Origin of the sequence: Rhizobium sp. RM (genome assembly GCF_013390595.1) — a bacterium.
Classification (GTDB): Bacteria; Pseudomonadota; Alphaproteobacteria; order Rhizobiales; family Rhizobiaceae; genus Agrobacterium.
Genome location: NZ_JACAWV010000020.1, coordinates 1 through 57671 on the forward strand (window position 1 = coordinate 1; position 57671 = coordinate 57671).

General features: G+C 56.5%; 46 protein-coding genes and 1 tRNA gene (1 of these 47 running past the window's edge). 28 read left to right on the plus strand and 19 right to left on the minus strand.

Annotated features, from left to right (window positions below; all coding sequences use genetic code 11):
• Positions 1–132 precede the first annotated feature (132 nt).
• Positions 133–209: transfer RNA gene (locus HWX89_RS15435), tRNA-Met, on the plus strand.
• A gap of 104 nt (positions 210–313) precedes the next feature.
• Here HWX89_RS15435 and HWX89_RS15440 read toward each other — a convergent pair.
• Both HWX89_RS15440 and HWX89_RS15445 read right to left on the minus strand, forming a co-directional pair.
• A complete protein-coding gene (locus HWX89_RS15440; RefSeq protein WP_138791849.1) occupies positions 314–1198 on the minus strand; it encodes a DUF2971 domain-containing protein in 885 nt (294 codons plus the stop codon).
• Positions 1199–1246: 48 nt separating this feature from the next.
• Positions 1247–1948 (minus strand): MgtC/SapB family protein, encoded by a 702-nt coding sequence (locus tag HWX89_RS15445; protein ID WP_246705186.1) that lies wholly within the window; start codon positions 1946–1948, stop codon positions 1247–1249.
• Between the two features lie 247 nt (positions 1949–2195).
• Between HWX89_RS15445 and HWX89_RS15450 the strand changes: the two genes are divergently transcribed.
• The 11 genes from HWX89_RS15450 (at position 2196) to HWX89_RS15500 (ending at position 15632) form a co-directional block, all read left to right on the plus strand.
• Positions 2196–2711: a YqhA family protein gene (locus HWX89_RS15450; RefSeq protein WP_138791848.1), complete on the plus strand. Its 516-nt coding sequence runs from the start codon at positions 2196–2198 to the stop codon at positions 2709–2711.
• 225 nt (positions 2712–2936) lie between these two features.
• Positions 2937–4082 carry an efflux RND transporter periplasmic adaptor subunit gene (locus HWX89_RS15455; RefSeq protein WP_138791847.1) on the plus strand — a complete coding sequence of 382 codons (1146 nt, stop codon included), beginning with the start codon at positions 2937–2939 and terminating at the stop codon, positions 4080–4082.
• Positions 4079–7231 (plus strand): efflux RND transporter permease subunit, encoded by a 3153-nt coding sequence (locus tag HWX89_RS15460; RefSeq protein WP_138791846.1) that lies wholly within the window; start codon positions 4079–4081, stop codon positions 7229–7231. The genes HWX89_RS15455 and HWX89_RS15460 overlap by 4 nt, the downstream gene beginning before the upstream one ends.
• Before the next feature lie 3 nt (positions 7232–7234).
• A complete protein-coding gene (locus HWX89_RS15465; protein WP_138791845.1) occupies positions 7235–8665 on the plus strand; it encodes a basic amino acid/polyamine antiporter in 1431 nt (476 codons plus the stop codon).
• 86 nt (positions 8666–8751) lie between these two features.
• Complete coding sequence (locus HWX89_RS15470) at positions 8752–10182, plus strand: basic amino acid/polyamine antiporter (protein ID WP_138791844.1); 1431 nt, start codon at positions 8752–8754, stop codon at positions 10180–10182.
• Positions 10183–10199: 17 nt separating this feature from the next.
• Positions 10200–11444, plus strand: a complete 1245-nt coding sequence (locus HWX89_RS15475) for an arginine deiminase (RefSeq protein ID WP_138791843.1) — start codon at positions 10200–10202, stop codon at positions 11442–11444.
• A gap of 113 nt (positions 11445–11557) precedes the next feature.
• Entirely contained in the window at positions 11558–12994 is a 1437-nt protein-coding gene (locus HWX89_RS15480) for a metal-dependent hydrolase family protein (RefSeq protein WP_138791842.1), read from the plus strand.
• A gap of 35 nt (positions 12995–13029) precedes the next feature.
• Complete coding sequence (locus HWX89_RS15485; protein WP_138791862.1) at positions 13030–14040, plus strand: AI-2E family transporter; 1011 nt, start codon at positions 13030–13032, stop codon at positions 14038–14040.
• Positions 14041–14050: 10 nt separating this feature from the next.
• The gene (locus HWX89_RS15490; protein WP_246705187.1) at positions 14051–14854 is read left to right on the plus strand and encodes an alpha/beta fold hydrolase; all 804 of its coding nucleotides are present in this window, start codon (positions 14051–14053) and stop codon (positions 14852–14854) included.
• A 143-nt stretch (positions 14855–14997) separates the two neighbouring features.
• Positions 14998–15297 carry an SH3 domain-containing protein gene (locus HWX89_RS26545; protein ID WP_353505695.1) on the plus strand — a complete coding sequence of 100 codons (300 nt, stop codon included), beginning with the start codon at positions 14998–15000 and terminating at the stop codon, positions 15295–15297.
• An 89-nt stretch (positions 15298–15386) separates the two neighbouring features.
• Positions 15387–15632, plus strand: coding sequence for a DUF378 domain-containing protein (locus HWX89_RS15500; RefSeq protein WP_138791840.1), 246 nt, complete (start codon positions 15387–15389; stop codon positions 15630–15632).
• A 69-nt stretch (positions 15633–15701) separates the two neighbouring features.
• Here HWX89_RS15500 and HWX89_RS26550 read toward each other — a convergent pair whose 3' ends face one another.
• Positions 15702–15950, minus strand: coding sequence for a YXWGXW repeat-containing protein (locus HWX89_RS26550; protein ID WP_138791839.1), 249 nt, complete (start codon positions 15948–15950; stop codon positions 15702–15704).
• A 17-nt stretch (positions 15951–15967) separates the two neighbouring features.
• A complete protein-coding gene (locus tag HWX89_RS15510; RefSeq protein ID WP_178340787.1) occupies positions 15968–16765 on the minus strand; it encodes an alpha/beta hydrolase in 798 nt (265 codons plus the stop codon).
• 494 nt (positions 16766–17259) lie between these two features.
• Between HWX89_RS15510 and imm45 the strand changes: the two genes are divergently transcribed.
• On the plus strand, positions 17260–17721 hold the full coding sequence (imm45, locus tag HWX89_RS15515) for an Imm45 family immunity protein (RefSeq protein WP_210271423.1): 462 nt from the start codon (positions 17260–17262) through the stop codon (positions 17719–17721).
• 136 nt (positions 17722–17857) lie between these two features.
• Entirely contained in the window at positions 17858–19378 is a 1521-nt protein-coding gene (gene proP, locus HWX89_RS15520; RefSeq protein ID WP_178340788.1) for a glycine betaine/L-proline transporter ProP, read from the plus strand.
• A gap of 48 nt (positions 19379–19426) precedes the next feature.
• On the opposite strand, the gene HWX89_RS15525 is transcribed toward proP, so the two are convergent.
• The 3 genes from HWX89_RS15525 to HWX89_RS15535 form a co-directional block, all read right to left on the minus strand.
• Entirely contained in the window at positions 19427–20104 is a 678-nt protein-coding gene (locus tag HWX89_RS15525; protein WP_138791837.1) for a DUF1028 domain-containing protein, read from the minus strand.
• Between the two features lie 101 nt (positions 20105–20205).
• Positions 20206–20619 (minus strand): RidA family protein, encoded by a 414-nt coding sequence (locus tag HWX89_RS15530; protein ID WP_138791836.1) that lies wholly within the window; start codon positions 20617–20619, stop codon positions 20206–20208.
• Positions 20620–20669: 50 nt separating this feature from the next.
• Positions 20670–21920 (minus strand): flavin-containing monooxygenase, encoded by a 1251-nt coding sequence (locus HWX89_RS15535; protein WP_138791835.1) that lies wholly within the window; start codon positions 21918–21920, stop codon positions 20670–20672.
• A 281-nt stretch (positions 21921–22201) separates the two neighbouring features.
• Here HWX89_RS15535 and HWX89_RS15540 point away from each other — a divergent pair, with 281 nt between their 5' ends.
• From HWX89_RS15540 to HWX89_RS15570, 7 genes are all read left to right on the plus strand, one after another.
• A complete protein-coding gene (locus tag HWX89_RS15540; protein ID WP_138791834.1) occupies positions 22202–23149 on the plus strand; it encodes a LysR family transcriptional regulator in 948 nt (315 codons plus the stop codon).
• Positions 23150–23275: 126 nt separating this feature from the next.
• A complete protein-coding gene (locus HWX89_RS15545) occupies positions 23276–25618 on the plus strand; it encodes a glycoside hydrolase family 3 C-terminal domain-containing protein (RefSeq protein ID WP_138791833.1) in 2343 nt (780 codons plus the stop codon).
• Entirely contained in the window at positions 25615–26820 is a 1206-nt protein-coding gene (gene argE / locus HWX89_RS15550) for an acetylornithine deacetylase (protein ID WP_138791832.1), read from the plus strand. Before HWX89_RS15545 ends, argE begins: the two co-directional genes overlap by 4 nt.
• A gap of 63 nt (positions 26821–26883) precedes the next feature.
• Positions 26884–27954 carry a polyamine ABC transporter substrate-binding protein gene (locus tag HWX89_RS15555; RefSeq protein WP_138791831.1) on the plus strand — a complete coding sequence of 357 codons (1071 nt, stop codon included), beginning with the start codon at positions 26884–26886 and terminating at the stop codon, positions 27952–27954.
• A gap of 111 nt (positions 27955–28065) precedes the next feature.
• A complete protein-coding gene (locus tag HWX89_RS15560) occupies positions 28066–29802 on the plus strand; it encodes an ABC transporter permease subunit (protein WP_138791830.1) in 1737 nt (578 codons plus the stop codon).
• 49 nt (positions 29803–29851) lie between these two features.
• Complete coding sequence (locus HWX89_RS15565) at positions 29852–30910, plus strand: ABC transporter ATP-binding protein (RefSeq protein WP_246705188.1); 1059 nt, start codon at positions 29852–29854, stop codon at positions 30908–30910.
• A gap of 8 nt (positions 30911–30918) precedes the next feature.
• A complete protein-coding gene (locus HWX89_RS15570) occupies positions 30919–31833 on the plus strand; it encodes a nucleoside hydrolase (protein ID WP_138791828.1) in 915 nt (304 codons plus the stop codon).
• Between the two features lie 39 nt (positions 31834–31872).
• Here HWX89_RS15570 and HWX89_RS15575 read toward each other — a convergent pair whose 3' ends face one another.
• The 7 genes from HWX89_RS15575 to HWX89_RS15605 form a co-directional block, all read right to left on the minus strand.
• Positions 31873–32901 carry a LacI family DNA-binding transcriptional regulator gene (locus HWX89_RS15575; RefSeq protein WP_138791827.1) on the minus strand — a complete coding sequence of 343 codons (1029 nt, stop codon included), beginning with the start codon at positions 32899–32901 and terminating at the stop codon, positions 31873–31875.
• A gap of 43 nt (positions 32902–32944) precedes the next feature.
• The gene (locus HWX89_RS15580) at positions 32945–33775 is read right to left on the minus strand and encodes a DeoR/GlpR family DNA-binding transcription regulator (RefSeq protein WP_138791826.1); all 831 of its coding nucleotides are present in this window, start codon (positions 33773–33775) and stop codon (positions 32945–32947) included.
• A 128-nt stretch (positions 33776–33903) separates the two neighbouring features.
• A complete protein-coding gene (locus HWX89_RS15585; RefSeq protein WP_138791825.1) occupies positions 33904–34326 on the minus strand; it encodes a RidA family protein in 423 nt (140 codons plus the stop codon).
• A gap of 38 nt (positions 34327–34364) precedes the next feature.
• Entirely contained in the window at positions 34365–36017 is a 1653-nt protein-coding gene (locus tag HWX89_RS15590) for a hydantoinase B/oxoprolinase family protein (protein ID WP_138791824.1), read from the minus strand.
• Positions 36014–38068, minus strand: coding sequence for a hydantoinase/oxoprolinase family protein (locus tag HWX89_RS15595; protein WP_138791823.1), 2055 nt, complete (start codon positions 38066–38068; stop codon positions 36014–36016). The genes HWX89_RS15590 and HWX89_RS15595 overlap by 4 nt, the downstream gene beginning before the upstream one ends.
• A gap of 38 nt (positions 38069–38106) precedes the next feature.
• Entirely contained in the window at positions 38107–39420 is a 1314-nt protein-coding gene (locus HWX89_RS15600; protein ID WP_138791822.1) for an NAD(P)/FAD-dependent oxidoreductase, read from the minus strand.
• A 22-nt stretch (positions 39421–39442) separates the two neighbouring features.
• Positions 39443–40156 (minus strand): SDR family NAD(P)-dependent oxidoreductase, encoded by a 714-nt coding sequence (locus HWX89_RS15605; protein WP_138791821.1) that lies wholly within the window; start codon positions 40154–40156, stop codon positions 39443–39445.
• A gap of 268 nt (positions 40157–40424) precedes the next feature.
• On the opposite strand from HWX89_RS15605, the gene HWX89_RS15610 reads away from it, so the two are divergent.
• The 5 genes from HWX89_RS15610 (at position 40425) to HWX89_RS15630 (ending at position 47747) form a co-directional block, all read left to right on the plus strand.
• Positions 40425–42128: an ABC transporter ATP-binding protein gene (locus HWX89_RS15610; RefSeq protein ID WP_178340789.1), complete on the plus strand. Its 1704-nt coding sequence runs from the start codon at positions 40425–40427 to the stop codon at positions 42126–42128.
• Positions 42129–42130: 2 nt separating this feature from the next.
• A complete protein-coding gene (locus HWX89_RS15615) occupies positions 42131–43102 on the plus strand; it encodes an ABC transporter permease (protein WP_138791819.1) in 972 nt (323 codons plus the stop codon).
• A complete protein-coding gene (locus HWX89_RS15620; RefSeq protein ID WP_138791818.1) occupies positions 43099–43926 on the plus strand; it encodes an ABC transporter permease in 828 nt (275 codons plus the stop codon). The genes HWX89_RS15615 and HWX89_RS15620 overlap by 4 nt, the downstream gene beginning before the upstream one ends.
• Positions 43927–43951: 25 nt before the next feature.
• Positions 43952–45481: an ABC transporter substrate-binding protein gene (locus HWX89_RS15625; protein ID WP_138791817.1), complete on the plus strand. Its 1530-nt coding sequence runs from the start codon at positions 43952–43954 to the stop codon at positions 45479–45481.
• Between the two features lie 295 nt (positions 45482–45776).
• Positions 45777–47747 carry a methyl-accepting chemotaxis protein gene (locus tag HWX89_RS15630; RefSeq protein WP_138791816.1) on the plus strand — a complete coding sequence of 657 codons (1971 nt, stop codon included), beginning with the start codon at positions 45777–45779 and terminating at the stop codon, positions 47745–47747.
• Between the two features lie 57 nt (positions 47748–47804).
• Here the strand turns inward: HWX89_RS15630 and fhuB are convergent, their stop codons facing one another.
• The 5 genes from fhuB to HWX89_RS15655 all read right to left on the minus strand — a co-directional run bounded on the left by fhuB (position 47805) and on the right by HWX89_RS15655 (position 54863).
• The gene (fhuB, locus tag HWX89_RS15635; RefSeq protein ID WP_138791815.1) at positions 47805–49757 is read right to left on the minus strand and encodes a Fe(3+)-hydroxamate ABC transporter permease FhuB; all 1953 of its coding nucleotides are present in this window, start codon (positions 49755–49757) and stop codon (positions 47805–47807) included.
• Positions 49754–50635, minus strand: a complete 882-nt coding sequence (locus HWX89_RS15640) for an ABC transporter substrate-binding protein (RefSeq protein ID WP_138791814.1) — start codon at positions 50633–50635, stop codon at positions 49754–49756. The genes fhuB and HWX89_RS15640 overlap by 4 nt, the downstream gene beginning before the upstream one ends.
• Before the next feature lie 42 nt (positions 50636–50677).
• Positions 50678–53056, minus strand: coding sequence for a TonB-dependent siderophore receptor (locus HWX89_RS15645; protein WP_138791813.1), 2379 nt, complete (start codon positions 53054–53056; stop codon positions 50678–50680).
• A gap of 166 nt (positions 53057–53222) precedes the next feature.
• Complete coding sequence (locus HWX89_RS15650) at positions 53223–54218, minus strand: FecR family protein (RefSeq protein ID WP_138791812.1); 996 nt, start codon at positions 54216–54218, stop codon at positions 53223–53225.
• An 18-nt stretch (positions 54219–54236) separates the two neighbouring features.
• Complete coding sequence (locus HWX89_RS15655; RefSeq protein ID WP_246705192.1) at positions 54237–54863, minus strand: RNA polymerase sigma factor; 627 nt, start codon at positions 54861–54863, stop codon at positions 54237–54239.
• A 111-nt stretch (positions 54864–54974) separates the two neighbouring features.
• On the opposite strand from HWX89_RS15655, the gene HWX89_RS15660 reads away from it, so the two are divergent.
• Entirely contained in the window at positions 54975–55634 is a 660-nt protein-coding gene (locus HWX89_RS15660; RefSeq protein WP_138791811.1) for an ABC transporter ATP-binding protein, read from the plus strand.
• Positions 55631–57671 carry the 5' portion of an ABC transporter permease gene (locus tag HWX89_RS15665; RefSeq protein WP_138791810.1) on the plus strand. 374 nt of this gene lie beyond the right edge of the window, so the window shows 2041 of its 2415 coding nt (coding positions 1–2041); its start codon is at positions 55631–55633; its stop codon lies beyond the right edge, outside the window. The genes HWX89_RS15660 and HWX89_RS15665 overlap by 4 nt, the downstream gene beginning before the upstream one ends.

The following is a 57671-nucleotide window of genomic DNA, read 5'->3' on the forward strand; positions in this document are numbered from 1 at the left end:
AAATCTTCTCATCACATAAGGGCCTCAAGCCCATAACAGAGGCCGCACATCGCGGCCTTTTTTGTTATAATATCAACTTCTCAGCAGACAAATCTGCTGAATGAGACTTCGCCAAAGGCAAAGTCATGGTGCCGCGGGGTGGAGCAGCCCGGTAGCTCGTCAGGCTCATAACCTGAAGGCCGCAGGTTCAAATCCTGCCCCCGCAACCAATCTAATTCCCCCCCACACACAAATCCCCTTCCAGAATAACTACAAACACAGCATCCCCAAATCACCCGCAAGGGGACTTGAATAACACGGGCTCAGCTGGCGATCACAGCGACCTATACGGTATCTCCGACAGGCTTAAGCTGATCTCGCTGAACTCCCTGACGGCGATGGTTGCAGCCTGGAGAATACGCTCTCTTTGTAAACTTGGCCCGACAACGATGCTGTCGATCCCGATGTTGCTGCGGCCTTCACTGTCGAGACCGAGGTCAAGTGAGACTTCAAAATAGGGAACGAGCATTGTCGCAGTACAGCGGACTTTCACGGACGGGTGATCGAGTGGGACGAATTTTGAGACAAGGCGCCACTCGTTCTCCTCGCGAAATGATGGGTCCTTGAAGGCGCAGGCAAGTTGTTGGTAGCGCGTGACCAGTTCATGCGCCAATTGCTCGACGTCATCTTCCGAAAGTGTGTTTTTCGCGCGAATGGCGTCTAGCCAATTGGCAACGAACTCTTGCGCAAGTAGGGCTTTCTGCGATTGTTCGTAAATACACCGGATCAGTCGAAACTCTGCCTTTGCAGCGATCTCCTGCAAGTCGCTGGCCACAAATCCGAGGCATATTCCGCCACCGCCACTATAACCTCGCCATTGGCTGAGCAGGTCATCGTCCTCTGCAAAAGAAGCTGTATAAACAAAACCTTGCCGATAGAGATCCACAAGCTCGATAGCGCGAAGAAGGACCGATTTTCCGGTATGGTCGGCGTGGGTGGACGCGGCTGCAAGTTCTTCGGTCAGATAGCGTAGACCGTACGAAAATTCTTCCGAGTCGTTGAGATAATGAATGTTGGTTGCCCAGATCGCTTTCTGAGACACGATGCCGAGATATCCGGCGAGCGTCGTGTAGTGAAAAAGTCGAGGCCTTGGGATCACGGAATGTGATCCGTTTGAATTCGGCAGCAAAGCGAAGTGGTCTTCGATTGTGTTGGGCATGTCATTGCTCCGTCTACGGGATGTGCAAGACGACGTACCGCCGCCAAATTATCTGTAAGCGCAGTACAGAATGTTTGGCGACAGGCTAAGCGATTGAACGAGAACGCTCATGACTTCGTTGTCGATCACTTCTCCTGATATGACGACATCAATGGTAATGGTCTGATCCAATGAATTGACCCGCCGTGCCAATGACTTGACAGTCAGTTGATGATCGCTGGTTTGTGTCATCAAGCTCGCGCGGACCTCGGCTTCACTTTCTGTGGTCGTACGAACTTCTATCGTATGCCGTTGCGCCTCGAGCGGGCGAGGGGGTACGAAGCGCTCTACAAGCTTCACCAGTTTGGGAGAGGTTACGTTTATCAACAAGATCAGAAGCGTTGCTTCTGCGGCCTCGAAGATCTCTCCGTAGCCTGCCAGAACGCCGATTGCGCCGGTCGCCCAGACGGTTGCCGATGTACTCAGCCCACGAATGTTGAGACCGTCCCGCATGATCAGGCCAGCGCCGAGAAAACCTATTCCCGTTACAACTTGCCCACCCATACGAATGTCCTCGTTGACTTCAAGGATGGCGGGTAGTGCGCAGTATGCTGCAGCGCCAAAGGCAACGAGTGCGTGTGTCGTCAACCCGGTCGTGCCCTGTCGCCATTGTCGCTCCAGGCCGATGATTGTTCCAAACACGACAGCGGTTACCAGGCGAACTGATATCGATAACGTGTCATAAAGCCATGGGAAGAAGTCGTTTATCAAGAGCGCCACCAGTCGGTTTTTGCACGCACTACAAATCGAAACTCCAGATTGTCGAAAAGCCTTTTAGCACAAAATTGGAACTCCGATTGAACCAGGGAAACAAATTGGTTTCCAGTTTTTTCGAAATATTGCGGCGATGACAAGTGTTCTTGCACTTCCACTGAGAGTTGAGGCACAGTGTCCTCGTTGGTGCTGTGGAGACCTGGGTTTGAATGGTTTCTCCCGCGCTCCTAGGGGAGACGATGCAATGTTGTCTTTTTTGCTTAGCCTTCGTTACGTCATGGGTCTTGCGTCGATCGGCGTGATTGCAGCGTCCTTTCTCATGTTCTGGGAAGGCCTTCTGGCCATTGGCAACGCCTTCGTTCAAGTGCGTGCCAATCCGGACCAGGCAATCATTGCCGCAGTGTTACAGGGCGTGGACAAGCTGTTGTTTGCTATCGTTCTCGTCATTTTCGGATGCGCGATTACGGTTGGCTTTGTTGTGAGCCCAAGCGCACCCTGGAAAGCGCAGCTTCCACGCTGGATGGTGATCGAAGACGTCGCAGAGCTCAAAAACCTCTTTTTCCAGATGATCATTCTTTATCTGGTCGTACATTTCGTAACGCTTGTCGCGGAGATGGAGGATATGCCGGATTGGAACGCGCTTGTTCTGCCCGTTTCCATTCTTTTGCTCGCCGCGGCGATGAAAATTATCGCAACCGCATCCACCCACGGCACCTCAGAACACATCGAACCAACCGATGATCAAAGCCATTCTAGGTAGGTCCACGGAATAACTCACTACTTCTTGTGGTTGCGACCGTAAATTTTAGCTATCGTTCTGCGCGATTAAGTGGTATTTGATATTCAGGATTGCTAATGAATGCAATTCTAAGTTCTTGTATTTTTTTAAGTTTAAACGTGCATCGCGGACTTCCCGCAAAACTTCCAAGCCAAGATCGACGTCGTCAGTTTACTGCCTGCCACTGTGATTGAGCGTGAGTTTTAAATGCATAAGCATGACATCCCCATTATTGGGAGTTTGAGAAGGCTGTTTACAGCCGCATTGCTCTCAACCCTCCCTCTCAGTCTCAACGCGCAATCTCTGCAGAGTGTTGAGGTGCAGCCCGTCCAGTTGATGAATGTGGCCCCGAAGTACGAATTTGTGGGGCGCGTAGAAGCCGCAAATTCGGTGGATATTCTTGCCAGGGTGCCCGGATTTATCAAGGAGCGGCTGTTTCAGGAAGGCCAATCGGTCACAGCGGACCAACCTCTGTTTGTGATCGAACAAGAGAGCTATCAACTGTCTCTCGATGATGCGCAAGCGACACGAGATGCTGCGCAATCCAATCTCGTCAATGCCGAACAAAGTCTAGCTCGAAACCTGTCCCTTGCCAGGGGCAGCGTTTCTCAAGCGGTTCTTGATCAAAGTCAGGCTGCCCGCGATTCTGCAGCCTCCAGCCTTCGCTCCGCCGATGTGAAGGTAAATCAGGCAAAGCTGAACCTCAGCTATACGAGAATTTCCTCTCCGATTGCGGGAAGAATAGGCGTATCGAATGTTTCTGTGGGGGGCTTCGTTGGTAACGCGACCACCGTGCTTGCCCGCGTGGTGCAGATGGACCCTATTCGCGTTGTTTTTTCCGTCAGTGATCGCTCTATTCTCGACCTGCGTGCCGCTGCTGGTGGGGCGTCGAAGGAAGAACTGGCCAGGCACTTCAAGACAAGCCTGCGTTTGTCGAACGGGCAGGTTTATATCCAGTCGGGCGAGATTGAGTTTCTGGACAATCAGGTTGATTTGCAGACAGGGACACTGGCAATCAGAGCGTCGTTTTCGAACCCGGATGCTTTGCTGGTGCCCAACCAGTTCGTGACGGTCGTTGTGAGTGAAGATGCGCCGGTGATGAAGCCCGTGGTTCCGCAGGAGGTCGTACAGCAGGACAGAGACGGAAAATACGTGCTGCTGGCTGGTGAGGGCGACAAGGCGGAACTGCGTCGTATCAGCGCCGACAATCAGATGTCTGGAAACTGGATCGTCGAAGACGGTCTTGTCGGGGGTGAGCGGCTCATTACCGGAAACCTGCAAAGTGTTGCTGAGGGCATGCCGCTCAAGGTGATGCCCGCAACCGATCTCAGTAGCACGGGAACGAAGCCATGATTGGCCCTGGAAGCTTTATCCGGCTTCCCCGTTTTGCAATGGTGATTGCAATCGTCATGGTGATTGCTGGCGCCCTTGCTATGACGCAGATCCCGGTCACGCAATATCCTCCGATCACACCTCCCGAAGTGCAGGTCTCAGCGAGTTACCCTGGCGCCAATGCCACCGTCATGGCTGAAAGTGTCGGCGCGCTGATCGAGGAGCAGGTGAATGGCGTTGATGGCATGCTCTACATGTCTTCATCCAGCACCAACAATGGCACCTACTCGCTCACCGTGACATTTGCGGTGGGGACAGATCCCGAGATAGCGCAGATCAACGTGCAAAACAGAGTGGCGACGGCAACGCCGCGCCTGCCGGCGGTCGTTTCGCAAACCGGCGTTACGGTTAGAAGCCGGTCGTCGAGCATGCTGATGGGGGTTGCCATCTACTCTCCCAAAGGTACTCGGGATGAGCTTTTTGTCAGCAATTATGCCTCGATCAACATCAGAGATGCATTGGCTCGTATCTCAGGTGTCGGCGATGCCGGTGTCTTTGGTCCTGCCTACAGCATGCGCATCTGGATGAACCCAGATCGAATGGAAGCGCTGGGTGTCACGGCGGCCGACCTAAGTGCCGCGGTTCAGTCCCAGAACGCGCAGGCTTCGGCTGGCCAGATCGGATCACCACCAACCTCAGATGGCCAGCAACTGCAACTTACCATCTTGGCAAAGGGGCGATTGAGCGATCCTTCGGAGTTCGGCAACATTGTTGTGCGGACCAATACCGATGGCGCAATCGTCAGATTGCGGGATGTGGCGAGGGTCGAGCTTGGTGCTCAGTCCTATGATACCGTATCGACGTTCAACGGAAAGCCGAGCGCGACCATCGTGCTTTATCAGTCGGCAGATGCGAACGCCTTGTCCGTTTCACAAGCTGCGAGAGCGGAACTGGAGCGTTTGCAGCAGCAATTTCCGGAGGACATCGCATATACGGTCGTCTTCGATACGACGAGTTTCCTCAACGCGACGATCGAAGAGATCATCATAACCCTTGCGATCACATTTGTTCTGGTGGTCGCTGTCGTCTACGTCTTCCTGCAGGATTGGCGGGCGACAATTCTCCCGACACTGACAATTCCAGTTTCGCTGATTGGTGCCTTCACCGTTCTCTATTTCATTGGCTACTCGGCCAATACCATCACCCTGTTTGCCATGGTGTTGGCGATCAGCCTTGTTGTCGACGATGCGATTATCGTTGCGGAAAATGCGCAGCGCATCATGCAGGAAGAAGGGCTGTCGATCACTGATGCGACGCTCAAGACAATGGAACAGGTGACGGGCCCAATCATCGCAACGACGCTCGTTCTCGCTGCGTTGTTTGTTCCGGTGTCGTTTTTGCCGGGAATAACCGGGCAGCTCTACCGGCAGTTTGCAGTCACGATTTTGGTCACGATCAGCTTTTCGACCATCAATGCCCTCACGCTCAGCCCGGCACTGTGCGCCATGCTTTTGAAGCCGCCGGCGACCAAGCGGGCAAAGGTCTTTGAACAATTCAATTCTTGGTTGGCTTGGATCAGGGATTTTTATGTCCGCATGCTGCTTGCGCTATCGCGGCGTGTCGTCGTGTCGATCGTGATCATTTTGGGGATCTTTGCCGGCACCTATGCGCTGGTACGGGTCTTGCCGACCGGGTTCATTCCCTCGGAGGATCAGGGGTATCTTTTTGCGAACGTTCAGCTTCCCAATTCCGCTGCCATAGGGCGCACGCAACAAACCGTGTCGCAGGTCCAGACAATTCTCCGGAATACGCCAGGTGTTGAAAACGTCATCGGTATTTCAGGCATGAGCCTCATCGGTGGCGGCGGATCGAATGCTGGCATGGTGATTGCCGCGCTGAAGCCGTGGAGCGAGCGTAATTCAGACGAAAGTGCGGATGCTATTCTGGCAAAACTGCGGCGCGAGTTTACCGTTTTCTCCAATGCCTCGGTCGTCGCATTCAATCCACCTGCCATTCCCGGCCTTGGTACCACCGGCGGGTTTGATTTCCGGCTGCAGGCACTTGATGGGCAGGAGCCCGGCGAACTTGCTCAGGTCATGCGCGGTCTCATAGGCAAGGCAAATCAGACCCCAGCTCTTGCCGGCGTATTCAGCACCTTTTCGGCTGACGCTCCACAATTGTTCATGGACATCGATCGCAACCGGGCCGAACTCTATGGCGTGTCACCGGCGGCGATCTTCAGCGCTGCGCAGGCACAGCTTGGTTCAGCCTACATTGATGATTTCAATCTCTCGTCCCGCGTGTTTCAGGTGCGGCTCCAAAATGATACGCAATTCCGCTCGCGCATCGAGGACATTCAACGCCTGAGAGTGAGATCGTCAAACGGTGCATTGGTGCCGATCCAGGCTGTGGCATCCGTTTCCACGATATACGGTGCAAGCTCGATCAATCGTTACAATCTTTTCCCTGCTGCATCGATCAATGGTCAACCGGGTCCCGGTGTCAGCACAGGCGACGCACTTGTCGCGATGGAGAACGTTGCAGCCGAGACCCTTCCGTCAGGGTTTGGTTTCGAGTGGACAGGGTTGGCGTTGCAGGAACGTCAGGCCGGCGCACAAACCGCGCTGCTGCTCATCATGGGAATAGTTTTCACCTACCTGTTCCTCGTCGCCCAATATGAAAGCTGGTCGGTCCCACTCGCCGTCATACTTTCCGTGTGTGCTGCAGCGGCAGGTGCATTGAGCAGTCTTCTGATCGCCGGTCTGGATTTGAATGTTTACGCACAGATCGGGCTTGTTTTGCTGATCGGTCTGGCGGCAAAAAATGCGATCCTGATCGTCGAATTCGCCAAGGAACGGCGTGAAGCCGGACTGGAGATCACTGAGGCTGCCAGACTGGCCACATACCAACGTTTCCGGCCTGTGTTCATGACGGCAATGGCCTCGGTGCTGGGTGTCCTTCCGCTGGTCTTTGCGACCGGGGCCGGAGCGGCCAGCCGTCAGGCGATTGGCGTCTCGATCTTCGGTGGCCTGCTGGTTGGCACCCTGGTGGGTATTCTGATTATCCCGCTTCTCTACGTCCTTGTTCAGACGCTGCGCGAAAGGGTCAAGTCTTCATGGTTTGGGGTGGGCGCGCAATCCAAACATACGACGACAGGCGGAGGGGAATGAACGATGTCCGCAGCCGGTGAAGCAAAGCTATCTCTGGTGACGTTGACGGGCATGGTGGTCGGCTCCATGGTCGGAGCCGGAATATTCTCGCTGCCTCAGGCATTTGGAAAGGCAACTGGTCCGCTTGGCGCGATTGTCGCCTGGACGATCGCCGGAATTGGCATGCTGATGGTTGCATTCGTTTTTCAGAGCCTGGCGCAGCGGCGTCCGGATCTGGATGCGGGTATCTTCATGTATGCGAAGGAAGGTTTCGGCAACTATCTCGGTTTCCTGTCTGCTCTTGGGTATTGGGCAGCCGCGCTACTTGGAAATGTCACCTACTTCATCCTGGTAAAGTCGACACTTGGTCTGTTTTTCCCGGCTTTCGGTGACGGCAACACCTTGATTGCCGTTGCGACGTCGTCCGTATTGTTGTGGGTGTTTCACAGCCTCATCTTGAGAGGTATCCGGCAGGCAGCGGCTCTGAACACAGTCGTGACGATCGCCAAGATCCTGCCGATCTTCGTCTTCCTTTTATTGGTTTTGATGGCCTTCGATTGGGAGATTTTTCGAGAGAGCTTCTGGGGCGCCGATGAGGCTGGGATAGGGTCGCTCTCCACTCAAGTGCGAAACACCATGCTTGTTACCGTTTTCGTTTTTGTCGGCATTGAGGGCGCAAGCGTTTACTCAAGATATGCGAGAAAACGCTCGGACGTGGGCACCGCAACCGTCACCGGTTTTCTGTTCGTTCTCGCTCTTATGTTGGCGGTCACACTGCTCTCATATGGCGTCATGCCTAAAGAGGATCTTGCCGAGTTACGCAATCCATCGATGGCAGGAGTGCTGGCAGCCGTGACAGGACCATGGGGAGCGGTCTTCGTCAGCATCGGCTTGGTCATCTCCGTCGCTGGAGCCTACATCGCCTGGGTGCTGCTGGCAGCAGAAATCCTTTACTCCGCCGCCAAGTACCAGACCATGCCAAGTTTTCTCGCGCGGGAAAATGCGGCAGGCGTTCCCGCCAATGCGCTTTGGCTGACAAACATCATCGTACAGGTGTTCCTCATCATCTCGATGTTTTCGGATTACGCCTTCATGCTCGCGGTGGCGATGACGAGTTCGATGATCCTCGTGCCGTATCTTCTCGTTGCGGCATTCGGCGTGAAAACCAACTTGCAGGGCGATAAGTCTGTCATTCAGTCCAAGGGCAATGGTGCCGAAACGGTACAGTCATTTCTGGCCCTGATCTACACTGCCGGGCTTATTTATGCCGCCGGATTCAAGTTCCTCCTTCTTACGACGTTGATCTATGTCCCGGGGACCGCTCTTTTCCTTATGGCAAGGAATGAGCAGGGTGAAACTATATTTAACCATGTAGAGTGGTTTGTATTTGCGGTTTTGAGTGTTGGATTTTTTGCGGTTATATTCGGAATTACAAAGGGATATCTGAGTATATAGGCGCAATTTCCTAAAATTGAACGCATAATTTGCTTGCCATTGGTGGGCTTTGACTGACTTTATACTTGGCTGAGAGGGTTAGGTTTATGGCAGCGTCGCAACAGAAACTCACGTTATTTTCGTTAACGGCAATGGTTGTCGGCTCCATGGTTGGGGCGGGTATTTTCAATCTTCCGAGCCGCTTCGGAACTGCCACAGGACCTTTTGGTGCGATTATTGCCTGGGCTATCGCCGGAACCGGCATGTATATGCTCGCGCGGGTCTTCCAGGCTCTCGCCGAGAAAAAGCCCGATATTGATTCCGGTGTTTTCGCTTATGCCAAGGCAGGTTTTGGAAACTACATGGGTTTCCTTTCTGCCTTTGGCTATTGGCTTGGCAGTTGCCTTGGAAACGTCTTTTATTGGGTTCTCATCGGCTCAACGCTCGGGCGCTTTTTTCCCGAATTTTTTGGTGACGGAAGTAGTGCCACGGCGATTGTTGTGTCGCTTGTCGGCATCTGGGCGTTTCATTTCATGATCCTGCGCGGCGTGGAACAAGCAGCGTTCATCAATACGATTGTCACCGTTGCCAAGGTCGTGCCGATCCTCGTCTTCATTTTGGCGCTGATCTTCTTCTTCAACTATGCGCAGTTCTCCGACAACTTTTTCGGTGGCGCAGACATGCCGGTGAAATCGTTGGTCGCACAAGTGCGAGACACGATGCTGATCACCGTTTTCGTGTTCCTCGGTATCGAGGGGGCCAGCGTCTATTCCCGTTTTGCGCAAAAACGATCCGACGTCGGCTCTGCCACGATCCTCGGCTTCGTGGGCGTCACGGGTCTTATGGTCGCGGTCACGTTGCTGCCTTATGCAGCTTTGCCCCAATCAGCCATTGCAGCAGTTCAGCAGCCCTCGATGGCGGGCGTACTTGAAGCCGTCGTCGGACACTGGGGGGCCGTATTCATTTCCATCGGCGTTCTGGTTTCCGTTCTCGGTGCCTATCTCGCATGGTCTCTCATTTGCGCCGAGGTGCTTTTCGCCGCCGCCAAATCGCAGGACATGCCAAAGATGTTTGCGGCACAAAACGGTAATCGCGTCCCGGCAAATGCGCTCTGGCTGACCAATATTGTCGTGTCGCTTTTCGTGATCTCCACCTACTGGTCACGAGATGCCTTCAACTTCATGCTCGACATGACAAGTGTAACGGCGCTTCTGCCCTATCTTCTTGTTGCGGGTTACGGCGTTTTGCTGGCGCGTCGAGGTGAGGGGTACGAAACGACGCCGGAACAGCGCGGACGCGATCAGTTTTTTGCGTGGGTAGCGGTTGTCTACACGCTGTTCATGTTTGCTGCCGCTGGGCTGAAGTATGTTCTGCTGGTCGCGGTGCTCTTCGTTCCTGGCACCATTCTCTACTTCTGGGCGCGACGGGAGCAGAAGCTCACTTTGTTCACGCCGGCCGAACTCATCGTGTTTGCAGTGACGCTCATCGGTGGCCTGGTTGGGGCCTACGGTTTGCTGACAGGTATTATTACACCCTAAACTGAGAGGCGAAGGTCATGACACAAACGACACCCTTTGGCGTTCATTCCGAAGTTGGGCAACTGCGCAAGGTAATGGTTTGCGCGCCCGGCCGAGCGCACCAACGACTGACACCGACCAATTGTGACGCGCTTCTCTTCGACGATGTCCTTTGGGTTGAAAACGCCAAGCGCGATCATTTCGATTTTATGACGAAAATGCGTGACCGGGGGATCGAGGTGCTGGAGATGCACAATCTCCTGACACAAACGCTCGCCGTGCCGGAAGCAAAAGCCTGGATTCTCGATCATCAGGTCGTGCCCAATCAGATTGGACTGGGTCTCATCAACGAGGTTCGGTCATATCTCGAAGGATTGGCGGACCGCGAACTCGCCGAAACGCTGATAGGCGGTCTCTCGACCTTTGAATTTCCTGACAGCATTGGAGGAGAGCAGCTCGCGTTGATCCGCGATGCTGCGGGAGTGAATGAATACCTCCTGCCACCGTTGCCAAATACGCTCTACACGCGTGATACGACGTGCTGGATTTACGGTGGTGTTACCCTGAATGCGCTTTACTGGCCGGCGCGTCATGAGGAAACGATCCTGACGTCTGCGATCTACAAGTTCCATCCGGACTTTGCGGGCAAGGTCAACGTCTGGTGGGGTGATCCAACCAAGGATTGGGGGCTTGCAACGCTGGAAGGTGGCGATGTGATGCCGATCGGTAAGGGCAATGTCCTGATCGGGATGAGCGAACGAACATCGCGCCAGGCCATCAGTCAGGTCGCAGCCGCCTTGTTCGAGAAAGGCGCGGCGGAACGCGTGATTGTCGCTGCCATGCCGAAACTGCGCGCCGCCATGCACCTTGATACCGTGTTCACCTTCGCTGATCGGGACTGCGTGCTGCTCTACCCGGATATCGTCAACGGTATCGAGGCATTTTCATTCCGCCCGGACGGCAATGGCGGTGTCGAGCTGCATAAGGACAAGGGTAGTTTTGTTGATACGGTTCGGGATTCTCTCGGCCTTAAAAAGATGCGCGTCGTTGAGACGGGAGGCAACGATTACATGCGTGAGCGGACCCAGTGGGACAGTGGCGCAAACCTTGTCTGCGCGTCACCGGGTGTCGTCTACGCTTATGATCGGAACACCTACACCAATACCCTACTTCGCAAGGAGGGGATTGAAGTCATCACCATTACAGGAGCGGAGCTTGGCCGTGGCCGCGGCGGCGGCCATTGCATGACATGCCCGATTGTCCGTGATGCCGTCGACTATTGAGTATTTCTAGAAAAAACAGGGAGCGCGTCCAGACGCCGCGCTCTCTGATTTGCCGTATCGGGAGGCCGCCATGATAGCGGTGGTGGGCAACCTTGTTGGGGAGACCATACCTCATGCAAAGTTTCGGACAGAAATATAGCCATCTGGTTCATAATTCCGGTTGTGCGTGCTTCAACCCGTCGCTTCAGATTGTATCGCGCCGGCTGGAAGCCCTTTCAAGACGCGGTTTTCTGGCGGGCCTAGGCGCTGCTATGCTCTCTGGCGCAATGCCTAGGCCATCTGCGGCTCAAAGCGCACGATCTACGACCGTGTTTCGCGACGTGCGTCTTTTCGATGGTAAATCCAGCACGGTCCAAACAGGCGTGCAGGTTGTTGTCGAGAACCAGAAGATTACCGCCGTTGATCCTGCAAACAATCCGGTGCCAACCGATGCGGTTGTCATAAATTGCCGCAATGGTGTTCTGCTGCCGGGATTGATCGATGCGCATTGGCACACAATTTTTGCAGCGGTTCCCTTAAACGTCCTGCTGGCGGGTGATCCGGGGATCATTTTTGCGGCGTCGACTGCCGAGGCCGAGCGGACCCTTCTGCGCGGCTTTACAACGGTGCGTGATCTTGGAGGGCCGGTCTTTTCCTTCAAGCAGGCGATCGACGGTGGCATGATACCAGGGCCGCGCATATATCCGTCCGGTGCCATGATAACGACGTCCGGTGGACACGGCGATCTCCGTTTGCCAACGGAAATCCCACGGGATCGAGCACAGCTCAGCACCGGTGAATTGATGGGTGCAGCAGCTATTGTCGACAGTGTCGGCGACATCAGGTTGCGGGTTCGAGAGCAACTTCTGCAGGGCGCGTCGCAGATCAAGATGGTCGGAAGCGGTGGGGTGTCATCGCCGCGAAGCCCGCTTGATATGACGGCATTCAGCGAAGAAGAGCTTCGGGCCGCAGTCGAGGTTGCCCAGGACTGGAATACCTATGTCACGACGCACGCCTATACACCCCGTGCAGTCCAGCGAGCGCTGGCCGCGGGGGTTACCTGTATCGAACACGCCCATCTGGTCGACGATGAAACGGCAAAAATGATTGCTGACAAAGGGGCATGGCTCAGCACACAACCTTTCCTGACGATGGAGGATGCAGCACCTCAAAGTGGACCGGCGTTGGAGCGCATCCAGCAACTGTTCGCTGGTACGCCGAAGATTTACGAATTTGCCCGGAAGTACGGGATCAAGACGGCATGGGGATCTGATGTGCTGTTTTCGCCGGAGCTTGGGCCGCGCCAGAACTTCATGCTGACACATCTTCAAAACTGGTACTCCAACGCTGAAACCCTGCAGATGGCGACATCAGGTAACGCCGAACTGCTTGCCCTTTCCAGTCTCCGAAATCCCTATCCTGGCAAGCTTGGTGTCATCGAGACGGGGGCCCTGGCAGACCTTATTGTCGTTGACGGCAATCCGCTCGATGATATCAGCCTGCTCGAAAATCCCCAGAAAAACCTTTCCGTCGTTATGAAGGATGGCCGCATCCATAAGAATATACTTTGAAGGAGCGTAATGTGCAGGTAGAGCCTCGCAGACCGATGGCCGGAATGCTCGTTTCCGGCATTCTTTTGGTCGCCCTCCTGTTTGCGGCACAATCGGTGTTTGCTCCGCTCTTTTTCTCTTTGTTCATCATTGCTGTCGTCTGGCCTTGCCAGCTCGCCTTGCAGAGCAGGCTTCCGCGTCTGTTGGCGCTACTGATCACACTCATCATCACCGTCGGCTTCATCACGGCGATTGGCTCATCTCTCGCCTGGGGATTAAGCAGAGTTGGCCAATGGTTGTTTACAAATGCTGACCGTTTACAAGCGGCTTACATGGCGGTCGTCGACTGGCTTGAGCAACATGGTATTGCGATAGCCGGGCCGATTGGTGACTGGTTTAATGTTTCCAGACTGCTTTCCGTCATGCAGGGAACGGCCGGCCGCCTGAACCAGTTCGGTGGTTTTTCTCTTCTGGTGCTGATCTTCGTGATGCTGGGGCTGCTGGAGGTTCAGGAATTCGCCGCTCGTTTGCGATTGCCGGCCGCTCAGCCCTATGGTCACATCATTCTTTCGGCAAACCGCATCATCGCGATGAAATTTCGCCGCTTCATGCTGGTGCGGACCTTTGCCAGCGTTCTGACAGGATTGCTCGTATGGCTCCTGTCGCTTGGCGCGGGATTGGAACTGGCGGCGGCCTGGGGGGTCATCGCCTTCGCCTTCAACTACATTCCCTTTCTGGGGCCCTTGGTGGCGACAACCCTGCCTACGCTTTTTGCCATAGCCCAGTTCGATACATGGCAACCGGCCCTGCTTATTTTTGCAAGCCTCAACATCATCCAGTTTGTGATCGGTAGTTATCTCGAACCGAGACTGGCTGGTGCATCCCTTTCCATTTCGCCTTTTGCGGTCATCTTTGCGGTGTTCTTCTGGAGCTTCATGTGGGGGTTGGCCGGAGCGTTCATAGGGGTTCCGATATTGATCGCATTCACAGTTTTCTGCTCGATGGCCGCTTCAACAAAATGGATCGCGACCATCCTTTCAGACAACGAAACCGCCAATACCGCCTGAGAACGACATCATGGCCAAAAGCAGTGCGGTTATGAGTGTAAAAATAAAGAGGTGCATGCAGCGCTTTCTGACCGTGTCTGTCTTCTTCTTTGCGCCATTCGTAGAGAACAGGGGACAGGCCCAGGACGAAGCCCGAAGTGAATGTGTTGTCCTGCTTCACGGCCTCGCCCGCGGGAGTGGGTCGTTTTGGATGATGGAGAAAGTTCTCTCGAAGGCGGGGTATTACGTTTTGAACGTCGAGTATCCTTCAACCACGACCACCGTTTCGAAGCTCGCGCTTCATGTCGGCGATGCGGTGGAAGATTGCGGTTCCCGGCGAACAAGCTTTGTGACCCATTCCATGGGCGGGATCATTTTGCGGTTTTGGCTGATGGATCACAGACCTGAGATTCTCGGGCGGGTTGTCATGCTCGCTCCGCCAAATCACGGGTCGAAGATCGTGGACGTCTTCGGAGACATGCCACCATTCGAGTGGCTCAACGGTCCTGCTGGTCTGGAACTGGGAACGGATGCAAGTTCGATATTGGCCAGATTGCCCAGGCCGGATTTTTCGCTCGGCATTATTGCAGGCGACGTGTCGCTCAATCCTGTTTTTGATGCTATTCATGATGGGCCCAACGACGGCAAAGTCACGGTTGAATCGACCCGACTGGATGGTGCTCAAGAGCACCTCGTGTTGCACACCACACATACCTTCATGATGTTCAATCCGATCGTCGTCGTCGAGACGCTCAATTTTTTAAAGCACGGTAATTTTGTTCGAACGCTCGATGTCACAGACGCCGTCGAGATGCTCGTGAAAACCTTTCAATGAGCCTTGGAGGTCGCATGCTGTCAGAAGTAACGACACAGAAAAATTGGAGATGGATTTAACGGGCGAGAAGCCCGCACGTGTCTGAAGGAGATCAGCTTATGAATTTCTTGAAATTGATGACGATCACGTTCATGTCGGGGAGCATGCTTTGGGCTGGTATCGTGCCTGTGCAGGCGGCACCAGCGGTGGTCACCGCCAACAACGTTCAGCTTCGCGCTGGCCCCAGTTCTTCCTATCGTGTTGTCGGGCGCCTGCGGGTGCGAGAGCGCGTCAATGTCACTCGTTGCATGACGTCAGGCCGTTGGTGCCATGTGCAGCCGCGAGGCATGCGCAGCGGATGGGTTCGTGCACGATATCTGGACCCGGTCCGGTGGGGATCGGCAAATCGTCCCGGTAGCATTTGTTTCCATGGCGCGCGCGGACACGTTTGCCTCAACAGATGATGTTTTCCTCCGTAACCGGCAAAGGGCGGCCCGGCTTATCGTGGCGTCCGATCTTCTAAATTGATCGGCGCCTGGAGAGGGCTGAAGAGATGCGTACCCTGAATGCCATAACGTTGCTTCTCATTGTCATCGGCGGACTGGATTGGCTGCTGATCGGCCTGTTCCAGTTCGATCCGATAGGCCTGCTGTTGGGTGGTTCTGGCGCTATCCTTGCGCGTATCGCCTATACGTTGATTGGAGTTTCGGCGCTATGGCAACTCCTGCCGATTTTCGGAGTTGTTCAACGTCGCGATGCCGAAGCCAACATGAAGCGTAGCAACATTCACCGGCCCTGACTGGTCGGGCCGGCTGAAAGCGGCAGGATCATCGATCGGGATGCTCCTGTTGCCAGTGGTTGGCATGCTTTATGATCGGTGGCGTTGAAATTGTCCGGGGACCCATACATGTCGGCTGCGGCGGATGCTCCACACCCAACGTCCGGGAACCCAGCGATATCCCTTGCGAGGCGGGGGCGTTTTTTCCTTCAGGTCCGGTGGCGGCGGTGGACGCCTTCCCACCGGAGCGCGCGGCCCAGCTTGCTGGGATAACGCCGCGGTGGGGACAAGCAACAGTGTCCCACAGAGTTGAAGAAATAATCTGCGATGTTTTTGCATGCGCCATTCCTCTCTCGTTATTGCGTCGGATCTACAGACCTGCGTGGTGGTGACTGAACCGCATCCTCGTCAAGCAACTCAACGGCCTGCCTGAGGATGCGTTCGTCCTCTGAACCAGCGGACGAGACGGACAGCGTCCCTGTTCCGACCCTTCCAGCCGTCAAGGCCTGCAAGGGTATTCTGGGTAGCATCGTTGCAAGCGTGACGAACCTGTCGTGCCTGATCCTCGTTGGTGCCCGTACATCGCTGATGTCGATAATTTGGAGGTTGCGTTCCTCGGCAAGCGCGATGGTGCGGGGATCGTCTATGTCGAGCGCTCCGGCTTTTGCAGAGGCGCCTGCGAGCCATCGTGATGTTGCGAGAGCCAGATCGTCCTGTGTTGAGAGCACGATGATCGGTTTCGACAGGCTTCCCACGACTTTCAGTTGCTTTTGAAAGACATCGATATCGATATCAGGCGCAGCAAGGATGACCCGGTCGATCTTATCAAGAGAATGGGCTTTTGACTGAAGACGCAATTGCCGTAACGCCTCGACAGTCAGCCAGCTCCCCATGCTGTGCGCCAAAATCTTGGTTTCGACTTTTCTGGTGCCAAGCTCGTCCAACGTCTGGACGAGTTCATCGCGTGAGAAATTGCTCGCATCCCGGTCCGCCAGGTAGCTTGAGAAATTACCGCGAGATGGCCAGGCAAACAGGATGGGAGTGCTTCTCACGTCGGCATCGGCGGATATCTGGACGAGCCTGAACAGGCTTTCCTGGAAACTGTTGTTGTAGCCATGAACAAAGACGAAAGCTGAAGGGCTGGCCGCAGCCATGCTGAGGAATTCTTGACGTGAAATGACTTTGCTGTCGATAACAGCAAAAGAAGAGCTAGCGTTCGGAACGCCACGCGGCCATTCGATCGTTCCCGGCCTGTGTCCAGGTGGCACCGAAACGACCATACGAAGATAGGTAGGTTGCCGAGCTCTGTCACTCGTAAAACTGTTCTTGCCCGACGTATCGGGTTCGCGCGTTGTGACGACAAGAACAGTTTGCTGGACGGCACCTTGCGCCGGTCCAACGACCTTCAAACTTCCCGGGCCCGGCCTTGCGCAGGAAGCCAGGAGCAGAAGAACAGAAACACTCAGCAAGAGGCACAAAGCCTGAAGGGCAGATGCCCCGAAATACCTTGGTTTCCCTACCATGATGCCGAGATTAAAACACAGCCAGATTGTCATGGTAAATAGGGAACACAACCGAACGTGTCGTTAAATCCAAGCTTTAGCGGACGGTCAGTCTTGATACTCCACTTCATGACCAATATGGACCTATGAAGTATGATGCTGGCGGAAACTTACATTCAGCGTCGAAATCTGGCCGCCGCAGATCCGCTCCCCAGCCGGTACGCTACGGTGCATCTTCTAATTCGTTCAAACTACATTTCAGCCAATGGATTGATATGACAGAGATGACGCGCAGTCTGATCGACGTGGAAGACGAAAGTTTGTTTCGAGGGAATATCCTCAGAGTACCGGGAAAATATCCGTACGAAGAGTTCGTCGATTTCATGATATTTGATACCCAGTCAGAAGATCGGCGCTACGCTCTCATCGTTACCTCCGGATATAAGGCTGGATTAATCCTGGTCTATCTTCCTCAAGAAAGCGAGGCTGCAGGAGGCGGTGTCAATCTGAAGTGGCTGGTTTCCAATTGGAATAAGTGGATTTATCCGGAATGCGATGTCTCGGATGTCACGCTGATATCCGGATATGGAGCAAGTCATCGTTTGTGATCCATGGATCGCATCCATTTTATCAGCAAACTCTGTTCACATAAGGCCGTAAAGGCACGCTCTCGGAACCTGCTGCGGATTTCGTGCGTTTCTGTTCTCGACAAGCATTGTCGCAAAATCATTTCCGGGGGCAGGGGTGAGCAATACAATCGAGACCAATCCACTGACGCTCAGCGACGTGACAGTCATTGAGGATTCAAAGCTGAAAAAAGCCATCACCGCTGCTGCTCTTGGCAATGCCATGGAGTGGTTCGACTTCGGTGTGTACGGCTTCGTCGCCGCGACAGTCGGCAGGGTGTTTTTTCCGGACGCTTCGCCGGCGGTTCAAACAATTGCGGCGCTTGCAACGTTCTCCGTGCCGTTTCTGGTACGGCCGCTTGGTGGCCTCTTCTTTGGCGCGATGGGTGATAAGTTTGGGCGCCAGAAGGTCCTTTCGCTCACCATCATTATCATGGCGGTCAGTACGTTCTGTATCGGACTCATTCCGGGCTATGCAACAATCGGTCTTTGGGCACCCATTCTTCTCTTACTTTGTAAACTTGCGCAGGGCTTCTCCGTTGGCGGCGAATATACGGGCGCTGCGATCTTCGTTGCGGAGTATTCGCCGGATCGTCGGCGTGGATTTTTGGGGAGTTGGCTGGATTTCGGGTCGATCGCTGGCTTCGTGCTTGGCGCAGGTTTGGTGGTTGTTTTAAGTACTGCAATGTCGGAGGACAGCTTCCTCTCCTGGGGCTGGCGCATTCCATTCTTTCTCGCTGCCCCGCTGGGCTTGATTGGCCTTTACTTAAGGCACGCAGCCGAGGAAACACCCGCCTTTACCGAGCGTCTGAAGCGTGCCGAACAGGAGGATAAGGATGCGCTGCAGGACCGGCCAACCGTTCCGTTCGCGGAAATTCTCAACAAGCATCCGCGTTCGCTGGCGATCTGCATCGGCATGGTTCTCGTCACCAACGTGACCTATTACATGCTGCTTACCTATATGCCGACCTACCTGTCAAAGACGTTGGGATATACCGAGGATCATGGCGCTCTCATCATCATTGCCGTCATGATTGGTATGCTCTTCGTGCAGCCTCTCGTCGGCTTGCTAAGTGACCGGATCGGCCGCCGACCATTCCTCGCTGTCGGCAGCACACTCATCCTTTTCCTCTCTTGGCCGGCATTTCACCTGATCGCGAGCGGCCATGTTGTCGGCATTTTCTTCGGGCTTCTGATCCTCGCAATCGGCCTCAACTGCCTGGTGGGCATCATGGCAGCCACCCTTCCAGCGCTCTTTCCCGCTCGTATCCGCTACAGCGCGTTGGCTCTTTCATTCAATGTCTCGATTATTGTGGCAGGTCTGACGCCGACGATTGCGGCCTGGCTGGTCGAAGCAACCGACAACATCTACATGCCAGCCTATTATTTGATGGTGGCTGCGGTCGCTGGTCTCGTGACGACTTTCTTTCTCAAGGAAACAGCCAACAAGCCGCTTTATGGCGACACGCCCAATGCTTCAAACCGCAAGGAGGCGAGGGCACTGCTTGCGGAACACTATTCCTACATCGAGGAAAGTGTTGAGAAGATCGACGAAGCAATGGAGGAGTTGAAGGAGCAGATGGAGCTTCTTCAACAGAAACGCGAGCGGCTGGTCGGTCAACATCCCGAACTGAACTGAAATGTGTTCAGCGCCTATTGGAGTGACCCCAGGCGCTGCATGCTGTGGTCATTCGTCGCCGGGTACGCCGTATGAAGGTGCTGCGAGCGGATTGAGGGCGCGAGTAACGTAATCGGCGGCCTGTGTCTTGTAGATTTCCCATGCACGCGACACTGCCTGGATAGGGCAATCGTCGTCCAGCCAATCGACGCGCAGTTCGACGTAGGGCCAGGATTGGTCATCAACGATCAGAAGACCGGCGGAATGGACGGGTCCAGCTTCGCCTCCCGCAGTCATTGCTGCGTTGAGCGCAGCAATCAATCTGTCGCCCAGGGAGCCTGTTGTCAGTTCGAATGTTTCGATCATGGCTTTGGGAACCCCGTCGTTTGCCAACAGGTTGCCGGCGGCAACACATTGTTTGCCCGTCGCCGAAGTCCAGATACCGAGTGCGTTCTCGCCGGAATGGATGGCTGTCCTGCCTTGCGTGTCCACTGCCAGAAGCTGGCGGTAACCCGGAAAACCATCGCTTTCTCGGGCGATCGAAACGGCATCCGCCGCGCTTGCACCACTTTTGAGGGCATCGAGCATGCGTGGACCAAGAGCGGGATTTGTGACGTTCTGTGTTGCAACAGCTCCAATTCCCGCCTGCGCCCATGCGCAGCGAGCGGCAACAGCCGGAGATGAAGACGAGATGGCGACGCCGAACTGGCCTGTGAGTTCACAGCGGGCAACAATCGAGAATGTCATAGGAAACTCCATCCGGAAACCGTCGGACGTGCTTTCACCATCCGAGAAGGGCACCGGCCAGCGGATGATGCTGGCCGATAGTCTGTCAAAACGTCTTTGACTTAGTCAGGGATAACGGCTGTTGCGTCGATTTCGACGAGCCATTCCGGCCGCGCCAGCGCAACCACAACGAGGCCAGTGCAAACGGGATGGACGCCCTTGATATATTCACCCATGGTCCGGTAGACCGCTTCGCGGTGACGCACATCGGTTAGATATACGACCAGCTTGGTCACATGTTCCATCTCTCCACCCGACTCCTGCACGAGCTGGCGGATGTTCTGCATGACCTTGTGGGTCTGTACGACCGGATCATGGCTGTCGATGTTTTTGGCCGTATCGAGATCCTGCGGGCACTGGCCACGCAGAAAGATTACCGTGCCGCGCGCAACGACAGCCTGGCAAAGGTCGTTATCGAGGTTCTGCTCCGGATAGGTTTCTTTGGTGTTGAACTTGCGAATGCGCGTATGTGCCATTCTTTTCTCCGTGGTTTATGCGGCGATATCTTTTTGGTCGTATGAAACGGTTAGTACTGTGGGGCGTAGGCCAGATAATTCTCCTGGATGAGGATGTGGTCCGCCACATGCTTGGCATCGTGCCACACGCCCCAGATGAAGCTGGAACCACGCCCCGACAGCCAAGGCAGGCCGAGGAAATAGATGCCCTTTTCGGGAGAAACGCCGCGCTGGTGCTTTGGGCGACCAGCGTCATCAAAGGCATTGACCTGAAGCCAGCTATAGTCCGAGGTAAATCCGGTCGCCCAGATGATGGTCGTGATACCAGCATCGTGCAGGTTCAGTTCACGCAAAGGATTGCTCACACAGTCAACGTCTGGTCCGAGGTTGCGGGCATCCGGCTCTTCCGGCAGATCAAGACCATTGCGCATGACAAATGCATCTGCCTCATCGAGCAGTGAGAGATAGTTCTGATCACCGCGATCGAGATTACGGTTGAGATCGTCAGCGAAAGAAAGTGACCCGTCACGGTAAGCGCCGGTCATGCCTGTGAGAACCATGCCCTGTGACGCGAGCCGGCGAAAATCGATTGTTTTGCCGCCACGTGCGCCGCTGACGGCGATTGTAACATGTTCCGATCCCGGCGCTTGGGCCTGTGCATCCCATTTGCCGAGAACGCCAAGCCACCAGACAAAATCGCGGCCACGGTAGGCACGCGGAGGACGGTCATGCGGGCCAACGGAAAGATAGACCTTGCGACCGGCAAGCATAAGCTCTTCGGCAATCTGGACGCCGGAGGAGCCGGCGCCGACAACCAACACTGCACCATTGGGGAGTTGGGAGGGGTTGCGATAGTCGCTCGAGTGCATCTGCGTGACACCGGCATCCGCAGGAACGATTGGTGGAATGGATGGCTTTTGAAACGGTCCGGTCGCTGCAACGACATTCAGGGCTTCGATGACACCATCGGTTGTTTCGACGCGAAATCCCGGACGGTCTTCGAGACGCTCGACCTTGACCACCTCAACGCCACAGCGGATCGGCGCTTTGTGCATCCCTGCATAGGCTTCGAAGTAGTCGGCGACGCCATCCTTGGGTACAAATGCGTCCGGGTGCCCCGGAAAATCCATGCCAGGGAAGCGATCGTGCCAGGCCGGGCCATTGGCCACGAGAGAGTCCCATCTCATCGACCGCCAGCGCTCGGCAATGCGGCCGCGTTCAAGGACGAGATAGTCGACGCCGTTGCGGCTCAGATGTTCGCTCATGGCCACGCCGGCCTGGCCAGCTCCGACAACCAGCGTATGGATCTTTTCGACTGACATGCATTCGCCCTTTTCTGTTTCGCCGCAACCCGCCGATCGGCGTCAGCTATCGTTCCGCTCTAGCGAACGCGGTGCATTCGGAAAATTACGATTTGCTGCAGCACTGGTTAGGATTGGCGAAAGCAGTGCAGTCGCGTACGATCAGGCGTCTGGCGGAGGAGCGCTGTTAGAAGATTTACATTTCAACAAACGGCAAATATTAAACTCCCCTCCGTAGCCGTTAAATTCGGCATAGGCATACCGTCGCGCAGCTTGCGCGGCACTCGGCACCGGGGCCTCAAATGCGTTTCACCTTGCGTCAGCTCGAATACTTCATCGCGACGGCCGAAGCCGGGTCGATCACCTTGGCGTCGGACCGGATCCACGTCTCGCAGCCGTCTATCTCTACTGCGATTTCGCAGCTGGAAATCGAACTCAACACCCAGCTTTTCCTCAGGCGCCACGCGCAGGGTCTGTCGTTGACGCCCGCCGGTCAAAAGCTTCTGCTGCAGGCAAAAGCGGTGATCGAGCAGGTTCAAAACCTATACACGGCGGCGTCGGAAGCCACCGAGCAAATCCGTGGAACCCTATCGCTTGGATGTCTCCTGACATTCGCGCCCATGCTCTTGCCGGAAGTCAGCCAAAGCTTCAAGGCGGCTTATCCAAGCGTCACCGTCCGTCCGACCGTAGCCGATCACCGTACCTTGTTGACGCGGCTGGAGCGCGCCGAGCTCGATATTGCGCTCTCTTACGATCTTCTTGTTCCTGAAGGGTTTGAGTTTACGCCGCTTGCCGAGCTACCCCCTTACGTTCAGGTGGCGGAAACAGATCCGCTTGCGCAGCGGTCGGCCATCTCGCTCTCCGAACTCGAAGAGCACGAGTTCATCCTCCTCGATCTGCCGCTTTCACGCGATTATTTCCTCGGACTGTTCGCAGCCGCCGGTGCAACACCCAACATCGTTGCACAGATCCAGCATCAGGAGGTCATCCGCACGATGGTTGGCAACCGTTACGGTTACACGCTTGCAAATGTCCGACCGAAGAATAAGGCGGCGCTGGACGGCAAGCGGCTTGTCAGTCTTCGGCTGTCAGGTGAACACAAGCCCATGCGCATAGGCCTCATCCGTATCGGCCAGCAGGTTTCCACCCGGCTTGTGCGTACCTTTGAAGAGCATTGCCGTAACCTGATTTCTGACAACTACGTACCAGGTATGGAAGCGCCGATCCTTAATCTGCGCCGCACGGAATAGCGTTAGGCTCGTTTTTTTCTAAGCACCAGTTCCGAATATCTTATTTTTCTTTTTTGCCATCGACTGACAGTGTGCGCGCCAACGCCGCACTGACAGGTCGGCGATCGCCGCATTACGGAGCCAAGCATGTTAGAGAAGAGCCAGTCCGCAAACCAGAACACTGCATCGATCGCTGAAGCGATGACCAATGCGGAAAAGGTCGACCTCCTTTCCGGCTTCGGCATGTGGAAGACGGCGGCAGTGCCTGCTTACGGCATCAAGCCAATTGTCATGACTGACGGTACCTACGGCGTTCGTTATTCAATTCCGCAGATCGACAGCGATGAACGCGGTGGTATGGACCTCGATGCGTTCCTCTCCGTCGTCAATCAGCGTGCCAGCGATGTCGCCATCGCCTGGGGCGAAATGAAGCCAGCAACCTGTTTTCCGAATGGCTCGGCAATGGGCAACAGCTGGGACGTAGGGTTGATGCAACGGCTGGGAGAATTGCTCGGTAAAGAATGCCGCGCCATGGGTGTCCACCTGCTTCTCGGGCCTGGCATCAATCTCCGTCGCACACCGCTGGCCGGCCGTTCCTACGAGTACTACTCGGAAGATCCATTGGTGACAGGCAAACTATCGGCTGCCGTTATCGAGGGCATCCAGTCTCAGGGCGTTGGTACCTCGCTCAAACACTTCGCTTGCAACAACTCCGAAGTTGAACGCACGACGATGGACAGCGTCGTAGAAGAACGCGCGCTGCGCGAGATCTATCTCAAGGGATTTGAGATCGCTATCAAGCAATCGAAGCCCTGGACGATCATGTCGTCCTACAATCGCCTGAACGGCGTTCAGGCGTCTCAGGACCCCTGGCTTCTCGATCAGGTTCTGCGCAAAGAGTGGGGTTTTGAAGGCGTTGTCGTTTCCGACTGGCATGGCATCAAGGATCGTGCCGTTTCATTGATGGCTGGCGGTGACCTCGATATGCCGGAAAGCCCACGCCGCAAAGCGGATCTGCTGGAAGCGCTCAACGATGGATCCATACCGGCAGAAGTTGCCAATCTGTCGTGCCAGCGGATGCTCGATATGATCGAGCGTTGTAATGCTGGTGCCAAGGCGCCGGTGCCTGTTTACACGGCAAACGACCATCATGCCGAAGCGCGGGCAATGGCTGCGGCTTCCATGGTGCTCGTCCGCAATAACGCTTTGCTGCCAATCCAGCCTGCCATGAAAAATATCCTGGTTGTCGGCCGTGATGCGGGCACACCTGTTATTCAGGGTTCCGGTTGCGCGACGACAATACCGACGATGGTCGATCAGCCACTGGAGCAGCTACAACAGGCGCTCGGCGCAGGTCATGTTCTGACTTTCCGGGAAAACGCAGAAGCAGAAACGCTCGCGTTGGCAGCAAAGGCCGATCTTGTTCTCGTCTATACGTCGACGGAAGGCGCCTATGATGGTGAAGGTTCAGATCGAACCACGCTGGCGCTAGGCCCCGGACAGGATGAGATGATTGCTGCACTTGCAGCCGTTTCAGACAAGGTCGCTGTCGTGATTGCCTGCCCCGATGCAGTCGAAATGCCGTGGATTGAACAGGTTAACGCTGTGCTGGTCACCTTCTATTCCGGCCAGGCCATGGGCGGTGCGGTCGCAGATGTCTTGACGGAAAAAGTCAACCCGTCTGGCAAGCTCTCTGTCACGTTCCCGAAGCGTTTGGCCGATGTGCCGGGTTTCTTGCACTACCCCGGTGAAAACGGCCGTCACATCTATGGAGAGGGCATCCATGTGGGGTACCGCTCCTACGATCTGCGCGAAATCGAACCGCTTTTCCCCTTCGGTCACGGCCTGAGCTATACGACGTTTGCTTATTCCGACCTCACGCTCTCCTCATCAGAGATCGGGCTTCGCGATGAGATCACTGTTGCATTCACCGTTACCAACACCGGTGATCGTGCCGGTGCCGAAATCGCACAACTCTATTTGCAAGCTCGCGGTAAGCGGTTGAAGCGTTCGCCGCAGGAACTGAAAGGCTTTGCCAAGCCGGTTCTGGAGGCTGGCGAAAGCAAACGGGTGGAAATCATCCTGAAAGGTTCGGATCTGGCGATCTGGGACCCGGCCCTTGGTCGCTGGGTGCTAGAGGGTGTAGAGGCTCGTATCGTTGTTGGCGCGTCCTCTCGTGATCCGAAACTCTCTGCCGATCTGGCAATCAAGCCTTCGGTTCTTCCGTTCCGCAGGATCGCTTATGATACGCAACCTGCTTACGTGCTGCCGAATGCCATCGCCTGCGAACATATCTCGGCGTATCTGACGAAGCGGTGCAGTATTTCCAACGACGACGCAATGCGCATGCTCAACCACTGCTCGAACTCGTTCTTCGGCATTTTTACTTCGCTTGAGCGTCGTCTGCGTCTATCCATTCCCGAAGCAGAAGTTGCTGGCCTTATCAGCGACATTAACGCGGCGATGGATGCTGCGGAAGCAAAGCTGTGACCGCGACGCAGGACTGGTTGGCGCGGCTGGTCGCCTATCCCACTGTGAGTTCGGATACCAATCTGCCGTTGATAGAAGAAATTGACTCAGCGCTGGCAAATGCTGGCGCTGTCTGTGAACGCTTCTATGACACCACCGGACAGAAAGCGGCCCTGTTGGCGCGTCTGGGACCAGATGTTCCGGGCGGGCTCATGCTTTCCGGCCATGTTGATGTGGTGCCGGTGATAGGTCAGGACTGGACTGTTCCGCCCTTCGCGATGACGCGTCAAAATGGCAGGCTTTACGGTCGCGGTACGACCGATATGAAGGGCTTTGTCGCCTCTGCTTTGGCGTTGGCAGAAAGCATCGATGGAACGCGCCTCGCCTCGCCGCTCTGGTTTGCGATTTCCTATGACGAGGAGATCGGCTGCGTTGGTGTCAGGCCCATGCTGGAAGAAATTGCGGCCCGCGATATCCTGCCCGATCTGATTGTGGTCGGTGAGCCGACATCAATGCAGCTCGGCTTGGGTCACAAGGGCAAGATGGCGTTCCAGGTAAAAGCGACCGGTGTTCCGCGTCATTCGGCCGAAGCACCTCTTGCGCTGAATGCGTTGCATATAGCCTCTGATTTCATTTCGGGTTTGCGCCGCCTGCAGGATGATATCGAGGCCCGTGGTCCGCGCGAGCCAGGATACTCAGTTCCTTACGCAACGGTGCATGTGGGCAAGTTGGTTGGCGGGACTGCAGTCAACCTTGTGCCTGATCATGCCGAGCTTCTGATGGAATGCCGGATGATGGCCGTAGACGACCCGCTTGCTCTCGCAGAGCAGGTCCGAAAGGCCGGTGCCGCTGCAGTTGCTCCCTATAAGGAGCGCTTCAAGGAAGCGGCAATCGACATTGAAATCAACGGCAACTATCCCGGCCATTCGATCGATGGAGATCATCCAGTTGTTCAGGTCTTCGCCCAATGTCTGCCAAAGGGCAGCAAGGAATGTCGGGTGAGCTTTGGCACAGAGGCCGGTTTGTTCGCTCAGGCGCTCGACGTCCCGGTTGTGATTTGTGGGCCCGGTAGCATGGAGCAGGGACACCGTCCCGACGAATTCATTGAAGAAAGCCAGCTTCACATCTGCGACAGCGTTCTTGCATCGGCCGTTGTTCGGTTTTGTGCAAGCCGGCGCCCGCTTGCTTCGCATGTACCAAAGCAGATGCACGGAAAAATGTAATTTACCGAAGCCATGCGGACGGGAAAAGTAATTGATGAAGGTTAAACAAACTCAGAGGGTAAAATGAACAATAACGTTTCACGCCGCGGCTTTATGAAAACGACGACAGGGCTTGCTGCCATGGCACTTGCGGCGCCGGTCCTTCTCAAAGGCAACCGTGTTTTCGCTGGCGAAACGCTTGTCGTGCGCGACATGGGCGGTGCCTTCTACGAAGGCTTTAAAGTTGCGTTCTATGATACCTTCGCTGCCGAAACGGGTGTCACGATCCAGACCAACACCAATGAGCCCGACCCGATCCCGCAGTACAAGATGGCGATCGATACGGATACGAAACTGTTTGACGTTGCACTGATGACGCCTGAACACGTTCTGCGTATTCGTAAACTCGGCGACAAATACATGCTGCCGCTGAACATCGACGTGCCGAACAAGGACGACTTCACCCCGCATACCTTCGAGCCTGACTTTGCCGGTGTTGCCATCTTCGCGCTCGCCATGGGCTATCGCAAAGATACTGTGAAGACGGTCCCGTCGAGCTGGGCCGATTTCTGGAACACCGAGGCATTCAAGGGCCGTCGCGGCCTGTGGCGCAGCCCGGTGACCACATTGGAAATGGCGTTGCTCGCGGATGGCGTTCCGCTCGACAAGCTCTACCCGCTTGATGTTGATCGCGCCTTCAAGAGCCTCGACAAGATCAAGTCCAATATCGACATCTGGTGGACATCCGGCGCGCATGCGACGCAACTTTTGCAGAACGGCGAACTGGACATGATGTCGACCTGGTCGACCCGCGCCCAGGCGGCGATCAATGCGGGTGCACCGGCAGGTATCGTCTGGAACGGTGGCCTCTTCAACATCGATGGCTGGACGATTGCAGGCAACACTGAAAAGGCGGATCTTGCCCGCAAGTTCATCGAATGGTGCCTCGATCCCAAGCGTCAGGCAGCCTACACGGACGTTCTTGCCTGCGGCCCGACCAACATGAAGGCCTATGAACATCTGAGTGCTGAAAAGGCAGAGCTTCTGCCGACTGCCCCTGCCAACATCAAGGGACTGACGGTTCTCAATGCTGCATACTGGGCTGAACATCAGGATGCGCTGACGCAGCGCTTCGAACAGTGGATCCTTGGCTGATCTGCGCCGCCTGAGCTTCAGGTCCCGCCTATCGGCGGGGCTCCATATCTGACATGGGTGGCCCGGTTCCGCGATGCGCGGGACGGGCCATTTCAACGAACAGGACCCCCAATGGCTGAACTCTCTGCCAAAGACACAATCTCTCGCAAGCGCCTGCGGCTGGACAGCCTCTGGCTCTCGACGCCGGGGCTTGTCTATATGGCGCTGTTGCTGATCCTTCCGGCAGGCGCACTCATCTGGCAATCTTTCGTCGATCCAAAGTCCGGTTCCTTCGACCTTAGCGTTTACGAGCAGATGTTCTCTGCTGGCGTTTACGTGAAGGTTTTGGCCAATACGTTTGCCATTGCTGCGCAGGTGACAATTGTCTGCCTTCTGGTCGGTTATCCGATCGCGGTGTGGCTGGCAGGAATGCCGGAACGCCGCCGAAGAATGGCCATGTGGCTGGTTCTTCTGCCTTTCTGGGTTAGTCCGCTGTTGAAGAATTTTGCCTGGATCGTGCTTCTAGCCCGCAAGGGCATCGTCGCCCAGATGCTGACCGGCATGGGCTTCGATACGCAACTCGACCTGCTTTATGGACGCGGTGCCGTGATCTTCGGCATGGCGCATGCCATGTTGCCGGTTGCGATCCTTACTATGCTGCCAACCATGCTGACGATTGATGGCCGCCTGATCCCGGCGGCGATGACGATGGGTGCGAGCCGCAGCCAGTCCTTCTGGCGTATCTTCGTGCCACTTTCCATGCCGGGCGTTGCCGCAGCGGGCCTGTTGATCTTTGTCATGGGGCTTGGTTTCTTCATTACCCCGGCATTGCTGGGATCTCCGCGCGAAACGGTGATCGGCCAGATGATGATCACCCAGGTGCAGCAACTCTTCAACCTGCGCCTTGCCGGTGCCCTTGCCGCACTTCTTCTTGCTGTGACCCTTATCACCATTGCCGTCTACGACCGCTTTTTTGGTATGTCGGCCGTTTCCGGAAACGGTGCCGCGGTAAAACGCGGGGGTATTATCGGTGCTATCGGTGGCGCCGTTGTGGAGATCGGCGCGGGCGTCAGCGATTTCATCGCAAATCTCTTCCCGGCCCGTCTCGGTCGGACGGTCTTCACCGTTTTCGTCTGGATCGTCATTGCGGTTCTGATCATACCCGTGCTGGCTTTCCCACCGATGGCATTTTCTGGCTCGAGCTTCCTCGAGTTCCCGCCGAAGAGTTTTTCGCTGCGTTGGTTCCAGACCTATCTGAGCTCTGACCAGTGGATGGGTGCCACCACGCGTTCCGTCATCGTTGCGATCGCGACCGGAATTGTTGCGACCATCATCTCGGGTCTTGCGGCCTATGGACTGGCGCGTACGCAGCGCAAGGCCGGTGGATTGATTTTCCTGTCGTTCATGCTGCCGATGATCGTACCCAATATCGTGATTGGGGTATCGCTCTTCTATGTGCTGGCAAAGGTTGGTCTGATCGCAACCGATACCGGAATTATTCTGGGCCACACACTCTCGGCCATGCCCATTGTTTTCGTTATTCTGCTGACGACATTTCGTGGGTTCGACTGGCGCCTTCTGCAGGCGGCAGCCACGCTCGGCGCAAGCCGCTGGCAGCAGGTTCGCCTCGTCCTTCTTCCCCTCGTAAAGGGTGGCGCCATTGCTGCATTCCTGTTTGGTCTTTTGCACTCCTTCGAAGAGCTGACCATCGCGCTGTTTGTTGGGGCAGGCGTCAAGCAAACGCTGCCAAAGCAGATGTGGGACGATATCATTCTCAGTATTTCACCGACCCTGGCTGCGGCCTCGGTCTTCATCGTGGCGGTGGTGACAGTGCTCTTCGTCATCGCTGAAAAGGCAAGGCCGCGCTGACATGCGCGCGTCTGCCTCCCCCATCACGACCAAAGGAACTCCATTCGATATGTCTGCCGCTTCTGCCACCACTCAGGACATCAAGCTTAAGGTTCAGAGCCTCGCCAAGCGTTACGGCCAAACCATTGCCCTTGATCACGTCAATCTCGAAGTACGTAAGGGAGAACTTCTGACACTGCTTGGGCCATCCGGTTCCGGCAAGACCACACTGCTGCAACTCATTTGCGGCCTACAGGAGCCCACATCCGGCAATGTCATCATTGACGGTAAGGATCAGACCCATGCGCCGGTCAACAAGCGTGACATCGGTGTCGTCTTCCAGAACTACGCGCTCTTTCCGCATATGACGGTGGCAGAAAATGTGGGTTTCGCACTCAAAATGCGCAGTCTGCCAAAGGCGGAGATCGATACCAAGGTTGCCAAGGCCCTCGAAACTGTTGGCCTCGCCCATGCGGCCGGGCGCTCTCCTTGGCAACTTTCGGGCGGGCAGCAACAGCGCGTCGCGCTCGCGCGCTGCCTGGTCTACGATCCTGCCATCATTCTGATGGACGAACCGCTCGGCGCGCTTGACGCGAAGCTGCGTGAAATCATGCAGATCGAGATCAAACGCATTCACCGCGAGACCGGTGCTACGATCATTTTCGTGACCCATGATCAGCAGGAAGCACTGGCGCTCTCCGATCGCATCTGCCTGATGAATGATGGCAAGATCGCTCAGCTCGGCACACCTCGTCAGATGTATGATGAGCCACAGAACCTTTTCGTGGCGGATTTCATTGGGGTTTCTTCAATCATTCGCGGAACGGTGAAGGCCGGTAAACTCGAAACGGCGATCGGTATCCTGCCCATTCCTGGCACAGCACCGGTTGACGGCACGAAAGGCGCTATTGTCGTTCGCCCGGAAGTCATCACACTAGGTGACGGGGAGTGCGAGGGACGCGTCCGCGAGACCGTTTATGGCGGCTCGGAACTGCGTGTCATTATCGATGCTGGCAAGCAGGAAATCATCGCCCGTGCGCCTGCCACGGCCGGTGACGTGGAGGTCGGGTCGACAGTACGCTTCGGTTGGGCGCCTGACGCTGCCCGTTTCCTGATCGACAAGGACTAAGACACGTCATGGTCGCTTTACGTTTCCTCTATGACTGTGATCCCGGTGCCGACGATGCGCTGGCCATGCTTCTGGCTCTCGGCCGAACCGATGCGCTTGATATGGTAGCCGTCACTTGCGTTGCCGGTAATGTCGGACTGGAGCCGGTCGTCAACAACTCAAGACGTATTCTTGAACTGTGTGGACGGCAGGATATTGCCGTCTACTCCGGCGCTGCCCGGCCGATCATGGCGTCGCGTGGCCGTGTTTCGATCATGCACGGTTCAGATGGGCTTGCTGGTAGCACACTGCCTGCAGCCAGCATGGCGCTTCGCGAGGGGCATGCGGCAAACGCGATATCTCGGATCGCACGTCAGGAAGGGCAACTGCACATCTGCGCGACAGGTCCGCTCACCAATCTGGCGATGGCGCTGCTTCTCGATCCGGACCTCCCGAATTTCGTCAGTGCAGTTACCATAATGGGTGGTGCCGCATTCTGCCCGGGCAATACAACGCCTTTGGCCGAATTCAACTTCGCGGTCGACCCGCATGCAGCCGCCATCGTTTTCGACAGTGGCATCCCAATCACGATGCTCGGTCTTGACGTTACCCGTCAGGCAACCGTCACCGAGGATATGATCCGTCAGATGCAGGCAATTGACACGCCCGTTGCACGAGAGGCTGCGCATTTGCTGATCCACTACGGCTCAAAAGATCCGTGCCTGCACGATCTCGCTGCCATCGCCTATATGTTGGAGCCTGAAATCTTCAAGACGGTCGACGCGCATGTTTCTATCTACACCGATAGTGGTGCTGCGGCTGGACAGGTGGTCGCAGCGGTCAGCGAGCGCCATCTTGCGGGACGCGTGCCGAATTGTACGGTGGCCACGGGCGTGGATGCAGAGGCGTTCAGAACGCTGTTCGTGGATGCGCTTCGAGGATAATCTTCTGCTCGGCAAAACACATTGCCGTATAAGATTGTCTCACTGTTTCGAGCCGCAGCTTTCTCTTATGCAAAGCGTATGAGGAAGATATTCTGTGGTTGAGGAAACGTTGCCGTCTTCCAGATGCTGCATCAGGGCTTTTGCACCGGTGTAACCAAGCGAATGGCGGGGTATCTTGACTGTGGTGAGAGGCGGCGTGAAGGCGCCGCTGACAGGATGGTCGTCGAAACCGACAAATGCGACATCCTCTGGAACCCTGATCCCCAGTTCCTTCGCGACCTGGATTGCTCCGAAAGCAAGTTCGTCACTTGCACAGAGGATCGCGTTGAGAGGCGCTTCTCTTGAACGCAATTGCTGCATAGCGGCGCGACCGGCATCGATCGTGAAGGTGGGGAGATGGACGACTTCCACCCTGTCTGCCAAACCCGCTTCAGTCATCGCATCGGTGTATCCTCTGGCGCGTGCGGTGAAGATCGGGCTATCGCTTGGACCGCTCAAATGAACGATTTCCGATTTGCCGAGCGAGAGGAGATGCTGGGTCGCATCATATGCGGCCTGCCTGTCGTCGATCCCCACGAAGGCGACATCCGCGGTGTCGACAGGACGTGAAATGGCAATGATGCGGTGTCGATAGTGCGGAGACGCCGATATGCTTTCAGGAATTCGTCCCGTGAGGACGATAACACCGTCAGCTGCTCCGGTAACGAGTTGCTCCGCGAGCGCGGTTTCGCGCTCGGCATTTCCCTTCGTGCTTCCGACGATAACACCGATGCCGTGTTCTTCCAGTGCATCCTCGATCCCCGAAATGATTTGAGGGTGCGAGAAGGCGGCGATGTTGGGCAGCATAACAAGGACCTGACCAGCCTTGCGCGATCTCAAGCGCCGGGCGTTGTGATTGGCAACGTAGCCATTGGCCTGTGCGATCTCGCGAATTCGCTTGCGGGTCTGTTCTGTAACTGCTTCAGAACCCGCCAATGCTCGGCTCACCGTGGAAGGATTGACGCCAGCCAGTCGCGCGATGTCGACGATCGTGATCGCCGCTGCGGGCCGTTCCTTTTGAGTTTCCATGCCCTTCACGATGCTTCAGTCGCAGTCTTGGATGTCAGCACTCTCATTCGGTTTCCTCCTGTGGCTCATCCAGATAAGGCGCGATCACGAGTTGCGGTACAAGGAGGGAATATCTGGCTCTCTCTTCGGGATCGAGGCCTTCGTCGGTGATAATACGGGTGAGGCTCTCGATGGGAGCCGTGCGGTAAATCGTCCGGCTGCCAAACTTGCTGCTGTCGACGAGAAGCGTAGTCTCTGCAGCTGCTTCAATCATCGCCTTTTGAAGCTGGACCAGTTCCAGTGAAGTGTCGCTGACACATTCGGTGTCGACGGCCTGCGAGGACAGGAAAAAGTGGTCGCAGCGGAGTTCGCGGACGAAGTTGATGCCGGTTTCTCCCAGTAGCGAGTAGGCGCCGGGGCGACAGATGCCACCAGGCACAACAAGTTTGATGTGGGGTTTGTTGGCAAGAATAAAGGCGACGTGGACATCGTTGGTCACAACGGTCAGCGGTATCGTCAGGTCGGCAACAGCATAGGCAAACTGATGAAGTGTCGAGCGCGAATCGATCAGAATGCTTTGCTCGGGCTGCAATACCTTGGCGGCAGCTGCGGCAATGGCCCGTTTTTCTTCAACAGACGTCTGGCGAGCCTCTTCAACGAGGGGCTCATATGTTGTGTTGCGGCGAACACGCACGGCCCCGCCATGGGTTCGGCGAACAATGCCCTGTGTCGCCAGGTAGTCCAGGTCGCGCCGAATTGTGGAAATCGACGTGTTAAGGCGTTTGGCGAGTTCCTGGCTCGACGCCACCTGATTGGCTGCGAACCACTCCATGATTTTTTCACGCCGTTCCGCTGGCAGGAAATCGTCTACCTGGGTGGGATTGGTATCGGCCAAAAGGAAGTCCTCGAATTTATCGGTTTCGGCGCATCTTACAGACAGGGTGAGAAAACTGAAAGCTGATGGCTCAACTCAAGGATGCTCTAAAGTACCGGCCAGTCCGTCTGGGACTGGCCGGTGCTTTTTTAGAGGCTTACGTTGATATATTCGGAGCCGGCCGCACCGACACCCTTATATGCAGTCACTTCGATCTCGACGCGGAAATCAGGGCCTCCAAGCGGAGGGCATGTAACGGTGCTGCATGGATCGATGCCACGGAATTTTTCACCGACATAGGCCATCACCGACGGGGCATCGTCCACGTTCGGGATGACGACCCGCGAGCGTACGACGTCAGCGAGTGTTGCTCCCACGGCGGCCAGCGCGCCTTCAATGTTGTGGAAGCATTGCTTGGCCTGTTCTACGGGATCGGTCGACATTTCGCGGGTTTTATAATTCCGGCCAGCCGTATTTGAGACGAATACCCAATTGTCCACCGCCACGACGCGTGAGTAGCTTTCCTTCTCTTCGTAAAGGCTGCCCGACTTGACTTTCGTTACCTTGACCACGTTTGAATTCCTTCCATTTTTCGAGTGGTGTTCGACAATCAGGCGGTCGCTGCCCGATGTGTTTCGTGTTGAGTTTGGTAGCCGTAGACACGTTCTGCGAAATCGGCTGTGATCCGGTCTTCGCGCAGATCCCGTTCAATGTCGTCGACGGATCGGCCGGATGGCACGCCGTAGCCGCCGCCGCCAGGAGTGACCAATTCGACGATTTGGCCGGCCTTGAGCTGCACGGTTCCTGGGAGGTTTTTCTGGCCATTTCCGAAATCGAACTGAGAGCCGGTCGCCTGCAAGCCGCCGTCGAGGCCCCAGGGATAAACGGCGATACGGCCACCTTCCACGCTGAAGCGGCAATCTGCCTCGATGCGGTAGACACGGCGAAGGCCCATACCGCCACGCCAGGTGCCTGCACCGGCCGATCCGTTGACCAGTTCGTAGCGCAGCAGGGTGAGGGGATACTCCAGCTCCAGCGCTTCGACGGGCAGGTTGGAGGTGTTTGTCATGTGGACATGTACGCCGCTCAGGCCATCTGCCGTCGGTCTTGCGCCAGCGCCGCCACCGATCGTTTCGAGGTAGACCCAGAGCGAGCCGTCTTCACGCGTGCCGGTGAAGAGGGCGCCGGTGCAGGCGCCATTTCCTGCTGCAGTCACCTTGCCGGGCAAGGCTTTCGCAAGGGCACCTTGGACGAGATCGGCGACCCTTTGGCACGCCGCGATGCGGCCATCGACGGCAGCCGGATGTTTGCAGTTAAGCAGCGATCCATAGGGTGCTTCCACCGTGATCGGCCGAGACAGGCCGGCATTGGGCAGGATTGTCGGATCAATCACAGCTTTGACGGCGTAGTAGCAGGTTGCGAGCAGGGCCGTGTAGATCACGTTGAGGCCGGCAGCAACTTGGGGTGGCGCGTCGAAGGCCAGATGCATCGCGTCGCCCTTGACGGTGATGTCGACTTTAAATTCCATCACCGCGGCAAACTGATTGCTGTCAAAATAGTCGGTAAATGAGTAGGTCCCATCCGGAATGGCTGCGATACCTGCGCGCATCTTGCGCTCGGCATAGTCCTGCAGCGCGTCGCCCGCGGCCAGAACCTTGTCTGCACCGTATTTCGTGCAAAGGTCCTGCATACGGCGAACGCAGAGACGGTTCGCCGACATCTGTGCCCTGAGATCGGATAGGCGTTCGTGAGGAACCTGGCAGTTGAGAAGAAACAGGTCCTGAAGGTCCTTCTGCAAGACACCCTCGCGGTAGAGCCGCACCGGCGGAATGCGAATGCCTTCCTGGTAAATATGAGCATGACCACGATCGGCGAAATCGGCGTGGTGAGCGGTGTTGACGGCCCAACCCACCATGGTGTCGCCATGGAAGATCGGCTCGGCCAGAACAATGTCGGGCAGGTGGGTTGCGCCGCCCTCATAGGCATCGTTGCCGATGAAGACGTCGCCGGGCTTGATGTCATCGGCGGGATAACGCTTGTTGATGTGCGGAATGATGCCAATGAAGCTGCCGAGATGCATCGGGATGTGTTCAGCCTGGCAGAGGGTGTTGCCATTGCGGTCGAACAGGGCCGTCGAGCAGTCGCGTCGCTCTTTGATGTTGGTGGAGTAGCTGGCCCGGACCAGCGCCTCTCCCATTTCCTCAACGATCGAGGTCAGTGCACTACCGATGACTTCGACGGTAATTGGGTCGATCTTGGTCATGCGCGCATCTCCAGAATGAGGTTGAGGTACGGGTCGACCACGCCCTGCATATCCGGCAAGATTACAGTTGTGGTGTCCATCTGCTCGACGATCGCCGGACCGGCGATCCGGTTGCCGGGCTTGAGCTTTTCACGCGTGTAGACGGGGCAGGGCACGAAATCCCTGACTTCGTCCATATAGACATCGCGCGTGCCGATGATGGCGGCATCGCAGGCCGGGCCAGCATCCGGCTGCGGTGTGAACTGGGCCTTGTTAACGAGGCCAGCCGCTTCGAGGCGCAGGGTAACAATCTGAATAGCCTCGCCTTCGGCTATAAAACCGAAGCGCTGCAGGTGCGCTTGCTCGAAACCCTTTACCAGCGCTTCAAGCGTGTCACTGCCGACCGGTCCCGCAGGGACCTGGACCTGCAATTCATAGTTCTGGCCGACGTAGCGCATATCGGCCGTACGATTGATGACCTGCCGGTCGGCCTCGATCCCTTCCTGGCTGAACCAGGATGCCGCCTGCGTTTCCAGGCTGTTGAAGCCGCTGACCATGGGGTCGACGGCGCCTTCATCGACCTTCATCAAGCGCGACACCGCAAAGTCGGAACGCAGATCGGTGAGGAGCAGGCCAAGCGCGCAGAGCGTGCCTGGGGTGAGTGGTACGATGATACGGCTCATATCCAGCTCTTTGGCAAGGCGCGCAGCATGCAGTGGCCCTGCGCCGCCGAACGCCATCAAAGCGTAATCGCGCGGGTCGTGGCCGCGTTGCACGCTGATCAAGCGAATGGCCTTGGCCATGTTGGCCGTTACGACGGAGATGATGCCCTGTGCGGTTTCCATCAGGCCAAGACCGAGCTGGTCAGCGAGGCGCTGGATGGCTTCAACAGCGAGATCGCGCCTGACCTTCATGCGTCCGCCCAGAATTTCGACCGGATTGAGGGTTTGCAAGACGATGTTGGCATCGGTCACCGTTGCTTCCGTGTTGCCGCGTCCGTAGCAGACGGGACCGGGATCGGCGCCTGCGGAGCGCGGGCCGACCTTGAGAAGACCACCGGAGTCAACAAAAGCGATTGAACCGCCGCCAGCACCGACCGTGTGAATATCGAGCATCGGTGCCTTGATGGGATATCCATGGACGTTGGCTTCTCCGGTCAGCTTGCAAATGCCGCCCTGAAGGAGTGCAACGTCGCTCGATGTGCCGCCGACATCAAAGGTGATGATGTTGTCGAAGCCGGCCATTTTGCCAACCGCCTGGGCCGCGACGACGCCGGTGCTTGGGCCCGAAAGCACGGTGCGGACCGGAAGTTGCGCAGCCATGTCGAAGCCGATAACGCCGCCATTCGATTGCGTCAGTTGCGGCGCAACCGGTACTCCGAGCTCTGTCAGTCTCTGCTTGAGGCGGTCGATGTAACGCTGCATGACGGGGCCAAGGTAGGCATTCACGACGGTCGTCGACATGCGCTCATATTCGCGGAATTCCGGCGCAACGTCGTGGGATGCGCTGATGAAAACATCCGGCATCTCTTCGCGTATCATCTCGACCACGCGGCGCTCATGCGCGGTATTCAGAAAGCCGTAAAGGAAGCAGATCGCGATTGCCTTGACATCGTCCTGTGCGAGTTCGCGAACGGCAGCACGCAGTTTTGCCTCATCGAGAGCAAGATCTTGGGAACCGTCGCTTTTCAGTCGTTCGGGAACCTCATGTCGGCGGTCGCGGCTGACCAGTGTCTCCGGTTTTTCCGCGTTCATGTCATAGAGACTTGGCCGTTTCTGGCGACCGATCTCGAGGAGATCGCGAAAACCGTCAGTGGTGATCAGCCCGGTCGCAACGCCCTTCAGTTCGATCAGTGCGTTGGTGGCGACTGTCGTGCCATGTCCTAGAAAAGCGATATTGCCGGCTGTGTTGCCAACGGTGGAAAGACTCTCTGCAACACCGTTTGCGATCCCGCGGGAAGGATCATCAGGGGTCGACGGCACCTTCCAGATGTCGAGCTTGCCAGTTGCCTCGTCGAAGAGGCAGACATCGGTGAAAGTACCACCAGAATCCACGCCAATTCTCAATGCCATTACGTTACCCTCTTTGGCCAAGGTTGTTCGAAAGCGGATCAGGCTGCCTTGGTCTTTTTGAAACGATCAAAGCGGAAAGGTGCGGGATCGACGCATGGGGTTGCGCCGGTCACCAGGTCTGCCATCAGACGCCCGGAGCCCGGCCCTATGCCGAAGCCGTGCCCGGAAAAGCCACTGGCAATATAGAAGCCAGGAATGTTGCCCGCCGGGCCGATGACCGGCACAGCATCCGGGGTGACGTCGATCAAGCCGCCCCAGCTTTGGGTGATGCGACTTCCCGCAAATGCGGGAAACGCCTTGATCAGGTGCTCGAGCCCCTCGCGATTGAAACGCTCGAAAGGGACCGGATCGAGAATGCGAACCTGTTCAAACGGCGATATGGCGTCCGCCGACCAGGATCGTGGCGTTCTCCATTCTTCCAAAAAACGGTTTCCAACCCGCAAAGTCAGTTCACGCCAGCTTTTGATCAGGGTGGGCACGAAATCGGTGAAAAGGCGGAAGCTGTCCGGAACGATCGGTGCAATGTTGGCATTGCGCATTGCGATCGAAAAACTCCCGTCGAGGCGGCGGCGGAACGAGAAATTGTCGGCTCCGACGGGAAGGTCCGGGACGCCATCGACCGCTGTTGCACGGGCAACGGTGCCGAGGATCTTCAGTTGGGGGAAGTCGATCCCCATGTTGCCGGCAAACAACCGTGACCATGCACCCCCCGCAAGGATGACTGAAGAGCATGCGATCGGTCCACGTTCTGTCACGACACCGCTGACCCTGCCTGCCGCACGTTCGATCGAACGAACCGCGCAGCCGGTCAGGATATGGGCGCCGGCGCGCATGGCGCCACGGGCTATGGCAGGCGCGGCCTTAAAAGGTTCGGCGCGTCCATCACTCGATGTATGCATCGCGGCTGTGAAACCCTCCGTCATGCCTGGCAGATGTTGACGGAGTTCGGCGCTGCGCAAAAGTTTGGAATCCAGTCCGAACTTTTGAGCATGGACCAGCCAGGCTTCATATTCGGCCTCCTGGCGTGCATTCCTGCACAGATAGACGATACCGGTCTGCCGGAACCCGGTTTCTTCCCCGATACGGCTGTTCATACCCTTCCAGAGTGCCAGACTTTTCATCGCAAGTGGAAGCTCTGCAGGATCGCGGCCCATCTGGCGAACCCAGCCCCAGTTGCGCCCGGATTGCTCGCCGGCGATCAGGCCTTTTTCACACAATGCGACCGAGACACCTCGCTCTGCGAGCTCAAGCGCTGTCGAAACGCCGACAATGCCGCCGCCTATGATGACGACATCGACTTTGTTTGGCAGGGACGTACTGGACGGAACGGCGTCCGGAATAATGCGGCTCATGGGTTCGACCTCGGCATCGTGTTTAAAGCATGTCTTCGAGGCGGCAGTTCACCAGCATCTCGGCCATGGCAGCAGTGTTGGGCAATTCGATTGCAGTGCGAACAAGCGACGCCAATGTTTCCGGCTGGATCATCTCGTCTGGCGTGACCTTGTTCGTGTAAGCACTCATCTCCGTGCGTACGAAGCTTGGGCAGATGGCGGTTGCCCTGACACCCTTGTCCCACGCAACATGACGGGTGGTGTGCGTCAGCCCCATGACCGCGAACTTCGTCATGTTGTATCCGACAAAGGCATTGCGAACCCGCTTTCCGGACATTGAAACAATGTTGATGATCCTGCCGGTGCCGGACTTTTCCAGATGCGGCATGCACAGGCGTGTCATCCGCAGGGGAGCTTTGACGTTGACCGCAAATAACCTGTCGAGCGCCTCGTCATTGTCGTCCATAAGCGCGACGCGCTCACCCAGGCCCGCATTGTTGATGAGCGCGTCAATTCTTCCAAATCTTTCCACCGCGCCAGAAACCCATGCTTCCGCGCTCGCCGGATCATAGGCGTCGAAAGAGGCGTAGTGGAATTGCTCGTTCTCGGGACCGAAGGCGGCCTCGAGGGCTGCGACACTTCGTGCGCCAAGGCTTAGTCGGTAGCCGTTTGCTGCAAGTTCTTGGGCGATTGCCAATCCAATGCCCCTGCCAGCGCCGGTGACAAGCGCCACCCGGCCGGAATTTCCAGCGGTCATTATCGTTCCCTCCAGCCTGGCCAGTGGCCATGCATTCGTTTGCATGAACGGTATGCGCGGTTTTTCGATCTGGCAAGATGCTTTTTGGGAGAAATTCTAAAAAAGCTGCAAAAACTCCCAAAAACGAAAAGAAACGCCAAAAATGCAAACGTATGCTTGACGCAGTTTGAAGCTTTGTGCCTAATGTTAAAAAATAAGCTCCATAAGTGAGCAAAAAACGGGAACCTGCTCCTGTCTGTCAGGAGCGCATCGCAGATTGGATCGCGGTATGCCGGGCAGGGAAATTCTGAAAATAAACAATCTTTCCGTTGCGTTCAGATCCGGGTCTGAATTGCGCCCGGCGGTGAAGGGTGTTTCCCTTTCATTGGTTTCTGGGGAAATACTCGGCCTCGTCGGCGAAAGCGGCAGCGGGAAGACGATCATGTCGCTGGCTGCGATGGGCCTCTTGCCCCGCAATGCCGTCGTGACGAGCGGCCGCGTCGAGTTTGCCGGTGTGGACCTTCTAACCGCTCGGGCAGACGTGCTGCAAAAGCTTCGCGGAAAGCGGATCTCGATGATCTTCCAAGATCCGATGGCGTCGCTTGATCCCGTTTTCACCTGCGGGCAGCAAATTGTTGAGGCGATCCTGCTGCATGAGAATGTATCGCGTCGTGAAGCTGGAAAGCTCGCACTGCAGTTGCTGGAAAAGGTCGGCATACACGACCCGGCGCGCTGCATGCGGTCCTATCCGCATGAACTGTCCGGTGGTCAGTGTCAGCGTGTGATGATTGCCATGGCGGTCGCCTGCAAACCGGAAGTCATCATTGCCGACGAGCCGACGACCGCACTTGATGTAACGGTGCAGAAACAGGTTCTGACGTTGCTACGCGGTCTCAATCGCGAAATCGGCGCTGCGGTGCTGCTTATCACCCATGACCTTGGCGTGATCTATGAGGTCGCAGACCGCGTCGCCGTCATTTATCACGGCGACCTGATGGAAGAGGCGGCCACCGCCGATCTTTTTGCCGATCCTAAGAACGATTACACCAAGGCACTGATCGCCTCGATGCCGTCAATGTCGGTGCCCAAGACCCAGCTTCCGATCATCGTGCGTGGCGAAGACGGTATCATTACCAGCAGTGTTGCCAAAACACCGGCCAGACCGCGCGCATCCGCGGATACATCACTCACCCCATTGCTGGAAATTCGCGACCTGACGAAAACCTATTGGGTCCGGGAAAGCGCCCTTGCCACGCCCCAGGCATTCCGTGCGGTCGACAAGGTCAACCTCTCGATCGCGCCCCGTTCGACACTTGGTCTTGTCGGGGAATCCGGTTGTGGCAAATCGACCCTTTCGCGACTGGTAATGCGGTTGATCGAACCGGATAGCGGCTCGATCAATTTCGACGGTCGTGATCTTGTTTCGTTGGATCGCGGCGTGATGCGTGCCGCGCGCCGCGACATCGCCCTTGTTTTCCAGAACCCCTACGGTTCCCTCAATCCGCGGCAAACCGTTCTGGACCTCGTGGCCGCGCCGATCGACATCCATCAGGGCGGTCGTGATCGTATTGCGAGTGTCGCCAAATTGATTGATGCGGTTGGCTTGCCTCGAAATGCGATCGGTCGTTTCCCGCACGAGTTTTCGGGTGGTCAGCGTCAGCGTATCGTGATCGCCCGCGCGCTGGCGCTCAATCCGCGGCTTTTGATATGTGACGAAGCGGTCTCTGCACTGGATGTTTCCGTTCAGGCTCAGGTCCTGAACCTTTTGCAGGATCTGCAGCACGAGTTTGACCTGACTTACCTGTTCATCTCCCATGACATGTCGGTCGTCCGTCACGTCAGCGATACGATCGCAGTCATGCAAAAGGGCAAGATCGTCGAAACAGGCCTTGCGCGTGACGTCTTCGACAACCCGAAGGCGGATTATACGCGGACACTCCTCAGCGCGGTGCCGAAAATCGGCCAGGCGCAATCCAAACTCATGGAGGCCTGACGATGCAAGCGTTCACTTCCTTCATCATCGTCCTCGGCTCACGGCTGGTAACGGCCCTCATTCAGCTTTGGGTGATCGCAACGCTGGTATTTTCGATCATGTATATCATGCCCGGTGATCCGGTCCTGTTGCTGCTTGGTCCAGAAAGTAACCCATCGCCGGAAACGGTTGCTGCGATGCGCCAGCAGCTTGGCCTCGACCAGCCTGTCTTGTCGCAATATGTCAAATGGCTGGGAGGGGCCGCGACCGGTGATCTCGGCAACTCGCTCGATGGCTATCCTGTTATCGAATACGTTGCAGCCAGCCTGCCAAAAACGATGGAACTGGCCGTTGCTGCGATTGTGATTGCGGCACTTATCGGTGTTCCTGTCGGCATTGCTGCCGCCTTGCGGCGGGGAAGTTTTCTCGACGGTCTTCTGACATCTCTGTCGACACTCGGCATCTCCGTACCGGTCTACATTCTTGGTTCACTCCTGATCCTGTTACTCAGCCTGAACCTCGGCTGGCTGCCGTCGAGTGGATACACTGACATTTCCCGCAACGCATTCCTGCATTTCCAGAAGCTCGTGTTACCGGCCTTGACGCTTGGCCTCGGACTGGCCGCGTCGATTGCCCGGATGACCAGGTCTTCGATGCTCGAAATACTCGGTCGTGACTTTGTTCGTTCGTTGCGTGCACGCGGCATGCGTGAGCGTAGAGTGATCTGGCTCCATGTTCTACGAAACGCGGCAATCCCGATCGTGACCATCGTTGGCCTGCAACTCGGCAACTTGATGGGCGGAACGGTTCTCGTCGAGGCTCTCTTCAACTGGCCAGGCCTCAGCACGCTTCTGGTTACGGCGGTATCGAACAGAAATTATCCGCTTGTGCAGGGCAGCATCCTGATGATCGCCGCTCTCTTCATTCTCATCAACCTGTGCGTCGACCTTCTCTATAGCCTGCTCGACCCACGTATTCGTCGGAAGCGCGCATGATGACGTCTCTTCTTTTTCGCCGTCCGCTCGTTCTTGCTAGTCTACTCGTCGTCCTCGCGGTTCTCGCAGTCGCTCTGGTCGGGCCGGCGATCGCGCCGCATGACCCGCTGCTGATCAATCAGAACGCCGTGAACCAGACGAGTTCTGTTGCATATCTGCTAGGAACAGACGAATTCGGTCGTGACATCCTCTCCCGTCTTCTCGTCGGCATCCGACCGACCATCCTCGTTGCGGTCGTCTCGACGGTGATTGCGGCCATCGGCGGCACGGCATTTGGCATTATCGGTGCCTACAGCCGTCCTGTGCCCGCATTTTTCGTCATGCGCGCTGTCGACATCATGCTGAGCTTCCCGGCAATCCTTCTGGCGCTTCTGGCCGTCGGGTTCTGGCGCAGCGGTGTCGTTAGTCTCAGTGTCGTTATCGGCATCATCTTCATCCCGCAATTTGCCCGCGTCGCACAGTCCGCCACATTGCAGGTCATTCGTCAGGAATTCATCGAGGCAGAACATGCCATGGGCGCGAGTTATCTGCGCGTCGTGTTCAAGGCGATCTTGCCAAACATCCTTCCACCGCTGGTGGTCCAGGGAACGCTGACGATTGCCGCCGCAATCCTTCTGGAATCTGGATTGAGCTTCCTGGGGCTCGGCATCGTTCCGCCGGAACCGTCCTGGGGGCAGATGATCGGAACGGCACGTGGCTATCTCAGTCAAAACCCGATGTATGTCGTATGGCCTTCGGTCTGCCTCGCCTTCACGGTTCTTGCCATCAACATTCTCGGTGACGCGCTGCGCGATCACCTGGACCCCAGACTTCGCGAAAACTGATAAACAACAACGAAAGGGAACAATTATGCAGAGATTTCTCCGTCTGGCTTTGGCCAGCAGTTTCCTGAGCTTAGCCGCCACGGCGGCTTTGGCTGATGGCACACTGTATTTCGGTTTATCCGGCGAGCCGTCAACGCTCGATACCGTGGTCCAGCCCGGTACATCCGGACGCACAGTGAAGCTCGCCATTCATCGTGGGCTCGTCAATTACGGTATCGATGGCAAGATTTCGCCAGAACTCGCCGAAAGCTACGACGTCAGTTCCGATGCGAAGGAGTTCACCTTCCACCTGCGCGCTGCCAAGTTCCACGACGGATCGGACGTTACCGCTGCCGATGTGAAAGCATCGCTGGAGCACATGCTTGATCCTGCCGGCAAGGCTGCCTTCCGTAACGAGCTCTCTATCATTTCGAAGATTGAGACGCCGGATCAGAAGACCGTAAAGCTCACGCTATCCAAGCCGTCGGTCGCCCTCGTTGATTATCTTGCGTTGCCGGAATCGGTCATCGTCCCTGCCGCATGGCTTGCGAAAAACGCAAACAACCCGACTGCGACGCCGGTTGGTGCCGGACCATTCAAGTTTGCAAGCTGGACCCGTGGACGCGAAATTGTTGTCGAGAAGTTCGATGACTACTACAAGCAGGGCAAGCCTGATCTCGATGAAGTACATTATGTCTTCTACAGTGATGAAAATACCCGCGTAAATGCGCTGAAGTCTGGGGATGTCGATATTATCGACTACGTACCTGCAAAGGATGCCGCCGACCTGGAAAAAGGTCCGGAGACAAAACTTCTCAGAAATACCGGTCCATTCATGGGGCTGCAATTCAACACCAAGTTCGAGCCGTTTTCGAAGCCAGAGGTCAGACAGGCCATTGCCTATGCCGTGGATCGCAGCGTCATCATCAATACGGCGTTCAATGGTCTGGGAAGCCCGATTTATGGCATTGCCATTCCGAAGGGGTACATGGGGTATTCCGACGCAAAGGCGAACTACTTCAAACATGATGTCGCCAAGGCGAAAGAGCTTTTGACGAAGGCGGGCTATCCAGACGGTTTCGAGGTTCGTCTGCTGGCGTCGTCGCAATATAGCTTTCACCAGAACACGGCAGTCGCAATCCAGTCTGAACTCGCCAAAATTGGCATCAAGGTCACGCTCGATCTGCCGGATTGGGCCAGCCGCATGGCGAAGGCAACCTCCGCAGACTATGATTTTACAGTGTTGGGAAGTCTGGGTGAAATCACAGACGCTGACTGGCTGAGCAACTACTATTACGGTGGCGACAAGCTCGTGCGAACCAACAATTCCCCTTATTTCAACGACCAGCAAATCAATGAGCTGTTGGATACGGGACGCGCAACGGTCGACAAGGCCGAGCGGGAAAAGATCTACGACAAATTCGTCGATCGCGCGTTGGAGCTGTCACCGCTGGTTTATTTCATGTGGCGCGAACAGAACTACGCCATCAAAAAAGGTGTGACTGGCTTTACCAACATGCCGGGCTTCCTGACCTTCCAGTCGGGCCTGAGCATCGAGAACACCAAGGTCGAATAAGCACCAGACCTGCCGGGCGTAGCGATACGCGTGCCCGGCAGTTGTCTCCTGAGACACATTGTACTTTCTTTTTCCCGCAATCGCCCTCTGGCGACAGTGGCGCCCTTTCCTCGCTGGCGCCTGAGTTGATGACGCCTTGCTCCACGCTCTCGAAGACCCCCACAACTAGTTTTCAGGGCGGCAAATCAATTGGGGTCAGGTCATATTGCGTTAATCATCTATGGCTAATTAAGCGATCGCGAAGCCATGAAGGCTCCAACCTCCCTCAAAAAATATGCATACCTTCGGAGCAACCATGAACATTCGTGGCAAGATCTATTCGATCGTCGCGGTGATGGCGCTGACTGCGCTTACCATCGGCGCCATCAGTTTTTACACCCTCAGCGTTTACGACACTCGTGTTGATCGGCTTGAAAACGCCGCTAACCGCGCACTGAACGGCGAAGCGCTCAATAAGCTTGTCACGGCGGTCGTCATGGACCTTCGCGGCACCTATGCCGCAACCTCAGTCGAAGCGGCAAAGCCATTTGCGGATGGTGCGCTCGCATCGCTGGCCAAGATGAACACGCTGCTTGATGCCTGGGAGCCTCTGGTTCCTGAAGAGCAGAAAAAGGACTTTTCGGAGCTGCGTGAGAAAGCGACGGCATTTACTCGCTTCCGGACAGAGACGGCACGCATCGCTGTAACCGAGGGGCCAGCGGCTTCGAACATTCACGGGAACACCGAAGAAAACCGCGCCAACAGAAAGCATTATCAGAAAGAAATCGACGACGTCGTTAATCAGAACCAGGCGAAGCTTGCTGAAATCAGCTCTGACCTCCAGGCGTTTCAGTCCAGCGTCCTGGTCATTATGGCCGCCGTCACGATCATCGGACTTGCTGGCGGCGGAGCGATCGCGTTCTACATCGCCACGCATCAGATCAGCAATCCGATAAGAACCGTAACGAGCGTCATGAAGACTTTGGCCGCTGGCGATTTCCGCGCGGACGTGCCGTTTTTGCAGCGCTCAGACGAAATCGGTGAAATGGCAGCGGCAGTCGAGGTCTTCAAGCAGAACGGCCTTGAGGTGCAGCGCATGAACGCCCAGGAAGCGGCGATGCGGCAAAAGAGCGACAGCCTGCAGCAGGGGATGGCTGTGGTCGTGACCTCTGCGGCAGCCGGTGATTTTTCAAGAAGAGTGGGAACGAGCTATGGTGATGACGCTCTTGACCAGTTTGCCGCCAATATCAACACACTCGTGCAGTCGGTCGAAACCGGCGTAGACGAGACCAACCGGGTCGTTCGCCTCCTGGCTGACGGTGATCTCACCCAGACGATGACGGGCGAGTTCAAGGGCGTGTTCCAGCAGCTTCAGCAAAACGTCAACAACACGATTGCGAGCCTTCAGGAAACCGTGGGCGAAATTCGCACAGCAAGTGATACGTTGAACGCGAACAGCGAAGAACTTCGTACGTCTTCGGATAGCCTTTCCAAGCGAACCGAACAGCAGGCCGCGGCGCTTGAGGAATCTTCCGCAGCTCTTGACGAAATCACGACAGTGGTGCGGCAGTCGACCGACCGTGCTCACGAAGCAACCAGGATTGTGTCGGAAGCCAAGGATCGCGCCGGGAAGTCCTCGGATGTCGTTGGTCGTGCCATCACCGCCATGGCGGAAATCAAGCATGCCTCCGACGAAATTGCTCAGATCACCAATGTTATCGATGAAATCGCCTTCCAGACCAATCTGCTTGCCTTGAACGCCGGTGTCGAAGCCGCTCGTGCGGGTGAAGCCGGTAAGGGGTTTGCGGTTGTCGCTCAGGAAGTACGGGAACTGGCGCAGCGTTCGGCCGTGGCAGCCAAGGATATCAAGGTTCTGATCAGCCGCTCCGCCACCAGCGTTCAGTCTGGTGTCACGCTCGTTGAGGACACCGGCGGCGCTTTGACCGAGATCAGTGACTACGTTGCCCAGATCAATGATCGCATCCACTCTATTGCCACAGCATCGCAGGAACAGGCGACTGCACTTGCCGAGGTAAACACGGCCGTCAACCAGATGGACCAGGTCACGCAGCAGAATGCAGCCATGGTTGAGGAGACCTCTGCCTCTACACACAAGCTTTCGGCAGAAGCGGCTGGGCTGTCGCAGCTTGTCGGCCGGTTCAAGGTCGCCAATCAGGCACGTCCGGCACCAGTGGTTGTCGTCTCGCAGGAACGTCGGCCGAAGCCGCGCTATGCCATGACGTCGGGTGCCAATGCACTCGACATGAGTGAATGGCAGGAATTCTAAGGGAATTTCCGCTCCATGACAGCGACCACGGGGCAAAAGTGTCTCGTGGTCAATTTCTCAACTACTGAGTGGCTGATCGAGGGATTGCCGTCTTAAATGCCAGAGAAACCAGGGTCCACCCACCAGTGCGGCAAGCAGGCTGGGTGACAAAGGCCAGGGCCAAGCCAGATTTCGAGCCAGCCATTCGCAAGCTGTCATGATGAGCGCGCCAATGAGGGCGCTTGCAACACTGATACTGGCGGTTTTTCTGAAGCCCAGGACAGCCGCAAAATGGGGAACCATCAGGCCGATAAAACTTATGGGGCCGACGACCATGGTTCCGGCGGCCGTCGCGAGTGCAGCAACACCTAAAACAATCAGGCGGGTGCAACGCACGCCGACCCCGAAGCTGGTAGCCGTCTTGTCATCGAGCGCAATCAGGTCGATCTGCCGGTGCATGCAGAGGCTGACCAGCAGGCAGGCCATGCCGACAGCCAAAGCGGAGACACCCGAGGCCAGATCTGCACCGGCGGTCATGCCGGCAAACCACCCAAGAAGGGCTGCCCCCCGCTGACCGCCTCCGGCCAAGGCAAGGACTAGCATGGCATTGGCCGTACTTGCCAGGCCGACACCGAGAAGCAGCATGCGTGTCGGTTCGAACCTGGAACGGGCGCCGAGTATCGTTACAATGAAAATGGCTGTTGCCGCGCCCGTCGACGTGATTGTGAATTTCGTCGCCACGCCGACCGTCGGCAGGATTATGAACGCGATGGCGAGAGCAAGCCCAGCCCCGTGACCGATGCCAAGAATATCGGGGCTTGCCAGCGGATTGCGCAACAGACGTTGCAACAACAGTCCGGCGAGTGCCAGGCAAAAGCCGGCGCTGGCCGCCGCAAGCAAAGGCGGAAATCGCCACCGCCAGATGAAGGCGAGGTCGGCTTTACCGGCAATTGCCCAGCCCTCTTCACCACGCCCGAAGAAAAGTGCCAGGGTAAAGACGACACCTAGGATGAGTGTCAGAACAGCGAGCGTTTTGCCGAAGTCCCTACCGCGCGGGGTGAATGTGGGCATTGTAACCGGGGCAGTATTTTCTCCTCGCCGGGCGAGGAAGATCAGTACAGGCCCAGCGAGCAATCCCGCTGCCGCGCCAACGGGAAGATCACCAGCAAAGGATGCAAGCAGCCGCATGAACTGGTCTGTCACCGAGAGAAGGAGGGCACCGGTGACAGCGGCTTTCAAAAGGCCAGGATGCGGTTGTCGCCAGATTGCGCGGCTGAGTGCAGGTGCTGCAAGGCCGATCAGGCCGATTTGCCCGAATTCGGCGGCGACGAATGCGGCAAGAGATGATGCGAGCACCAGAAGCAGAAGTTTGGTTGTCCGGACCGAAAGCCCAAGACCTGCAGCACCGCCATCGCCGAGCGCGAGAAGGCGCAATGGCCTCTCCAGAAGCCCGAGTGGGCCGACAGCCAATGCTAGAAGAACGGCTAGTCGAACCGTTGGCCGCCAACCGCTCTGCTGTAAAGAACCGGCTTGCCAGGTCAGAAGGTTGCTCAGAAAGTCGTGATTGAACAAGACAAGGATGGCGTAGGCAGCATTGCAGAGCAGATTTATCATTACGCCGGTCAGGATGAGTGTCTGTGAAGAAAGACGTGGGCCCCATGCGACAGCAAGGACGATGATGAGGGCAAGTGCTGCACCGGCAAGAGCAACAAGCTGATAACCATGCGACCAGAGAACCGGTACAAAGATCAGGCTTGCCGCCATGCTCAGCGCGGCACCGCCCGTAATTCCAAGCAATGACGGTTCAGCAAGTGGATTGGTGAAGACGCGCTGGAATACGGCTCCCCCCAAACCAAGAAGGGCGCCGGATAGAAGTCCGGCTGCAAGTCTTGGCAAGGTGCTGTAGATCAGGACTGCCTGGTCCTGCGTTCGCGAGACAGCGAAGAAAGCGAGGACAATCACGAGCGCTGCAAATGCGGCCGTCAAGCCGAAGCCACGGTGGTTGGCCTTTCTGAATGAGCAAAAGGTCACGGCATCGGTCTCTTCTGTTGGGACGAAACCGCTTTCGAGAGCGCGGTGGCAAGATGAAGCGTGGAGAGACAGCCTCCGAAGGGATAAAACTGTCCGATGCGGACGATGCGTTTTTCCCGCACGGGAGAAAGTCGCTGCCAAAGCTTGCTGTCCGCCAGTGCCCTGTCGGTTTGTGGCGCAAGTGATGGGATTTCCATCTGTACGAAGATCGCATCCTTGAGAGGCATAAGGGCTTCGAAGCCGACCTGGACAAAACCGCCCGCGTTGGTTGGCCCCTGCCAGGCGTTAATGAGCCCAAGCCGCTTTAGAACGGCGTCAGGCATGCTGTTTATTCCGTAGACCATTGCTCGGCTGCCGCTTTGATCGGGGAGCAAGACACAGATCGGTTGTGTCCGGTCGAGGCTCTGCGCAAGGACATCCATCTGGTGCTCGATCTGGTCGAGAATAACGTCCGCACGGCTGTCTGGCAGCGCGGCTGCTCTGCAGCACTGCCGCAAGATAGCGCCAGCGCGCTGATAGCTGTCTTCTCCAGTCTTTTCAGTAACCACTTCGACGGGCGCGATCTCCCGCAGACGCGGGGTCATGAACAGGCTTGGCGCACCGATAAACACAAGGTCGGGCCGAAGCCTGTCTAGCCGTTCAAGATTGATTTCCCAAAATGGCCCGATGTCCTTTGTCTCGGGCGGCAACCTCTGGGGCATGCGCTGGTTGTAATAGTCCGTATCTGCGACGGCCAGCGGCGGGAGGCCAAGCGCAAGCAGCGATTCCGCTGCAGCCCAGTCAATTGCTGCAAGACGCCGTCGTCCCTCCGCCCGGGCATGGCCGAATGGAAGGAGTGCGGAGAGACTTCCTGTGAGAAAAGAGCGTCTGTTGATCATCAGGGATCGTGCGCGCCGGAGATGATCCGACGCGCCCTGTTCTCAGAAGTCAATTGTCAGCTTGCCCATGACCGTGCGGCGGTCACCCTGATAGCAGGAGTAGCTTGCCTCGCATGTCGTGTAGTATTTCTTGTCGAACAGATTGGTCGCATTGAGCGAAATCTTGGCGTGCTCGTTGAAGCGATAGCTTGCTCCGATGTCGACCAGCGTGCGGCCCGGTACATCGAACGTGTTGGCGTTGTTGCCATATACGCCGCCGACGTAACGAATGCCCGCGCCGAGCGAAGCGCCCTCCAGAGGACCATCCTTGAACGTGTAGTTCAGCCAGCCGGAGGCCTGATGTTCAGGAACGAGCATCGGGCGGTTGCCAACATAACCCAGGGCGTCCCTGGTGATTTCCGCATCGGTGTAGGAGTAGGAGCCCGTGAAGTCCCAGCCATACCCAAGGCTGAATTTGCCTTCAACCTCGACGCCACGCGAGGCAATTTCACCCGTTGCAACAGCATAACCGCTTGAGAGGTAGTTGAGCACATTCGTTTTCACGATGTCGAAATAGGCGACGGTGAAGAGCCCGTCGAAACCTGTCGGCTGATACTTGACCCCGGCCTCCCATTGACGTCCGCGTGAAGGATCAAAAGTGTTGCCGCTGGCATCGACGCCACTATTGGGCACGAAGGACTGCGAGAAGCTGATATAGGGCGCGACGCCAAATGCCGTGACATAGCTAAGACCTGCACGACCGGAGAAATTTCCTATGTCAATGTTGGTATCGGCACCCGTTAGACGATTGTGGGTGTCAAGATTAAGCCAATCGTATCGGCCACCAAGCGTAGCGATGAAACCGTCGCCGAACTTGATCTGATCTTGCGCATAAATACCGGTCTGATTGTAGCGTTCGGAATAGTTGGTGAAAGCCGTCGTCGGGATCGGAACGTTGATACCATAGGTCGGCGCATAGGGGTTGAGAGAAGGTGCAAGCCCCTGGTACCGCTTCACGTCCGCATCGGACCAACTGTAGTCCAGTCCGAAAAGTGCCTGGTGTTCCAAAGGCCCAGTATCGAAATCCGTCAGGATCTGGTTATCCGCTGTGAACGAGTTGAAGCTCTCGTCGAAGCGGCGGGAGATACGGTTCAGGCCCGTCGATCCCATGCCTGAGAGGAAAAGGTTGTCGAGTAGAAAATCGACATGCCCGTAGCGCACATTCTGTCTTACGCTCCAGGTATCGTTGAACCTGTGTTCGAACTCATAACCGATGGTTTGCTGTTTCTGGACGCTTCTATTGAAATTTGGGTCGCCAAGAAGAATTCCCGTGGGGGTAAAGAGCAAGATGGTGCCACCGCTGTCATCTTTCAGCGCTTGGCCCGTTAGCGTCAGCTTGGTATCTTCATCCGGTTTCCATGTTACCGACGGCGAAATCATCATCCGGTCATCGCGAATCTCTGCGCCATTCGAATATTCGAACTGCGTGTTTGCCTTCCGCGCGACGCCAACGACACGGTAGAGAACGCTTTTTTCCTCGTTGACGGCACCCCCAAGATCGAACGCGATCTGCTTGCGCTGGTTGCTTCCATACTCCATCTCGACTTGACGGACCGTTTGCTCTGTCGGCTTCTTGGTGGTCTTGTTGACAAGGCCACCGGCATCACTCTGGCCGTAGAGTGAGGAGGAAGGGCCCCGCAGCACTTCGATGGATTCGAGTTGGTATGGATCTGTGCGGTAGAAGCTGTAGCTGCTTGACACCTGGCGCAAACCATCGAGATATGAACTCGTTGCCTGAGCGTTGAAGCCGCGCATCATGATCCAGTCGTAGCCCTTTGGGTCTGGACCGTAGGTTTCGATGGCAACACCTGGAACATAACGCAGCACTTCCGTTACGCTCTGCGCGTTCTGTGCTTCCATCTGCTTGCGGCCGATCACGGAAACCGACTGCGGCACCTCGATCAGCGGAGCATTGGTTTTGGTCGCACCCATCGATTGCGATAGAACAAAACTGTTGGCGCCCCTGGCTTCGCCCTGAACCTGAATTGTCTCAAGAACGGTGCTGCCTGCCGTACCCGTAGTACCATTGGCGGTTGCCAATGCCGGATCGTAAATCTGCACAGTCGTCGAGTTGCTGAAACGGTAGGAAAGCCCCGTCCCGTCCAGTAGGGTCGAGAGCGCCTCTTCTGCAGTCATCGATCCGCTGATGGCGCGACCTCTTTTTGCAATTGCCTCGTTTTCACGAAATACGACGGACAGACCAGTGATACGGCCGATGTCATTCACGGCCTGCGTAACGGGCTTCATGGCAATGTTAAAGGTGAACTGGCGCCCTTGTTTCTGTTCCTGTGCCCACGCGTTGCCTGCCAGGCCGCAGGCGGCCGAAGCCAAAAGTCCAGCAACCAGGAAGTACCCGGTTCGTGCCAGATTGTTCGATGCCATGATGTTCTTCCTCTCACTGCACGTATTGCGCGGCGGAAGCACCCCAGCACCCCCATTTCATCCGCTTATCTGTTTCCTTGACGGATTAGAGGCGGGGTTGATGAAGCTGTTTTCGTGGAATTCTTGACTTATTTATTCATGCATTTGAAATGTATAAGGAATTTCTTCAGGGAGAAACGATCGTCAGCCGACCTACGAAGCTATGGAGGCGGAAACCGACAGAGGCCTGAAGAGATGAAAGGGCGGCGTCGGTATCATCGAGTGAGAAACTGCCTGTTACCCGCTCGTCAGCCAAGGTGCCTGAGGCAATGATTATCCGTCCTTTCTGGTAACGCTCGATCTCGTGCAGTACATCTGCAAGCCTAGCGCGATAAAAAACGAAACGGCCATCACGCCAGGCGAGGCTTTCTTCCAGGTCGACGTTTTCAATGGGTTCCAGCCCGCTGCCGTGGAACGCCACGCGCTCTCCGGGTTTAAGCACTGTATGTGCTCGGTTGACGCCAGCGGTGACCGAAACGCTGCCATTTTCAAGTGTGACGACACCTCTGCCTTCGAGCAAACGCACGTCAAAACGCGTGCCAAGAACCTGAACCTCGCCGTCTCCGGCGGCAACGATGAAAGGCTTGCTGGCGTCGTGTCTGACATCAAAGAAGGCTGCGCCACGCAAGAGACGGACACGCCTCTCGCCAGTCGTGAAGTCTTCCGAAAGGGCGCTGTCTGCGTCCAGCAGCACCTTGGAGCCATCAGACAATTGTACGCTGATGCGATCGGCACGCGGGCTCACATAGTCTGCGGTGATATCCTCGATGATGTTCGGGCGCTCGAGCCACATGGCTCCGCCCAAAAGACAGAGGAGAACGATTGCAAGCCCGGCAAGACGCTGCGTCGTCTTGCGATGATGCTTTTCAGCGTCCATGGCGTCGAGGTAAACGGCCAACTCGTCAGCCTCTGCTTCGGCCAACGATTTACCGGGTTGTTCGGCCGCTTCCCAAGCTGCTGCAAGCGCCTGAAATGCCTCTGCATGAGAGGGATCGGCTTGTCGCCAGGCTTCAAATGCCCGTCTTTTTTTCTCCGTGGGTGTTTGTAGCAGGCTTATGAACCAGGCTCGCGCTTCGGCTTCGAGCGCGTCGTTGGTTCGCTCCGGTGTCGGGTTGTGGGTCATCTTGGTTTCCCCGACTGCTCAGTCGACAAGCGTTTCCTGACACGCAGCAACGGCTTTGGCCATGTGTTTGGCGATTGTTCTCTGGGAAACACCCATGACGGATGCGATCTCACTGAATGTTCTACCGTGGATGCGATTGAGAAGGAAGACGTGCCTGGTCTGTTTGGGCAAACCTGCCAACGCCGCATCCATGCTGCGAACACCATCTCGGGCTTGCAAAATATCGAAAGGAGACGCAGGCGCCGGTGCATATTGTTCCGGCAGTACGCCGTTTGCAAAGGCACGTCGGCTCTGCTCTGCTCGCAAATGATCGATGGCTGCGTTTCGCGCGCAACGGGAGAGATAGGCCGCATCATTACCGGCGTAGAGCGGTGAGCGCTCCCAAAGGCGCATAAAAATATCGTGCACGAGATCGTACGCGGTGGCAGCGCATCCGACTTTTCTGTTGATCTGACGATGAAGCCTGTCCCGCTCTGTTTGATAGAGGGAGGCTATTTCCTCGGTTTTGGAGTTCATGGTTTTCTGGACAAAATAGCCGGACGGCGAACTGTGATTTATGTAGCGGTGTAAATACATGAATACATAAATCAAGTTTTGTAAATTATGATGGATCAAGTTCCATCGCGCCGCACGTCGATGTTGCATAATCAACACAAGCACCCTGCGCGGATGGATGGAAATACGGTGTCGTTGTCGATTTGGGGGAATTCCCGATAAGGTCAAGTAAACCACACATGGCGTGCGCCCGGGACATCCATGACCCTGATACTGACCGATATCACCAAATCCTATTTAACGGCGGAAGGTCCGACGCAGATATTGCGTGGTGTTGATCTTCACCTGAATTCGGCCGAAAGCCTTGCACTGACCGGCGAGTCCGGTAGCGGCAAGAGCACTTTGCTCCATCTTGTCGGAGGCCTCGACAAACCCGATGGCGGCACGATTGTTGTGAACGGGCGCGAGATCGCCCGCCTGGATGATACCGACCGTGCCAATTATCGTCGCGTTGATGTCGGCGTCGTCTTCCAGCAATTCAATCTGATCCCGAGCCTCGACGTTGCCGCGAATGTCTCCTTCCATGCCAAGCTTGCCGGTCGTTTTGATCCTGCCTGGGAACGAGAGCTGGTTCATGCGCTCGGCATTGACCCGTTCCTGAAACGTTATCCGGAACAGCTTTCCGGTGGTCAGCAACAGCGGGTCGCGATTGCCCGCACACTCGCGGCAAGACCTGCGCTGGTACTCGCTGACGAACCGACCGGTAATCTTGACGAAGTGACGGCTGATATCGTTATCGACGTCATGCTTGACCTCACCAGGAACGCGGGAATGGCGCTCCTTCTTGTTACACATTCGAGCCGCGTGGCAGACAAGCTCGATCGCCGCGTTCTGCTGCACGGCGGAAAGGTGGTGGCATGAGTTGGCCCGCCTTCCGGGCGCTCCTTTCGCATTGGCGCTACCGGCCCCTTCAGTTCGTAACGCTCATTCTTGGTGTGGCACTGGCGACGGCGCTTTGGTCCGGGGTGCAGGCGATCAACGCTGAGGCGCGGGCAAGTTATGGGCGGGCAGCATCGGTTCTGGAACAGAATGACTTTGTTCAAATGGTGGACAGGGACGGCAGAGGCATTCCGACAGAAGTCTATTCAAGGCTTAGAAGGGCTGGCTGGAACGTTTCGCCTGTCATCGAAGGTGATCGTAGGTTCGGGCAGGTTCGTATCCGGCTGATCGGTATCGATCCGCTGAGTATGCCGGCAAGTGGAGGAGGAGGTGGTTTTCGTGTCACCGGCACCTCTGATCTCGTTGCCTTCGTCGGAGAGCCGGGGCAACTGATTGTCTCCGCCGCAACGGCCAGCCGCCTCAAAGATGTCGGTGGTCTGTCCATTAAGACAGCCACGGATCTTCCCGACGACGCGGCCTTCGTCGACATCGGTGTTGCCGATCGCCTGCTCAACCGGGGCGGTGCGTTAAGCAGGATTGTTGTTGCGCGGATACAAAGACCTGGTCTCACCTCGCTCGAAACGCTCGCACCGGAACTATCGATACGTGCCGCAGGCGAACGCCCCGACGTCTCCAGTCTGACTGACAGTTTTCATCTCAATCTGACGGCGTTCGGCTTTCTGGCTTTTGTTGTCGGTCTCTTCATCGTCTATTCGGCGACGGGGCTGTCTTTCGAACAGCGGCGCGGCACGTTCCGCACGCTTCGGTCGGTCGGCGTTTCTCTCCGTGCGCTGACGGCCATGCTGGTTCTCGAGATAGCGGCTTTTGCGCTTCTGTCCGGTCTGATCGGTGTGATCATCGGCTATTTTGTCGCCTCGGCATTGCTGCCGGGTGTTTCTGCCACGTTGCGCGGGCTTTATGGCGCGAGTGTTCCGGGTGCCTTGTCCTTGAGACCGGAATGGTGGGCGGCCGGGCTGGCAATGGCGCTTTTCGGCACGGCACTTTCTTCGGTCCAGAGCTTGTGGCGGGTCTGGTCGATGCCAATCCTGGCGTCTGCGCAGCAAAGAGCCTGGGCAAGGGCTTCGACACGGAGCCTCACCATCCAAGCGGTGAGCGGCTTGATGCTCCTACTCGTATCGGCGGTATTGGCTCTTGTCGGGCACGGTCTCTACGTGGGCTTTGTACTCCTCGGCAGCCTTCTTCTGGGTGCGGCTCTGATCCTGCCCGCTGGCCTGGCATTCTGCGTGGGTATTGCCCAGCGGATGTCACGGTCTGTACTGGTCGAATGGTTCTGGGCAGACACCCGCCAGCAGCTTCCAGGCCTGTCACTGGCGTTAATGGCTCTCTTGCTTGCACTCTCTGCCAACATTGGGGTTGGAACGATGGTCTCGAGTTTTCGCCAGACGTTTCTCGGTTGGCTTGATCAGCGGCTTGCTGCGGAAGTTTATGTCACGGCGCGTGACGAGTTGGAGGCTGCGCGCCTCAGGCAATGGTTTCCGAGCCATGTCAGGGCGGTTCTTCCCATCTGGAGCATTGAGGCAGACGTTGCCGGCCGCCATATGCAGATAGCAGGTGTCGCCAATGATCCGACCTATCGCGACAATTGGCCGATCATTGTCAGTCTGCCAGATGCCTGGGATGATGTCGCCAATGGAAAAGGCGCGCTGGTAAATGAGCAGCTCTGGCGTGCTGGCAGGGCGACACTTGGACAGGAGATCGAGCTTCCCGGAGGGTGGCGTACGAAGGTGGTGGGGGTCTTTTCCGATTATGGCAACCCGAACGGTCAGGTGATGGTGGGATTGGATGCTCTCGTACGTCATTACCCCACAGTTGCAAAGTTGCGCTATGGTTTGCGAATGGCGCCGGAGAACGTCCCGGAATTCAGACGCCGTCTGGCTGCGGACTTCGGTCTGCCCGAGGCCAATATCGTTGATCAGGTTTCCCTGAAGCGGCAATCGACCGCAATCTTCGAGCAGACCTTTGCCGTGACAGGCGCTCTCAATGTCCTCACGCTCGCGG

Bases quoted from the DNA above. Each gene is read 5' to 3' on its own strand.
- HWX89_RS15570 (WP_138791828.1), top strand. From the start codon at position 30,919: ATGGTCGCTTTACGTTTCCTCTATGACTGTGATCCCGGTGCCGACGAT.
- HWX89_RS15610 (WP_178340789.1), top strand. From the start codon at position 40,425: ATGCCGGGCAGGGAAATTCTGAAAATAAACAATCTTTCCGTTGCGTTC.
- HWX89_RS15540 (WP_138791834.1), top strand. From the start codon at position 22,202: ATGCGTTTCACCTTGCGTCAGCTCGAATACTTCATCGCGACGGCCGAA.
- HWX89_RS15625 (WP_138791817.1), top strand. From the start codon at position 43,952: ATGCAGAGATTTCTCCGTCTGGCTTTGGCCAGCAGTTTCCTGAGCTTA.
- HWX89_RS15575 (WP_138791827.1), bottom strand. From the start codon at position 32,901: ATGGAAACTCAAAAGGAACGGCCCGCAGCGGCGATCACGATCGTCGAC.
- HWX89_RS15480 (WP_138791842.1), top strand. From the start codon at position 11,558: ATGCAAAGTTTCGGACAGAAATATAGCCATCTGGTTCATAATTCCGGT.
- HWX89_RS15545 (WP_138791833.1), top strand. From the start codon at position 23,276: ATGTTAGAGAAGAGCCAGTCCGCAAACCAGAACACTGCATCGATCGCT.
- HWX89_RS15500 (WP_138791840.1), top strand. From the start codon at position 15,387: ATGCGTACCCTGAATGCCATAACGTTGCTTCTCATTGTCATCGGCGGA.
- HWX89_RS15525 (WP_138791837.1), bottom strand. From the start codon at position 20,104: ATGACATTCTCGATTGTTGCCCGCTGTGAACTCACAGGCCAGTTCGGC.
- HWX89_RS15615 (WP_138791819.1), top strand. From the start codon at position 42,131: ATGCAAGCGTTCACTTCCTTCATCATCGTCCTCGGCTCACGGCTGGTA.
- HWX89_RS15640 (WP_138791814.1), bottom strand. From the start codon at position 50,635: ATGATCAACAGACGCTCTTTTCTCACAGGAAGTCTCTCCGCACTCCTT.
- HWX89_RS15555 (WP_138791831.1), top strand. From the start codon at position 26,884: ATGAACAATAACGTTTCACGCCGCGGCTTTATGAAAACGACGACAGGG.
- HWX89_RS15605 (WP_138791821.1), bottom strand. From the start codon at position 40,156: ATGACCGCTGGAAATTCCGGCCGGGTGGCGCTTGTCACCGGCGCTGGC.
- HWX89_RS15475 (WP_138791843.1), top strand. From the start codon at position 10,200: ATGACACAAACGACACCCTTTGGCGTTCATTCCGAAGTTGGGCAACTG.
- HWX89_RS15620 (WP_138791818.1), top strand. From the start codon at position 43,099: ATGATGACGTCTCTTCTTTTTCGCCGTCCGCTCGTTCTTGCTAGTCTA.
- HWX89_RS15660 (WP_138791811.1), top strand. From the start codon at position 54,975: ATGACCCTGATACTGACCGATATCACCAAATCCTATTTAACGGCGGAA.
- HWX89_RS15530 (WP_138791836.1), bottom strand. From the start codon at position 20,619: ATGGCACATACGCGCATTCGCAAGTTCAACACCAAAGAAACCTATCCG.
- HWX89_RS15535 (WP_138791835.1), bottom strand. From the start codon at position 21,920: ATGTCAGTCGAAAAGATCCATACGCTGGTTGTCGGAGCTGGCCAGGCC.
- HWX89_RS26550 (WP_138791839.1), bottom strand. From the start codon at position 15,950: ATGCAAAAACATCGCAGATTATTTCTTCAACTCTGTGGGACACTGTTG.
- HWX89_RS15485 (WP_138791862.1), top strand. From the start codon at position 13,030: ATGGCCGGAATGCTCGTTTCCGGCATTCTTTTGGTCGCCCTCCTGTTT.
- HWX89_RS15590 (WP_138791824.1), bottom strand. From the start codon at position 36,017: ATGACCAAGATCGACCCAATTACCGTCGAAGTCATCGGTAGTGCACTG.
- HWX89_RS15595 (WP_138791823.1), bottom strand. From the start codon at position 38,068: ATGGCATTGAGAATTGGCGTGGATTCTGGTGGTACTTTCACCGATGTC.
- HWX89_RS15460 (WP_138791846.1), top strand. From the start codon at position 4,079: ATGATTGGCCCTGGAAGCTTTATCCGGCTTCCCCGTTTTGCAATGGTG.
- HWX89_RS15470 (WP_138791844.1), top strand. From the start codon at position 8,752: ATGGCAGCGTCGCAACAGAAACTCACGTTATTTTCGTTAACGGCAATG.
- HWX89_RS15645 (WP_138791813.1), bottom strand. From the start codon at position 53,056: ATGGCATCGAACAATCTGGCACGAACCGGGTACTTCCTGGTTGCTGGA.
- HWX89_RS15650 (WP_138791812.1), bottom strand. From the start codon at position 54,218: ATGACCCACAACCCGACACCGGAGCGAACCAACGACGCGCTCGAAGCC.
- HWX89_RS15565 (WP_246705188.1), top strand. From the start codon at position 29,852: ATGTCTGCCGCTTCTGCCACCACTCAGGACATCAAGCTTAAGGTTCAG.
- HWX89_RS15560 (WP_138791830.1), top strand. From the start codon at position 28,066: ATGGCTGAACTCTCTGCCAAAGACACAATCTCTCGCAAGCGCCTGCGG.
- HWX89_RS15630 (WP_138791816.1), top strand. From the start codon at position 45,777: ATGAACATTCGTGGCAAGATCTATTCGATCGTCGCGGTGATGGCGCTG.
- HWX89_RS15450 (WP_138791848.1), top strand. From the start codon at position 2,196: ATGTTGTCTTTTTTGCTTAGCCTTCGTTACGTCATGGGTCTTGCGTCG.
- HWX89_RS15440 (WP_138791849.1), bottom strand. From the start codon at position 1,198: ATGCCCAACACAATCGAAGACCACTTCGCTTTGCTGCCGAATTCAAAC.
- HWX89_RS15490 (WP_246705187.1), top strand. From the start codon at position 14,051: ATGGCCAAAAGCAGTGCGGTTATGAGTGTAAAAATAAAGAGGTGCATG.
- HWX89_RS15465 (WP_138791845.1), top strand. From the start codon at position 7,235: ATGTCCGCAGCCGGTGAAGCAAAGCTATCTCTGGTGACGTTGACGGGC.
- HWX89_RS15600 (WP_138791822.1), bottom strand. From the start codon at position 39,420: ATGAGCCGCATTATTCCGGACGCCGTTCCGTCCAGTACGTCCCTGCCA.
- imm45 (WP_210271423.1), top strand. From the start codon at position 17,260: ATGAAGTATGATGCTGGCGGAAACTTACATTCAGCGTCGAAATCTGGC.
- HWX89_RS15510 (WP_178340787.1), bottom strand. From the start codon at position 16,765: ATGGCTGCGGCCAGCCCTTCAGCTTTCGTCTTTGTTCATGGCTACAAC.
- HWX89_RS26545 (WP_353505695.1), top strand. From the start codon at position 14,998: ATGCTTTGGGCTGGTATCGTGCCTGTGCAGGCGGCACCAGCGGTGGTC.
- HWX89_RS15455 (WP_138791847.1), top strand. From the start codon at position 2,937: ATGCATAAGCATGACATCCCCATTATTGGGAGTTTGAGAAGGCTGTTT.
- HWX89_RS15655 (WP_246705192.1), bottom strand. From the start codon at position 54,863: ATGCAACATCGACGTGCGGCGCGATGGAACTTGATCCATCATAATTTA.